The sequence below is a fragment of the Flaviramulus aquimarinus genome, assembly GCF_039543205.1.
Classification (GTDB): Bacteria; Bacteroidota; Bacteroidia; order Flavobacteriales; family Flavobacteriaceae; genus Flaviramulus_B; species Flaviramulus_B aquimarinus.
Map to the genome: position 1 here is coordinate 230687 of NZ_BAABJH010000002.1, position 57671 is coordinate 288357.

At 33.0% G+C, this 57671-nt stretch carries 52 protein-coding genes (2 of these 52 running past the window's edge); 17 read left to right on the forward strand and 35 right to left on the reverse strand.

Annotation, left to right across the window (positions count from 1 at the left end):
• The 3 genes from ABD941_RS09395 to ABD941_RS09405 all read left to right on the forward strand — a co-directional run.
• On the forward strand, positions 1-7 hold the 3' portion of the coding sequence (locus tag ABD941_RS09395) for an AsmA-like C-terminal region-containing protein (RefSeq protein WP_345273877.1). Its footprint begins 2666 nt before the window's first position; the window shows 7 of its 2673 coding nt (coding positions 2667-2673); the start codon falls outside the window, past its left edge; the stop codon is at positions 5-7.
• A gap of 70 nt (positions 8-77) precedes the next feature.
• Positions 78-272, forward strand: a complete 195-nt coding sequence (gene rpsU / locus ABD941_RS09400) for a 30S ribosomal protein S21 (protein WP_019387676.1) — start codon at positions 78-80, stop codon at positions 270-272.
• Between the two features lie 99 nt (positions 273-371).
• Positions 372-995, forward strand: coding sequence for a LysE family transporter (locus tag ABD941_RS09405; RefSeq protein ID WP_345273878.1), 624 nt, complete (start codon positions 372-374; stop codon positions 993-995).
• A 58-nt stretch (positions 996-1053) separates the two neighbouring features.
• On the opposite strand, the gene ABD941_RS09410 is transcribed toward ABD941_RS09405, so the two are convergent.
• Entirely contained in the window at positions 1054-1848 is a 795-nt protein-coding gene (locus ABD941_RS09410; protein WP_345273879.1) for a DUF2797 domain-containing protein, read from the reverse strand.
• A 42-nt stretch (positions 1849-1890) separates the two neighbouring features.
• On the opposite strand from ABD941_RS09410, the gene ABD941_RS09415 reads away from it, so the two are divergent.
• Positions 1891-3405, forward strand: coding sequence for a GH3 auxin-responsive promoter family protein (locus ABD941_RS09415; protein WP_345273880.1), 1515 nt, complete (start codon positions 1891-1893; stop codon positions 3403-3405).
• A gap of 267 nt (positions 3406-3672) precedes the next feature.
• On the opposite strand, the gene clpX is transcribed toward ABD941_RS09415, so the two are convergent.
• The 6 genes from clpX to ABD941_RS09445 all read right to left on the reverse strand — a co-directional run bounded on the left by clpX (position 3673) and on the right by ABD941_RS09445 (position 9206).
• Positions 3673-4905 carry an ATP-dependent Clp protease ATP-binding subunit ClpX gene (gene clpX, locus ABD941_RS09420; RefSeq protein ID WP_345273881.1) on the reverse strand — a complete coding sequence of 411 codons (1233 nt, stop codon included), beginning with the start codon at positions 4903-4905 and terminating at the stop codon, positions 3673-3675.
• A gap of 74 nt (positions 4906-4979) precedes the next feature.
• Positions 4980-5654 carry an ATP-dependent Clp endopeptidase proteolytic subunit ClpP gene (gene clpP, locus ABD941_RS09425; RefSeq protein WP_345273882.1) on the reverse strand — a complete coding sequence of 225 codons (675 nt, stop codon included), beginning with the start codon at positions 5652-5654 and terminating at the stop codon, positions 4980-4982.
• Positions 5655-5798: 144 nt separating this feature from the next.
• A complete protein-coding gene (tig, locus tag ABD941_RS09430; protein ID WP_345273883.1) occupies positions 5799-7127 on the reverse strand; it encodes a trigger factor in 1329 nt (442 codons plus the stop codon).
• Between the two features lie 189 nt (positions 7128-7316).
• The gene (locus ABD941_RS09435) at positions 7317-7664 is read right to left on the reverse strand and encodes a phage holin family protein (RefSeq protein WP_345273884.1); all 348 of its coding nucleotides are present in this window, start codon (positions 7662-7664) and stop codon (positions 7317-7319) included.
• Between the two features lie 15 nt (positions 7665-7679).
• Positions 7680-8447: an alpha/beta fold hydrolase gene (locus ABD941_RS09440; protein ID WP_345273885.1), complete on the reverse strand. Its 768-nt coding sequence runs from the start codon at positions 8445-8447 to the stop codon at positions 7680-7682.
• 45 nt (positions 8448-8492) lie between these two features.
• Positions 8493-9206 carry a pyridoxine 5'-phosphate synthase gene (locus ABD941_RS09445; protein WP_345273886.1) on the reverse strand — a complete coding sequence of 238 codons (714 nt, stop codon included), beginning with the start codon at positions 9204-9206 and terminating at the stop codon, positions 8493-8495.
• Between the two features lie 180 nt (positions 9207-9386).
• Here ABD941_RS09445 and ABD941_RS09450 point away from each other — a divergent pair, with 180 nt between their 5' ends.
• The 8 genes from ABD941_RS09450 (at position 9387) to murI (ending at position 17833) form a co-directional block, all read left to right on the forward strand.
• Complete coding sequence (locus ABD941_RS09450) at positions 9387-10046, forward strand: CBS domain-containing protein (RefSeq protein ID WP_345273887.1); 660 nt, start codon at positions 9387-9389, stop codon at positions 10044-10046.
• A gap of 3 nt (positions 10047-10049) precedes the next feature.
• Complete coding sequence (locus ABD941_RS09455; RefSeq protein WP_345273888.1) at positions 10050-10934, forward strand: NAD kinase; 885 nt, start codon at positions 10050-10052, stop codon at positions 10932-10934.
• 99 nt (positions 10935-11033) lie between these two features.
• A complete protein-coding gene (porG, locus tag ABD941_RS09460; RefSeq protein ID WP_345273889.1) occupies positions 11034-11720 on the forward strand; it encodes a type IX secretion system protein PorG in 687 nt (228 codons plus the stop codon).
• Position 11721: 1 nt separating this feature from the next.
• A complete protein-coding gene (gene uppS / locus ABD941_RS09465; RefSeq protein ID WP_345273890.1) occupies positions 11722-12462 on the forward strand; it encodes an undecaprenyl pyrophosphate synthase in 741 nt (246 codons plus the stop codon).
• On the forward strand, positions 12395-15046 hold the full coding sequence (locus ABD941_RS09470; RefSeq protein ID WP_345273891.1) for a BamA/OMP85 family outer membrane protein: 2652 nt from the start codon (positions 12395-12397) through the stop codon (positions 15044-15046). The genes uppS and ABD941_RS09470 overlap by 68 nt, the downstream gene beginning before the upstream one ends.
• Positions 15047-15218: 172 nt before the next feature.
• The gene (locus ABD941_RS09475) at positions 15219-16223 is read left to right on the forward strand and encodes an OmpH family outer membrane protein (protein WP_345273892.1); all 1005 of its coding nucleotides are present in this window, start codon (positions 15219-15221) and stop codon (positions 16221-16223) included.
• 31 nt (positions 16224-16254) lie between these two features.
• Positions 16255-16755: an OmpH/Skp family outer membrane protein gene (locus ABD941_RS09480; protein WP_345273893.1), complete on the forward strand. Its 501-nt coding sequence runs from the start codon at positions 16255-16257 to the stop codon at positions 16753-16755.
• Between the two features lie 298 nt (positions 16756-17053).
• Positions 17054-17833, forward strand: a complete 780-nt coding sequence (gene murI, locus ABD941_RS09485) for a glutamate racemase (protein WP_345273894.1) — start codon at positions 17054-17056, stop codon at positions 17831-17833.
• A 136-nt stretch (positions 17834-17969) separates the two neighbouring features.
• Here the strand turns inward: murI and ABD941_RS09490 are convergent, their stop codons facing one another.
• Both ABD941_RS09490 and ABD941_RS09495 read right to left on the reverse strand, forming a co-directional pair.
• Positions 17970-18485 carry a gamma carbonic anhydrase family protein gene (locus ABD941_RS09490; protein WP_345273895.1) on the reverse strand — a complete coding sequence of 172 codons (516 nt, stop codon included), beginning with the start codon at positions 18483-18485 and terminating at the stop codon, positions 17970-17972.
• A gap of 276 nt (positions 18486-18761) precedes the next feature.
• A complete protein-coding gene (locus tag ABD941_RS09495) occupies positions 18762-19766 on the reverse strand; it encodes a PorP/SprF family type IX secretion system membrane protein (protein WP_345273896.1) in 1005 nt (334 codons plus the stop codon).
• A 174-nt stretch (positions 19767-19940) separates the two neighbouring features.
• Between ABD941_RS09495 and ABD941_RS09500 the strand changes: the two genes are divergently transcribed.
• The 4 genes from ABD941_RS09500 to ABD941_RS09515 all read left to right on the forward strand — a co-directional run bounded on the left by ABD941_RS09500 (position 19941) and on the right by ABD941_RS09515 (position 24379).
• Entirely contained in the window at positions 19941-20843 is a 903-nt protein-coding gene (locus ABD941_RS09500; RefSeq protein WP_345273897.1) for a NifU family protein, read from the forward strand.
• A gap of 245 nt (positions 20844-21088) precedes the next feature.
• Entirely contained in the window at positions 21089-23125 is a 2037-nt protein-coding gene (locus tag ABD941_RS09505; protein WP_425557106.1) for a thioredoxin domain-containing protein, read from the forward strand.
• Positions 23122-23475: a DUF1304 domain-containing protein gene (locus ABD941_RS09510; protein WP_345273899.1), complete on the forward strand. Its 354-nt coding sequence runs from the start codon at positions 23122-23124 to the stop codon at positions 23473-23475. Before ABD941_RS09505 ends, ABD941_RS09510 begins: the two co-directional genes overlap by 4 nt.
• A gap of 88 nt (positions 23476-23563) precedes the next feature.
• Positions 23564-24379, forward strand: a complete 816-nt coding sequence (locus ABD941_RS09515; protein ID WP_345273900.1) for a mechanosensitive ion channel family protein — start codon at positions 23564-23566, stop codon at positions 24377-24379.
• A gap of 62 nt (positions 24380-24441) precedes the next feature.
• Here the strand turns inward: ABD941_RS09515 and tsaB are convergent, their stop codons facing one another.
• The 14 genes from tsaB to cyoE form a co-directional block, all read right to left on the reverse strand.
• A complete protein-coding gene (tsaB, locus tag ABD941_RS09520; protein ID WP_345273901.1) occupies positions 24442-25116 on the reverse strand; it encodes a tRNA (adenosine(37)-N6)-threonylcarbamoyltransferase complex dimerization subunit type 1 TsaB in 675 nt (224 codons plus the stop codon).
• Between the two features lies 1 nt (position 25117).
• Positions 25118-26485: a TolC family protein gene (locus ABD941_RS09525; protein WP_345273902.1), complete on the reverse strand. Its 1368-nt coding sequence runs from the start codon at positions 26483-26485 to the stop codon at positions 25118-25120.
• A 31-nt stretch (positions 26486-26516) separates the two neighbouring features.
• A complete protein-coding gene (locus ABD941_RS09530) occupies positions 26517-27641 on the reverse strand; it encodes an efflux RND transporter periplasmic adaptor subunit (protein ID WP_345273903.1) in 1125 nt (374 codons plus the stop codon).
• Positions 27642-27654: 13 nt separating this feature from the next.
• On the reverse strand, positions 27655-28905 hold the full coding sequence (locus ABD941_RS09535) for an ABC transporter permease (RefSeq protein WP_345273904.1): 1251 nt from the start codon (positions 28903-28905) through the stop codon (positions 27655-27657).
• Positions 28898-30127 (reverse strand): ABC transporter permease, encoded by a 1230-nt coding sequence (locus tag ABD941_RS09540; RefSeq protein WP_345273905.1) that lies wholly within the window; start codon positions 30125-30127, stop codon positions 28898-28900. The genes ABD941_RS09535 and ABD941_RS09540 overlap by 8 nt, the downstream gene beginning before the upstream one ends.
• On the reverse strand, positions 30120-30821 hold the full coding sequence (locus ABD941_RS09545) for an ABC transporter ATP-binding protein (protein WP_345273906.1): 702 nt from the start codon (positions 30819-30821) through the stop codon (positions 30120-30122). Before ABD941_RS09545 ends, ABD941_RS09540 begins: the two co-directional genes overlap by 8 nt.
• A gap of 87 nt (positions 30822-30908) precedes the next feature.
• Complete coding sequence (locus ABD941_RS09550; protein ID WP_345273907.1) at positions 30909-31127, reverse strand: hypothetical protein; 219 nt, start codon at positions 31125-31127, stop codon at positions 30909-30911.
• Positions 31128-31211: 84 nt separating this feature from the next.
• On the reverse strand, positions 31212-31739 hold the full coding sequence (locus tag ABD941_RS09555; RefSeq protein WP_345273908.1) for a DUF420 domain-containing protein: 528 nt from the start codon (positions 31737-31739) through the stop codon (positions 31212-31214).
• Between the two features lie 46 nt (positions 31740-31785).
• On the reverse strand, positions 31786-32529 hold the full coding sequence (locus tag ABD941_RS09560; RefSeq protein WP_345273909.1) for an SCO family protein: 744 nt from the start codon (positions 32527-32529) through the stop codon (positions 31786-31788).
• Complete coding sequence (locus ABD941_RS09565) at positions 32516-33238, reverse strand: hypothetical protein (RefSeq protein WP_345273910.1); 723 nt, start codon at positions 33236-33238, stop codon at positions 32516-32518. Before ABD941_RS09565 ends, ABD941_RS09560 begins: the two co-directional genes overlap by 14 nt.
• 199 nt (positions 33239-33437) lie before the next feature.
• Positions 33438-33818 (reverse strand): cytochrome C oxidase subunit IV family protein, encoded by a 381-nt coding sequence (locus ABD941_RS09570; protein ID WP_345273911.1) that lies wholly within the window; start codon positions 33816-33818, stop codon positions 33438-33440.
• A gap of 52 nt (positions 33819-33870) precedes the next feature.
• Positions 33871-34842 carry a cytochrome c oxidase subunit 3 gene (locus tag ABD941_RS09575; RefSeq protein WP_345273912.1) on the reverse strand — a complete coding sequence of 324 codons (972 nt, stop codon included), beginning with the start codon at positions 34840-34842 and terminating at the stop codon, positions 33871-33873.
• Positions 34843-34979: 137 nt separating this feature from the next.
• The gene (locus ABD941_RS09580) at positions 34980-35561 is read right to left on the reverse strand and encodes a cytochrome c oxidase subunit 3 (protein ID WP_345273913.1); all 582 of its coding nucleotides are present in this window, start codon (positions 35559-35561) and stop codon (positions 34980-34982) included.
• A 2-nt stretch (positions 35562-35563) separates the two neighbouring features.
• Positions 35564-36457 (reverse strand): heme o synthase, encoded by an 894-nt coding sequence (cyoE, locus tag ABD941_RS09585; protein WP_345273914.1) that lies wholly within the window; start codon positions 36455-36457, stop codon positions 35564-35566.
• A 274-nt stretch (positions 36458-36731) separates the two neighbouring features.
• Here cyoE and ABD941_RS09590 point away from each other — a divergent pair, with 274 nt between their 5' ends.
• The gene (locus ABD941_RS09590; protein ID WP_345273915.1) at positions 36732-37598 is read left to right on the forward strand and encodes an MBL fold metallo-hydrolase; all 867 of its coding nucleotides are present in this window, start codon (positions 36732-36734) and stop codon (positions 37596-37598) included.
• Here the strand turns inward: ABD941_RS09590 and ABD941_RS09595 are convergent.
• The 12 genes from ABD941_RS09595 to ABD941_RS09650 all read right to left on the reverse strand — a co-directional run.
• The gene (locus ABD941_RS09595) at positions 37595-39694 is read right to left on the reverse strand and encodes an energy transducer TonB (RefSeq protein WP_345273916.1); all 2100 of its coding nucleotides are present in this window, start codon (positions 39692-39694) and stop codon (positions 37595-37597) included. The two genes, ABD941_RS09590 and ABD941_RS09595, sit on opposite strands and share 4 nt — an antisense overlap.
• 205 nt (positions 39695-39899) lie before the next feature.
• Positions 39900-40532 (reverse strand): energy transducer TonB, encoded by a 633-nt coding sequence (locus ABD941_RS09600; protein ID WP_345273917.1) that lies wholly within the window; start codon positions 40530-40532, stop codon positions 39900-39902.
• Positions 40533-40902: 370 nt separating this feature from the next.
• Entirely contained in the window at positions 40903-41622 is a 720-nt protein-coding gene (locus tag ABD941_RS09605) for an energy transducer TonB (protein ID WP_345273918.1), read from the reverse strand.
• Between the two features lie 61 nt (positions 41623-41683).
• Positions 41684-42061, reverse strand: a complete 378-nt coding sequence (locus tag ABD941_RS09610; protein WP_345273919.1) for a VanZ family protein — start codon at positions 42059-42061, stop codon at positions 41684-41686.
• On the reverse strand, positions 42054-42434 hold the full coding sequence (gcvH, locus tag ABD941_RS09615) for a glycine cleavage system protein GcvH (RefSeq protein WP_345273920.1): 381 nt from the start codon (positions 42432-42434) through the stop codon (positions 42054-42056). Before gcvH ends, ABD941_RS09610 begins: the two co-directional genes overlap by 8 nt.
• 252 nt (positions 42435-42686) lie before the next feature.
• The gene (gene sov, locus ABD941_RS09620) at positions 42687-49988 is read right to left on the reverse strand and encodes a T9SS outer membrane translocon Sov/SprA (protein ID WP_425557105.1); all 7302 of its coding nucleotides are present in this window, start codon (positions 49986-49988) and stop codon (positions 42687-42689) included.
• A gap of 6 nt (positions 49989-49994) precedes the next feature.
• Positions 49995-50576, reverse strand: coding sequence for a Holliday junction branch migration protein RuvA (gene ruvA, locus ABD941_RS09625; RefSeq protein WP_345273921.1), 582 nt, complete (start codon positions 50574-50576; stop codon positions 49995-49997).
• A gap of 55 nt (positions 50577-50631) precedes the next feature.
• On the reverse strand, positions 50632-52926 hold the full coding sequence (locus ABD941_RS09630) for an NADP-dependent malic enzyme (RefSeq protein ID WP_345273922.1): 2295 nt from the start codon (positions 52924-52926) through the stop codon (positions 50632-50634).
• 736 nt (positions 52927-53662) lie between these two features.
• Positions 53663-54580, reverse strand: a complete 918-nt coding sequence (gene queG / locus ABD941_RS09635; protein ID WP_345273923.1) for a tRNA epoxyqueuosine(34) reductase QueG — start codon at positions 54578-54580, stop codon at positions 53663-53665.
• A 68-nt stretch (positions 54581-54648) separates the two neighbouring features.
• Positions 54649-55992, reverse strand: a complete 1344-nt coding sequence (locus ABD941_RS09640; protein ID WP_345273924.1) for a cytochrome-c peroxidase — start codon at positions 55990-55992, stop codon at positions 54649-54651.
• A 184-nt stretch (positions 55993-56176) separates the two neighbouring features.
• Positions 56177-57199 carry a Holliday junction branch migration DNA helicase RuvB gene (gene ruvB, locus ABD941_RS09645; protein WP_345273925.1) on the reverse strand — a complete coding sequence of 341 codons (1023 nt, stop codon included), beginning with the start codon at positions 57197-57199 and terminating at the stop codon, positions 56177-56179.
• Between the two features lie 153 nt (positions 57200-57352).
• Positions 57353-57671: the end of an OmpA family protein gene (locus ABD941_RS09650; protein ID WP_345273926.1), read on the reverse strand. Its footprint extends 1568 nt past the window's final position; the window shows 319 of its 1887 coding nt (coding positions 1569-1887); its start codon lies beyond the right edge, outside the window; it ends in the stop codon at positions 57353-57355.

Consider the following 57671-nt stretch of genomic DNA (forward strand, 5'->3'; position numbering starts at 1 on the left):
TAATTAGGATTTTCTAATAAAAAATTAGAACTTTGCATCCCTTTTTAGGAAGACCAAAAACACAAAATACAGTATATATGTTAAAGATTATAGTTAAAGATGGTGAAAACATCGAAAGAGCTTTAAAACGTTACAAAAGAAAGCACAGAAATATTAAAGTAATGCAGAACTTAAGAGATGGACAGTTTTTTACTAAACCTTCTGTAAAAAGACGTCGTGAAGTTCAAAAAGCAGCATATATTCAAAACTTAAGAGATCAAGAAGATATATAGTATCTTAAAATACTCGACATAAAAAATCCTATTTACACAAAAACTGTAAATAGGATTTTTTATTTGTAAGCTTTTAAAGCCTTTTTCTACAAAAGGAACATGATTATAGTTTACTTCATTATTGGAATTATGGCTTCGGTATTAAGTGCGCTCCCACTTGGCGCCTCGAATATAGCCGTAATAAATACTACTTTAAAGCAAAATGCAAAACAAGCTTTTAAAATTGCTATAACCGCTGGAATAGCAGAAGTTATACTCTCATATTATGCTTTACATTGCAATATGGTTGTTAAAGATTTTTTTAACAACAATCTATGGGTACAATATATTATTGTGTGTTTACTTTTTATTATTGGTGGTTTTTTATTTTTTAAAAAACAATCTGAAAAGCAACCTAAGAAACGAAAATTAACACAATCTAAATACGCTACTGGCTTTGTACTGGGCATAATAAACCCACCTGTTCTAATTTATTGGGTTATTGCTTTTGGTATTTTAAACAACAATGACATTATGCTGTCTTTACAGTCATCATTTTCTGTGTTATTTTTATTCTTTTTTGGTGTGTATATAGGCAAGTTACTAACGCTATATATTTATAGTAGAATTAGTATAACTATTAAGAACAAAGTTCAAAATATCACTTTTTTAATTAATAGAGTTACTGGAGTTTTATTAGTGTTTATTGGATTTGTTCAAGCCATTAAACTATACATACTTTAAGCCGTCAGTAATGTTTGTTAAAACAAAAGACCAAAATACAACTGGTTAACAAAGAGTATTAGACAACACTAATATTAACGACCAAACCTTCATTGGCACGAACATTAAACACTGTTTCGTCTTCAAAAATCAGGTACTGCCCTTTTACACCAACTAATTTACCTGTGTAGGATTGCTCCTTTTTAATATTTAGGCTTTTAGGTTTCTCAGGATATTTATTTACAGGAAACTCCAAGTGGGTTTCAGAATTACTTTCAATAAAATAATCTTTTGCTTCATCTGGAATATAAGATTTTAAGCGTTCTCTCCATTCCACTAAATTTTCATCTTTAATATCATTCTTTAACATAGAACGCCAATTCGTTTTATCGGCAACATAATTTTTTAAAGCTACTTCGGTAATTCCTGCCAGATACCGATTTGGTACTTCTACAATTTCAATAGCTTCATGTGCTCCTTGGTCTATCCATCGGGTTGGGACTTGACTTTTTCTAGTAACTCCTACTTTAACGTTACTGGAATTTGCCAAATACACAATATGTGGCTGTAGTTGCACTTTTTTTTCGTATTCCAAATCACGATCTTCTTTACCTAAATGCGCTTTACTCAATTCTGGACGCATAATCCAATCGCCGGCTTGGGCCACATCATAAAAACATTGTTTATCAAAACCTTGACGGTAAATTGGCTTATCTAAACCACAATTTAAACATTGATATTTTATAAATTGAATCTTAATATTTTTATTTAATAATTGATTCATATTTAAAAAATCATTCTCAAACACTAAATAATATTGAATAGGACTTGAAAATTCAGTTTCCATTTTTGTTAAAACACCTTGGTAGGTCATAAAAAAAAGTATTATTTTTAAGCACTTAAAGATAGAATAAATATGTCAATTCCTTTAGTAAATTCTATTGCATCATGGTTTTTAAAAAAGCGATTCCATCAAATTGAATTGTTTTTAAAATACCCCAATGAAGTACAAAACGAGCTACTTTTAAGCTTAATAGACTTTGCAAGAAACACCGAAATTGGCAAACAATATGATTTTGCTTCGATTAAAGATTATAAAACTTTTGCAGAACGTGTTCCTATCAAAAATTATGATGGTTGGCAAGATGTCATTGAACGCTCTAGAAGCGGCGAAAACAATATTTTCTGGCCATCACCTATTAAATGGTTTGCAAAATCCAGTGGAACAACTAGAGCCAAAAGTAAATTTATTCCAGTAAGCGAAGAATCTCTTGAAGACTGTCATTATGCAGCAAGTAAAGATTTGCTTTGCATGTATTTAAACAACAATGAGAACTCCCAACTATTTACTGGTAAGAGCTTACGCTTAGGCGGAAGCAAAGAACTATATAGAGAAAACGGAACTGTTTTTGGTGATCTGTCGGCTATACTTATTGACAACATGCCATTTTGGGCCGAGTTTAGTAGTACCCCTAGTAGTAAAGTCTCGTTGATGAGCGACTGGGAACATAAAATGCAAGCTATTGTAAACGAAACCATTAATGAAAATGTAACGAGTCTAGCCGGAGTCCCCTCTTGGATGTTAGTTCTATTAAATAATGTTTTAGAAACCACAGGAAAACAAAATCTGCATGAAGTTTGGCCAAACATGGAAGTTTATTTTCATGGGGGTGTTAGTTTTACACCTTATAAAGATCAATACAAAAACATATTACCTCAAAAAAGCTTTAAGTATTATGAAATTTATAATGCTTCTGAAGGCTTTTTTGCTATTCAGGATCAAAACAATTCCAGTGAGTTACTACTTATGCTAGATTATGGTATTTTTTATGAGTTTATCCCTATGGATATTTATGCAACACCTCAAGAAAGTGCCATTCCGCTTAGCGAGGTAAAATTAAACCAAAACTACGCAGTGATTATTACCACAAATGCAGGTTTATGGCGCTATAAAATTGGAGATACTATTCGGTTTACCTCCTTAAACCCTTATCGAATAAAAGTTTCTGGTAGAACGAAACACCACATTAATGTTTTTGGAGAGGAACTGATTATTGAAAATGCAGAAAACGCTTTAAAAAAAGTATGCAAACGCACAAAAGCAGAAATTGTAGATTTTACAGCGGCTCCAATCTTTATGGAAGGTAAAGAAAAAGGGGCTCATGAGTGGCTTATTGAGTTTAAAACACCCCCTAGTGATATTCATTATTTTAATGAATTGTTTGACAATGCTTTAAAATCTTTAAATTCTGATTATGAAGCTAAACGCTATAACAATATCACCCTTAATAAACCTAAAATTAATATAGCTCGAACACATTTATTTCATGACTGGTTAAAACAAAATGACAAATTAGGTGGACAACATAAAGTCCCTAGACTCTCTAACACTCGAGATTATATGGATGATTTATTAAAGCTAAACTCATAACACCTCTTTTTTTAACGTTAAGTTTTATCGATTAAATGTCATGAAATCGACAACTTGTAATCTAAAAAGTTTTTAAACGAGTATTTCGCCTTATAGTCTAAAAGACAATAAAGCTACTTTGCGCAGCTACTTTTTAGATATATATTTACACCAGAATTAAAAAACAGACATAAAGATTTTTTATAAAATATCCATTATTAATTAATTTCCATAAATAAAAAAACCACGCTAAATAGCGTGGTTTTTTATGTTTGTAATTCAACCTAATTAAGAAACTGCTTTCAGTTTCTTTAAAGTCGTTTTAGTCAATTTGTTTTCAGCGTAAGCTTTAGTTACGTTTAATTTTTTATCGTTGCTACTTGGCAATTCAAACATAGCATCGGTTAAAATTTCCTCACAAAGTGAACGTAAGCCTCTTGCTCCTAATTTATACTCAATAGCTTTTCCTACAATAAAATCTAAAGCACCATCAGTTATAGCAAAATCGATATCGTCCATAGAAAACAACTTTTTATATTGTTTAATAATGGCATTTTTAGGTTCGGTAAGAATGGCTCTTAAAGTATCTGCATCTAATGGATCCATATAAGTCAACACTGGCAAACGACCAATTATTTCTGGAATTAATCCAAAGTCCTTTAAATCTTTAGGAATAATATATTGAAGCAAATGATTTTGATCGACAACATCATCAGACATCGATGCGCTGTAACCAACGGCCTGCATATTTAATCGTTTAGAAATAACACGCTCAATACCATCAAAAGCACCACCGGCAATAAATAAAATATTTTCTGTATTAACTTCTATGAATTTTTGGTCTGGATGCTTACGACCTCCTTTTGGCGGAACGTTTACAACGGTCCCTTCTAAAAGTTTTAATAAGGCTTGTTGTACACCTTCACCTGAAACATCACGTGTTATCGATGGGTTATCGCTTTTACGAGCAATCTTATCAATTTCATCAATAAAAACAATACCTTTTTGTGCTTTTTCTAAATTATAGTCAGCAGCTTGTAATAATCTGGTTAAAATACTCTCTACATCTTCACCAACATAACCAGCTTCTGTTAATACCGTAGCATCAACAATGGCAAGTGGTACATTTAGCATTTTAGCAACGGTTTTAGCCATTAAAGTTTTACCGGTTCCTGTTTGCCCAACCATAATGATATTACTTTTTTGAATTTCAATATCATCTTTGGTAGTTGGTTGTAATAACCTTTTGTAATGATTGTATACGGCAACAGACATTACTTTTTTTGTCATGGCTTGTCCAATAATATACTCATCTAAGAACGCCTTAATTTGTTGCGGCTTACGAAGTTTTAATTCAGCAGATAAATCGCTACTATCATTCTGCTTAGATTCTTCAATAACAATACCGTGCGCTTGCTCTATACATCTATCGCATATATGAGCATCTAACCCAGCTATTAATATATTCGTTTCAGGTTTTTTACGTCCACAAAACGAACATTCTAGTTCTTCTTTTGCCATTAATCTTATCTATTTATGTAGGGAAATCATTATAAACTCCTCTATAACAATTCTTTAAAATTACAAATTTTTATTTAATTACGTGCTAAAATCTCATCAATCATACCATATTCCTTTGCTTTATCGGCTTTCATCCAATAATCCCTATCACTATCTTCATAGACTTTGTCGTAATCTTGACCTGAATGCTTACTAATAATTTTATAAAGTTCTTCTTTTAAAATTAAAATTTCTCTAGCGGTAATTTCTATATCACTTGCTTGTCCTTGAGCACCTCCTAATGGTTGGTGAATCATAACACGGGAATGTGTTAACCCGCTACGTTTTCCTTTTTGTCCAGCACATAATAATACAGCACCCATAGAAGCTGCCATACCTGTGCAAATAGTAGCTACATCTGGCTTTATAAACTGCATGGTATCATAAATCCCTAAACCAGCATAAACACTACCTCCTGGCGAGTTAATATAAATTTGAATGTCTTTATTGGCATCTGTGCTTTCTAAAAACAATAATTGGGCTTGAACAATATTAGCTACTTGATCATTAATTCCTGTTCCTAAGAAAATAATTCTATCCATCATTAAACGTGAAAATACATCAAAAACAGCAATGTTCATTTGGCGCTCTTCAATAATATTTGGCGTTAAGTTAGTAGGGTACATACTACTAATGATTTTATTGTAATATGTACTGCTGATACCTTGATCTTTTATCGCGAATTTTTCAAATTCTTTAGCGTAATCCATAGTTTATTTTACAATTTGTTTTGATTAAAACCCTGTCTTACATTAAGATGGATCAAAACCTATTTTTATTAAGATTCATTTTTAAATAAAAAGGCGCTTAAATCGATTGATTTAAGCGCCTAAATATAAGCATTTATTCTTTATTTATTTGTCACCGTAAACTTCTTTAACAAACTTTTCGTAACTTAATTCCTTAATCTTAATATTTGCTTTTTCTTTATAAACAGCTAATAGTTTTTGACTAATCAATTGTTCTGAAATACGACGTGCTTCTTCTTGATTTCCTAACACACGTGCAGCAATATCATCCAACTCTTTATCTGAAGGATTCATTTGACCAAATTGAGCCATTTGTCCTTTAATCATTTCGCGGGCATGCCCTTTAATATCGTCCATAGTTACTTGAACATTATTATCTGTAATTAACTTACCTTCAATCAACTGATAGCGTAAACTTTTTTCAGACTTCTCATATTCTTCTCTGGCTTGATCGGCATCCATTTCTTTTTCACCTGCGGTTTGCATCCATTTTGTAAGGAATTCTGCTGGTAAATCGAACTTTGTGTTTTCAACTAAATACTCCGTAACATCATTCAACAATTTTTGATCAGCTTGTTGCACAAATTGCTTTTCAGCGTCTTCTTTTATTTTAGCTTTTAATTCTGTTACAGAAGTAACTTCACCGTTACCAAAAAGTTTGTCGAATAACTCTTGATCTAAATCTGCTAATTCACGGTTATTAATTTCTGTAATTGTAAAGTTTACTTCAATATCTAAACCATGAACATCATCATGAGTTAATTTTAATGCGTGCATCAAATCATGGTCATCATCAAAAAGCCCTTTGGTTTTTAATGTAATAACATCGCCCGCTTTAGCTCCAATAAATTGTTTTGCAGTAGACTTTCCTTTAAATTTATCCAAAGTTAAGGTTACTGTATTATCAATCTCTTTTTCTTCGTTTGTATAAGCACCTGTAATTTCGCTGTCTTTTTCAACAATATCTTGAGACACTAATTTTCCGTATTGTTTTTGAATACGTTCAATTTGCTCATTTATCATTTTTTCATCAGCTACAATATTATATTGTGTAATGGCTTTTTTACTTTTTAAGCTAACTTCAAATTCTGGTGATAAACCTAATTCGAATTCAAAAGAAAACCCTTCAGCATCCCAATCAATCTCATCTTGTGTTTTTGGCAATGGTTGCCCAAGAACATCTAACTTTTCTTCAGTTAAATATTTGTTTAAAGCATCTTGTAAAAGTTTATTAACCTCATCAACTAAAACCGCTTTCCCATACTGCTTTTTAACCAGTCCCATTGGCACATGGCCTTTTCTAAAACCTGGGATATTTGCTGTTTTACGGTAATCGACTAAGATTTTTTCAACCTTATCGCTATAGTCTTCTTTAGCGATATCTACTTTCACTACAGCATTTAATGCATCAACGTTTTCTCTTGTAATATTCATTCTAAATGATATAAAGCCTTAAGTCAGGCATTTAACAATAAAGGTTTCTTAAAAAACCCTGAACTTTTTGTGTCCAAAATTGGGATGCAAAAATAGTACATTTTTACATCCCAACAAAGTTTTTAATTGCTTGATTTCAATACCATTTACCATAAGAAATTACAATAAGAAAATAATACCTAGTAAAAGCTATTTTTCATCCTTTTTTAAGAACGATTGTAAAAGCGATTGCAGTATGGATAATAAGATACTAAATAGAATAGCCCACCAAATATTGTCTACAAAAAACCCTTCAATAAATTTATCGGCCAAAAGAATAATCAAACCATTTATGACCAGTAAAAACAAGCCTAAAGTAATAATGGTTACTGGCAAGGTAAAAATGACTAAAAGTGGTTTAACTAAAAGGTTTAAAATGGATAATACGACTGCTACAATTATTGCCGTTAAGTAACTATCTACACTTACACCTGTAAGAACATTTGCTAAAACAAATACAGCTATTGCATTTACTAATAATCTTAAAATCAAGTTCATGGTTTTATGTTTTGATTATGAATTTACAAAATTAATCACAGCTTCAAAAAAGTCTTTCGGATTTTCTGCGTGTAGCCAATGTCCAGAGTTGGCAATCGTTATAATTTCTGCTTTAGAAAAGTGGTTTAAAATAATCTTTTCATCTTCAACACCTATATATTCTGAACGATCGCCACGTAAAAACAGCGTTGCTTTTTCAAACCTTGAATAACTAGAGAGCGATTCGCCTATTTCTGCGACTTCTGTTTTTAAAATATCAAGGTTTACCCTTAAGGCCAGTTTTCCTTTTTCAATCCAATATAAGTTTTTAAGCAAAAATTGACGTGTTCCAAAATCAGGCACATAACCGCTTAAAATGGTATCGGCCTCACCTCTACTTTTTATCATATCAAAGTCTAGGCTACTTAAGCCTTCCAATATTGCATCATGATGAATTGGATAAAACCGTGGCGAAATATCAGCAATTAATAATTTTGAAACAATATCTGGGTATTCTGTAGCGAATAGCATAGCCGTTTTTCCGCCCATAGAATGTCCAAGCAGAATGATATCTTTTAAATCGTGGGCATCCAAATAGTGTTTTAAATCTTCTGCAAGAATTTCATAATTAAACGTTTCATCCCAAAAACTACGCCCGTGATTCCTTTGGTCTACCAAATGCACTTCGAAACCCTGCTCACTTAGGTTTTTTCCATGGGTCTTCCAGTTATCACCCATGCCTAAAAACCCATGAAGTATGATAATAGGGCGACCTTCCCCTATGATGTTTGAATGTAAAAGCATTACGATTTTTTGATTAAAAGTTAACGATTTTTGAATACTGCTTATTTATTTCAATTTATGCAAATACATCTGAATAACGTTTTCTACACCCAAATACAAACTTTCGGCAATAAGTGAATGTCCTATAGATACCTCTAACAAATTTGAAATATTATCTTTAAAAAATTCAATATTCTCCAAAGACAAATCATGTCCGGCATTAATGCCTAAATCCAGTTTATTTGCCAACTCAGCAGCCTTAGTATAAGGCTTTGCAGCATTTTTATCTCCTAAATCATATTGGTGGGCAAAGGCCTCGGTATATAATTCAATTCTATCTGTGCCTGTAGCTTTAGCTCCTTCTATTTGTTTTAAAACAGGGTCTATGAAAATGGATGTTCTAATACCATTATTTTGAAATTCCTTAATAACATCCATCAAAAAATCTTTGTTTTTTATGGTATCCCAACCCGCATTACTAGTAATCGCATCAATTGCATCGGGCACTAAAGTAACTTGAGTTGGTTTGACCTCTAAAACCAAATCAATAAAGGAGTCTATAGGGTTGCCTTCAATATTATATTCAGTATAAACTTCTGGTTTTAAATCGCGAGCATCTTGATAACGTATGTGGCGCTCATCTGGTCTTGGGTGAATGGTTACACCTTCAGCTCCAAAACGCTGCACATCTTTTGCAAATTGCACGACATTCGGTACATCACCCCCTCTTGAGTTTCTTAAGGTTGCAATCTTATTTATATTAACACTTAACTTTGTCATATAATCCATTTAAAAGACAAAAATACAAAGTAGAATGGGCATACATACTATTTTTTGATTAATTTGCAACTCTATTTAATCAAGAACGATGAAATGAGCTTGAACAATTAATTTGATCTAAATTTAAAATAGTGTTTAGCAAATGACATCTGACAGCATTAATAAAATAGATTAAAACAGATGAAACTTTCAGGATTAATCATAAACGATATAAAACCGCTTAATAAGAAAAGTAAAGTACGCGATTTGCAGTTGCTCTTTAATCAGTTAACTTTTTCCCACATCCCTATTAATGATGATGACAAAACTTATTTGGGGTGTTTTTCTGAAACCGACGCCCATTGTTTTGAAGGCCATAAAACCTTAAGTGATTATCAACATTCCATTGAAACTTTTTTTGTGCGCGACAATACGCTTTTATTAGATGTTCTGGAAGCTTTTGCTATTAATTCCGCCAATATCATGCCTATTTTAAATGCGCAAAATGACTATTTAGGGTATTATGAACTCAATGATATTATTAACTTATTTGGTGAATCGCCATTTTTTGCTGAAGCTGGTGGCGTTTTGGTTGTTGAAAAAGGGATTAACGACTATTCTTTTAGTGAAATTAGTCAGATAGTAGAGTCCAATGGTGGTAAACTTTTAGGGGCATTCGTTTCCAAAATGAATAGCGATTTAGTTCAAGTAACCATGAAAATAGTAAATACCGGCCTTAATGAAATTATACAAACCTTCCGCAGGTATAGCTACAATATCATTTCAGGACACGAGGAAGATGGTTATATTGAAAGTTTGAAAGAGCGTTCTGATTATTTAAAAAAATATTTAAATATCTAAAATATGAAGGTTGCTATTTTTGGGCGTTTTTATAACGAAACTACATCAATTTCTGTAGAAACACTTTTTAATTATTTGCTTAAGAAAGATTTTGATGCCTATATTGAAACCGAATTCTCTAACCTTATTAAAAGTGAATCGCAAAACGAAAAAGATTATTCGTCGTTTAAAAGTTTTAATACATTAGACAATTCCTTTGATTTATTGGTAAGTGTTGGTGGCGATGGCACCATTTTAAGAGCTATTACCTTTGTTAAAGACCTGGATATCCCAATAATTGGAATCAATACAGGACGTTTAGGTTTTTTGGCAACCATTCAAGTCAATCAAATAGAAAATGCCATTCAAGATATTATTGATGGTAATTATAAAATTTCCGAACGTAGCTTGCTCTCCGTAGAAACATCTCCTGAAAACAGTGATGTTAAATCCTTAAACTTTGCATTAAATGAAATAGCTGTAAGTAGAAAAAATACCACATCTATGATTACCGTTGAAACCTATTTAGACGGTGAATACCTAACCTCGTATTGGAGTGATGGCTTAATCGTTTCAACACCAACAGGCTCAACAGGATACTCATTGAGTTGTGGAGGTCCTGTAATTACGCCTAGCACAGGAAGTTTTGCGCTAACCCCCATTGCCCCACATAATTTAAGTGCGCGACCTTTAATAATCCCAGATTCTACCGAAATACAATTAAAAGTTGATGGCCGTGAAGAACAGCACTTGGTATCATTAGATTCCAGGATTGCAACTCTAGATAATGGCACTATAATAAAAATTAAAAAGGCCAATTTTAAAATCAAAATGATAGATTTACTTAGCGAAAGCTTTTTAGTAACACTTCGTAAAAAACTCCTTTGGGGTGAAGACAAGCGCAATTAAACAATAATTCAAAAGAAAAACTGTTTTACACAGATACTGTTTACTGGAAATGGTAACAGTCAAATCTTATTTATTATATTTGCAAACTTTTGAATATTTATGAGGCATTTAACCATATTGATACTAGGCATCTTAACCACTCATTTAAGCGACGCTCAAATTAACGAAATTGGTGTTTTTGTAGGTGGTAGTAACTTTATTGGTGATGTGGGTGCAACCGATTATATTTCACCCAATCAGTTAGCTATTGGTGGTATTTATAAATGGAACAGAAGTCGAAGACATTCATACAGAGCATCATTAATTTTCAGTGAATTAGAAGGCATTGACATCAATTCAGATGATCCAAGGCGTATTCAAAGAGGTTATGAGTTTTCAAGTAAAATTATTGAAGCTTCATTGGGCATGGAATTTACCTTTATGGATTTTAACTTACATTCAGGCGAAAAAATTGGAACACCTTATCTATATACGGGCATAAGTGTTACAAACCATGATAATCATTATTTTTTGAATGATGTTCAGACTTCAGAAAACAGTTCCAGTTGGGCTTATGGTATTCCTATGGCATTAGGTTTTAAAACAAACTTTTTAGAAAGCTTGATTTTAGGTATCGAAATTGGTGCACGTTATACGTTTTCGGATGAACTGGATGGCAGTGTTCCAGATGCTGAATTTAGACAACCTTTTAGGTTTGGAAATATAAATAATACCGATTGGTATGTGTTTTCAGGTATTACACTAACATATACTTTTGGAGAAAACCCATGCTATTGCGTAAATTAAAATGGACTTAAAAGACCACATACATATTAAATCATTACCCAAACACATTGCTATTATTATGGATGGTAATGGACGTTGGGCCAAACAAAAAGGAAAGCTACGTGCTTTTGGACATGAGAACGGCACAAAATCTGTAAAAAGAACAGTGGAAACCTGTGCCGAGCTTGGCTTAGAAAACCTAACACTTTATGCCTTTTCTACCGAAAACTGGAATCGTCCAAAACTAGAAGTACAAACCCTAATGAAACTTTTAGTGTCCTCATTAAAAAAAGAAATAAAAACGCTTCAAGACAACAATATTAAACTTTCTGCTATAGGCAACCTAAGTACATTGCCAAAAAAAGTATACAAAGAACTTTTTGAAGTCATTGATAGCACAAAACAAAACACTAGAATGACATTAACCTTAGCATTAAGCTACGGTTCTAGAGAAGAAATACTAAATACTGTTAAAGAGATTAGTATTAAAGTTAAAAATAATATAATTTCGCCCGAAAATATTGAAGAATCAATTATAAATGAGCATCTTTACACGCGAAATTTACCAGATGTAGATTTGCTTATTAGAACAAGTGGGGAACAGCGCATTAGTAATTTTTTGCTTTGGCAAATTGCTTATGCCGAATTATATTTTACAAGTGTTTTGTGGCCAGATTTCACGAAGCAACATTTGTATGAAGCAATTATTGAATATCAAAAAAGAGAACGACGATTTGGGAAAACAAGTGAGCAACTTAGTTAATATTTTACCTAAAATAACATATATAAAGTACGGTATAGCACTATTACTCTTTGCTTGTAACTTTACTATTCAAGCACAAGATTTAGAATATAGCAATGGTAAAAAATATACCTTAGGCGATATTTCAGTTTCTGGAAACACAACATTCAGTGAGCAAACTATCATCACATATTCAGGGTTAAGAAAAGGAAAGGAAATGACCATTCCCGGCGAAGATATTAGTAACGCCATAAAAAAACTTTGGAATTCAAAATTGTTTAGTGATATTGAAGTTTACATAACCAAAACAGAAGGTAATATAGCCTATTTACAAATTAGGCTATCTGATTTACCTAAACTTAACGAATTGAAAATCAATGGTGTTAAAAAAGGTAAAAAAGAAAGTATTATAAGAGAAAATAAGCTAACTAAAGGAGTAAAAGTTACTGAAAACCTGATTACCACAACTAAAAACTTCCTGACAAAAAAATATAGAAAAGACGGTTTTTTTAATACCAAAATACATATTAATACCATAGACGTTAAAGATTCTATTCAAACAGCTCGGGTTAATATGGTTCTAAACATTGATAAAGGCGAAAAAGTTAAAATTAAAAACATCACATTTAGTGGCAATACCATTTTAAGCGATAAAAAGCTTAGAAAAAGTATGAAAAGCACTAAAAAAATTAACCGCATACGATTATTAAAACGTTCAAAATTTATAGATTCAGCTTATCAAGCAGATTTAGGACATATTATAGATGCCTACAAAGAAAACGGTTATAGAGATGCTAGAATCTTATCAGATAGTATCATTACAAATAACGATAAAACCATATCTCTAAAAATAGATGTTAACGAAGGTGAGCAATACACTTTTGGAGACATAACATTTATTGGCAACACCGTGTATACCAATGACCAATTAAAAAGACTGTTACGTATTAACAAAGGTGATACTTACAATGGTATTTTATTGCAAAAACGAATAGCAGACGATACCAAACCCGATGCTTTTGATATTACAAACCAATATCAAAACAACGGGTATTTATTTTCTAGCATTAACCCCGTAGAGGTCAGTGCAGATAATAATGTTATTGATTTGGAAATACGGATTTCTGAAGGAAAACCTGCATATTTTAATAGTGTAACCGTTGTTGGAAACGACAAAACCAATGACCATGTTATATACAGGGAAATACGTACACGACCTGGTCAATTATATAGTAAGGCCAATGTTGTTCGTACCGTTAGAGAACTTGGGCAGTTAGGATTTTTTGATGCACAGGAAATCACGCCAAACTTTAACAATCCAAATCCAGTTGAAGGCACCATAGATATGGAATACTCTGTTAAAGAAACAGGATCTAGTCAAATTGAATTACAAGGTGGTTATGGTGGTGGCGGTTTTATAGGAACTTTGGGACTATCATTCAACAACTTTTCTATAAAAGATATCTTTAAAAAAGAGGCTTACAAACCCATACCTATGGGTGACGGACAAAAACTGGCCTTACGTTTACAAGCCAGTCGTTTTTTCCAAACCTATAGTTTCTCATTTTCCGAACCTTGGCTAGGCGGTAAACGTCCCGTGCAGTTTTCAACATCAATATCACATACTAAACAGTTCCTATTCAATCCTCAAACACGAAATGCCGATAAAAGTAGGAGTTTCAATATTACAGGTATAACCTTTGGTTTAGCAAAACGTTTATCGGTTCCAGATGATTATTTCACACTATCACAAGCTATTAGTTATCAACGTTATGATCTAAACAATTACAATACGGGGTTATTTACTTTTGGAGATGGATACTCAAATAACTTATCCTATACCATTGGCCTTAGTAGAAATAATACCAGTGTTGATCCTATATTCCCAACAGGAGGTTCTAGTTTTGCTATTACAGGTAAATTTTCTTTGCCTTACTCCCTGTTTAATGGCGTAGATTATGATGCACTTGATGCTGAACGTGAAGCGAATGACAATATACGAACAGATATAACTAGTAGTCCTTTAGATGTGGCAGATGCCTCAACAAGAATTGCAGAAATTGACCAAGAAAAATTTAGTTGGTTAGAATTTTATAAGGTTAAATTTTCTGGTGAATGGTACACGCAACTTGCCAAAAATTTAGTTTTAAGACCAAAAGTAGAATTTGGTTTTTTAGGTGCCTATAACAATGCCAGAGGCATTATACCGTTTGAGCGTTTTTATTTGGGTGGTGATGGTTTAGGTAATTTTTCTCTAGATGGTAGAGAAGTCATTCAATTACGTGGATATCCAAATCAATCGTTATCCGATCAAGATGGAGGTACTATTTACAATAAATTTTCTTTAGAACTTCGTTATCCAATAACATTAAAAGCTTCTGCTAAGATTTACGCTTTAGGTTTTTTAGAAGGTGGTGCATCTTACAATAGTTTTAGAGATTTCAACCCGTTTAGTATAAATCGTTCTGCAGGTTTAGGTATTCGTATTTTCATGCCGGCATTTGGTTTATTAGGTATTGATTTTGGTCATGGTTTCGATCCTTTACCTGGTCAAACCCAAAAACATGGTTGGGAAACACACTTCATAATTGGACAACAGTTTTAAACATAAAAATTACTTTGGCACGATATTTTCTAATAACACTTTAATGATTTGCATGAGAATTAAAATTTTTAAGATTAAAATTCGTTAATTTTGAAGAATATGATTCAAAAGGCAGAAAAGATGAACTGTCATTTTAGAATTTATAGTATATAAATTACCAAATAACAAACAGATGCAAAACAAAGTTCTTTTTTTACTGACATTAGTTTTTATGTTAAGCCTTTCAACTTTCGCTCAACGTGGTGTAAGAATTGCTTATATAGACACCGAGTATATCTTAGAAAATGTTCCAGAATATCAAGAGGCCACAGCGCAACTAGAAAGTAAGGCGCAAAAATGGAAAAATGAGATTCAAGCAAAATTGACTGTTGTTGAGCAAAAACGAAAAGACTTAAGCAATGAGAAAGCACTCTTAACCAATGAGCTTATTGAGGAGCGTGAGGAAGACATTACTTTTGAAGAAAATGAAATTTTAGATTACCAGCAAAAACGTTTTGGACCTAATGGCGATTTGTTTATTCAGAAAAAACAGTTAATGCAACCTGTTCAAGACCAAATATTTGCAGCAGTCCAAGATATGGCAGAAAGCAGAAAGTATGATTTTATTTTTGATAAATCTTCGGATGCAGTAATGTTGTTTTCAAATGTACGATTTGATTTAAGTGAACAAATATTAAGAAGTATTACCAGAACATCAAAACGAAAACAAGCCCAGTCAAAAGCAGAACGAAAAGTCGCTGAACAAGAGGAGTTAATCCCAGAAATAAACGAAGAATTAGAAGCTAGAGAAAAAGCTTTAGAAGAAAAGAAAGCCCAAAGAGAAAGTGCTATTGAAAAAGCTAGAAAAGAAAAACTAGCTGCCCGAGAAGCTAAGGTAAAAGCAGCAGCAGAAAGACGACAAAAAGTTTTAGACGATAGAGAAAAAGCGAAGCAAGCAAAATTAGATGTTAGAAATACAACAACAGAAGCTGCAGAAAGTGAAACGGAACCATTAAAAACTGATGATGCAAAACCGGAAGCAGAAAGCGAAACAAAAACAAAAGCACAGCTTATTGAAGAAAACAGACAAAAGAAACTAGCAGAACGAGCCGCCAGAAAAAAAGCACTAGAAGAAAGAAAAAAGAAAATTTTAGAAGACCGCCAAAAAGCAAAAGACAGTTTAACCACAAACAATTAATAATTTATAACACAATTAATACTATTTAAAAATGAAACAATTAAAAACTCTTTTATTAGCAACTGCATTATGTATTGGAACGATTAGTTTTACACAAGCACAAAGCAAAGTTGCACATATAAATACACAAGAATTAATTGCAGCAATGCCAGAAGCTAAGGCCGCACAAGCTGAAATTGAAACTTTAGGAAAAACATATCAAACCGATATTCAAGCGTCTATTACAGAGTATCAAAATACAGTAAAACAATACGAAGCAGAAGTTGCTACCAAAACAGATGAAGAAAACCAAAAAAGAGGTTTAGAGTTACAAGAAAAGCAACAACGTATTCAGCAATTTAGAGCAGATGCCCAAAAAGATTTAGCTCAAAAAGAAGCTGAATTATTTAAGCCTATTCAAGAAAAAGCAATGAAAGCTATCAACGAGGTTGCTAAAGCTCAAGGATACCAATATGTTTTAGATAGAGCCTCTTTAATAGTAGCTGATGGCAAAGACATATTAGCAGATGTAAAAAAACAAATGGGTATCTAATCAGAATATTAGGTTAGAAACAAATACATTTAAAGCTGTCTTCTACAAGACAGCTTTTTTATTTAGTAAAACATACAATAGAAACTATTGAAAGCATTTTTCACACTGATCCATAGTCATAAACCATAAGATAGTCCCAAGACCTATCAAAGATTGTCAAATAACAAAAGACTCGGACGGATAATCCTAAAAAATTATTCGTGTATTAGTGACGCTTTAAGTATGCTTCCTCTATCTAACAAGATTTCATAAATTATTATCGATTGAATTATTTACCTTTATATGAATTTATATTTTTATGAACACACAACCTATTGGTATTTTTGATTCTGGTGTTGGAGGCACAACCATTTGGAAAGAAATCCATGCATTGCTACCCAATGAAAACACTATTTATTTAGCAGATAGTATCAATGCGCCTTACGGGCCAAAGGGTAAAGATGCTATTATTCATTTAAGTATTAAAAACACCGAATATTTACTCAATAAAGGTTGTAAACTTATTGTTGTCGCCTGTAATACAGCAACAACAAATGCCATAGACTATCTTAGAGAAACTTATAACATCCCTTTTATTGGTATAGAACCAGCCATTAAGCCTGCTGCTTTACAAACCCAAACAAATGCTATCGGTATTTTAGCCACCAAAGGCACTTTAAGTAGTGCGTTGTTTTCTAAAACGTCTTATCTATTTGCTAATCATATCAAAGTTATTGAACAAGAAGGCCACGGAATCGTTGAACTTATTGAAAATGGACAATTGCATTCTAATGATATGAAATCGCTTTTAAAAACGTATTTAAAACCTATGATGGATGCCCGTATTGATTATTTGGTTTTAGGCTGTACACACTACTCCTATTTAATTCCTATACTTTTAGAATTACTTCCTAAACATATTACGATTATAGATTCTGGTGAAGCTGTAGCAAGACAAACTAAAACGGTTTTAGAACGCAATAACCTATTGAATACGAATCCTATTAAACCTAAAACTGAGTTTTATACGAATGGTAACCCAAAATTTATGACATCGCTTTTAGGAGAACCCTTTGTTATTGATTATCTTGATTTTTAATTGGTATGATAAGCAACTCTTTGTCATGTCGACAGAGCGAAGCATGAGCGACGAGACATTTCATTATGATAAGATTCTTCCTCATACTTCATTAGAATGGCAAGGTCTATTTATTGAATTTTTTTAATTCCTAATGCTACTCTTTAAACCAACCAGAATACTTTATATAAGCATCAGCAATCCGATTAATTTCTCCCGAGACAAGTTCTTTACTAATATCTTTTACTTTTTTAGCAGGAACACCAGCGTAAATACTTCCAGCCTCTACCCGAGTATTTTTAGTAACTACAGCACCTGCAGCTATAATACTATTACTTTCTACAACACAATTGTCCATAATTATACTCCCCATACCAACTAACACATTGTCATGGATGCTACAGCCGTGAACCAAGGCATTATGTCCTATAGAAACATTATTACCAATAGTGGTTGCTGATTTTTGATAAGTTCCATGAATTACAGCACCATCTTGTATATTGACTTTATTACCCATTTTAATATAATTTACATCACCACGAACCACGGCACTAAACCAGACACTACATTGACTCCCCATAATGACCTCGCCAACCACGGTAGCGTTATCGGCAATGAAACAATCTTCTGGTATGATAGGTGATTTCCCTCGAACTGATTTTATTACTGGCATAATTAGTGTCTTTGAAAAAGGAACCACATTTTAATGGATTATTCCTTTAGATTATTGTTTTTCTTATATCAATTACCAATTTATAAGGCTCTCCATAACTTTTGAATTTTTGGAAGATAGGTTTCTGACTAATGGAGCTACTTTTAAAATTCCTTGTTCGTCAGAATGACAAATTCGAAAGGTTTTTACACAAAATTATTTATGGTAACACGTTAAATATCAACAGACAAGAACACTAAGAGTCGTAAACAAAATTATGTGCTTGTTATTAAAAACTTAATTAACCGCTGGACAATTACAAGCATATTTTTCACGCTTACAATTAAAGTTATAGCCTAAGGTTAATTGGTGAAATCCGCCGTTTGTAAATACCACCGAATTGGTTTGGTAGGTATACGTATACGCAAACATAAAATCGTTATAGTTAACCCCTAAAATAGGTGTGATTTGTTGTAGTTTTTGGCTACTTACCGCATTTGAACTGGTTAAAAACTCAGCGCCATCTAAACTTTGTCTATAAGATAAACCGCCCCATAATTTACCAAACTCCATTTGTTTATAGACTTTAGCGTTAACATCAATACTCGATTCTTTGGTCAAATCTCTGTATTGAAACATTAAAGAAGGTTCGTAACTCCACTCACTGCCATATTTACTAAATACATTTCCAATAGAAAACAAATAGCGTCTTAAGTTACTTGTTATCTTAGTATCTCTATTAACACCAGAGTTTTCCAATACATTCTTTACAGTTGCATGGGCATAAAAATCAAGAAAATGATAAGAAAAACCTAAATCCACATTAAAATTGGTTTCATTTTGTACAATCCCATTAACAATAGGGTCTGGACCATCAAACAAAAAACTAGTTTCATCCAATTGATATTGAATAAAACCTGCACTTAGACCAAAGGAAAGCATGTTTAAATCTGCTGTACTTCTAGAAAACAAAAGGTGGTGTGCATAGGTAGCATAAGCTCCTTTTTGAGAATGGTATCCATTTTTGTCAGCATATAATATCCCGCCAAGGGCAGATTGAGAATCCCCTATCCTTCCATTCATACTAAGCGTTAAAAGCCCTGGCGCATCATCTTGCCCAAACCATTGCTGACGACCAGTTAATCTAACTTTAGAACAGTTAGCGATACCAGCCATAGATGGATGTATCAAATAGTAATTATCCGTAAGATAATCCGTATATATGGGAAGGCCTTCTTGAGACGTTGCTATATTAGTAAATACTGATGCTATTACTACTAAAATGATATTTTTTAATTTCATAAACTTTTTTCCCAAGTAGGTTTGGTTTTATACAAACGTATTGATTGTTAAAAAATTACACATAAAAAAGATAAAGTTACCCTTTATCCTTCAAGCCCTATAAACAGGCAACAAAACTCAAATATATGGATATCTAAAGTTTTCTTTTAGTATTTTTGTGAAAAATTAGCTAAAATGAACACTTTCAAGGTTTCCGTGCAAGAAACATCCAATAATACTATCGTAAAATTTGAGTTAAATCAATTTATAACACAACATCAGAGTTTTGAGTTTAATAATATTGATGACGCTAAAGCATCACCTTTAGCACAACAATTGTTTTATTTACCATTTGTTAAAAAGGTTTATATCTCAAGTAACTTTATAGCTGTTGAACGTTATAATATTGTTGAATGGCATGATGTGCAAGACGAAGTTGCAGAACAAATTGAAACCTATTTAAATGATGGCGGTATTGTGGTTGAAGAAACCGCTGCTCCAAAAAAAGTTCCAGTAACGGTTTATGCCGAAAGTACACCTAACCCAGCTGTAATGAAGTTTGTAGCTAACAAAAAAATAGTGACAGCCTTATTTGAATTCACATCCATTGATGATGCAAAATTATCACCTTTAGCTACCAAATTATTCCATTTTCCATTTGTACAGCGTGTTTTTATTGACGAAAACTATGTGTCTATTACAAAATATGATATCGCAGAATGGCAAGACATCACTATTGAATTACGTGAATTTATTAGAAGTTATATTGAAAACGGAAAAGAGGTTGTTCTACCAGAAGCTGCTGAAACACTTAAAAAAACCACAAAACAAAAAGACACGCATTTTGATACACTTGATGATACCTCAAAAGAAATTATAAATATTCTGGAAGAGTATGTAAAGCCCGCAGTAGCGAGTGATGGTGGTAATATTCAATTTATATCATATGATGCGGATTCTAAAAATGTGAGCGTATTGCTTCAAGGGGCTTGTAGTGGTTGTCCATCATCAACCTATACTCTAAAAAGCGGTATTGAAAATATGTTAAAAGAAATGCTTCCCGGAAAAGTTGATATGGTAGAGGCTGTTAATGGATAAGTGATTTTGGATTGTTAATTATAGGGATATACTCATACTATACATTTAAATACTTTTTTTAAATATTGACTCTTACCTATATATAAAGCTACTTAGCTCTCTTTTTAAGATTCAGATAGCAACAAATTATATATAATACTTAAAAACTAAATTGGTATAAATTTCGCTAACTTTGAGAAATGAAGTACACACAATTACTATTATTTATTATTCTAATAAGTTGCAAAGGTCAAAATTCAGAATCTATGGAACATCAATATACCAACGACCTTATTAATGAAACCAGTCCGTATTTATTACAGCATGCCCACAACCCTGTAAATTGGAATGCCTGGAATGAAAACACACTAGCCAAAGCTAAAGATGAAAACAAATTGATGCTTATTAGTGTGGGATATTCTGCTTGTCATTGGTGTCATGTTATGGAACATGAAAGCTTTGAAGACACATTGGTAGCTCAGGTTATGAATGCCAATTTTATAAACATAAAAATTGATAGAGAAGAGCGCCCTGATGTCGATCAGGTTTATATGAATGCGGTACAACTTATGACAGGTAGTGGCGGTTGGCCACTAAATGCCATTGCGCTACCTGATGGACGACCTGTTTGGGGTGGCACCTATTTTAAGAAAGACCAATGGATAGATGCCTTAGAACAAATATCGAAACTGTATGTTGAGAATCCCGAAAAGCTTTATGAATATGCCGATAAATTAGAGCAGGGTATTAAATCATTAGATGTTGTTGAACGTAATACAGATGACCCTGTTTTCGAAAAACCTTATATAGAAGAGGCTATTAAAAATTGGTCAAAACAGTTTGATACTAATTTGGGAGGGATGAATAGAGCGCCTAAGTTCATGATGCCCAACAATTACCATTTCTTATTGAGGTATGCTTACCAAAACAATGACAAAGCACTCATGGAATTCGTTAATTTAACACTCACTAAAATGGCTTATGGTGGTGTTTTTGACCAAATTGGTGGCGGTTTCTCGAGGTATGCTGTCGATACGAAATGGCATGTTCCCCATTTTGAAAAAATGCTTTATGATAACGGACAACTAGTAAGCTTATATGCTGATGCTTACCTCATCACAAAAAACAAACTGTATAAGGATATTGTTACTGAAACTTTAGCGTATATAAAACACGATATGACTACCAAAAATGGAGCTTTTTACTCCGCTTTTGATGCCGACAGTAATACCCCTGAGGGCGAACTCGAAGAAGGGGCCTTTTATGTTTGGAATAAAGAAGACATAAAAACACATATTGGTGATGACTTTAAACTTTTTTCAGACTATTATAATATTAACAGTTACGGTCTATGGGAACATGGTAACTATGTACTCATTAGAAAGGATGATGATGCATCCATCATAAAAAAGCATCAAATTACCCAAGCAGTTTTAGACCAAAAGAAATCAAGTTGGAAAAAAACACTTTTAAAAGTCAGAAACCAAAGAGCAAAACCTCGGTTAGATGACAAAACGCTTACCTCATGGAATGCCATCATGTTAAAGGGGTATGTAGATGCTTATCGCGTATTTGGTGATGCAAACTACTTGACTTCTGCGGAAAAAAATGCAGCTTTTATTATAAACAATCAATTACGAGAAGATGGTGGTCTATACCATAATTATAAAAACGGTAAGGGTTCTATTAATGGTTATCTTGAAGATTATGCCTTAACAATTGATGCATTTATAGCCCTCTATGAAAATACATTAAACGAAAAATGGATTAATGCCTCAAGGGATTTAGCAAATTACATTTTCGATTATTTCTTTGATGAGCAAAGCAGCATGTTCTATTTTACATCTAATAGTGATGCGTCTTTAGTGTCTAGAAGTATAGACTATCGAGATAATGTTATTCCTGCCAGTAACTCCATTATGGCAAAGAACCTGTTTAAATTATCGCACTATTTTGACAATGAACATTACAGTAATACCGCTATGGCTATGCTTAACAATGTAAAACCTGAAATGCAAGCCTACCCTTCGGGCTACTCCAATTGGTTTGACCTCATGTTGAATTATGTGCAGCCTTATTATGAAGTTGCCATTGTTGGCGCAAATGCTAAACAAAAAATAGTTGAATTAAATAAAACCTATATCCCTAATAAACTCATTGCTGGAAGCATTTCAGAAAACAATATGCCTTTATTGGAAAACAGATATAACCCTGAAGAAACTTTAATTTATGTTTGTGTAAACAAAGCCTGTAAACTTCCTGTTTCTGAAGTCACAAAGGCTATAAAACTTTTAAAGGAATGACATATTTAGCCATTATACTAGTAGCGTTTGTTGCTTTAGAGCACATTTATTTTTTAATTTTAGAAATGTTTATGTGGACCAAACCAAAAGGCATTAAGGCTTTTGGCTTAAAATCTAAAGCATTTGCAGAAGATACTAAAATACTAGCTGCAAATCAAGGACTCTATAATGGATTCTTAGCCGCGGGGCTTATCTTTTCAATAATCCAAAATAATATAACATTTGCACTATTTTTTCTTATTTGTGTGACTATTGCCGGGATCTATGGGTCTTATTCTACAAAGCAAATAAAACTATTTTATATACAAAGCGTTCCTGCTATTTTAGCATTAATTATGCTTTATTTTTAAAGAATTCTCAACTATTTTTTAACCTGATTATTAATTAATAACCCAGAATAGTTTTAATTTTGCTATCTAATTAACTTTTAAAAAAATTATGGATTTAGAAAACATTGACACAGAAAAATGGCTTGAATTGGCTCTAGATTATGGACTTAAGATTCTTGGAGCTGTTGTTATTTGGATTATTGGTTCTTGGGTAATTAAAAAAATACTAAAAACGACCAAAAAATTAATGTCTAAAAGAGATTATGATGAAAGCCTTCAAAAGTTTTTATTAAATCTTCTAGGGTGGACTTTAAAAATTGTACTTATAGTTGTTGTACTTGGAACTGTTGGTGTAGAAACCACATCATTTGCTGCTATATTAGCTGCTGCTGGTTTGGCTATTGGTTTAGCGCTACAAGGTTCTTTAGGGAATTTTGCCGGAGGGGTTTTAATTATGATTTTTAAGCCTTTTAAAATTGGTGATTTAATTGAAGCGCAAGGCGAACTTGGTGTTGTAAAGGAAATTGAAATTTTTACAACCAAATTAACAGGATTATCAAACAGAGAGATTATTATTCCTAATGGTTCTTTATCCAACGGGAATATTATCAATTACACCACTGAAGGCACACGTCGTGTAGATTTAACTTTTGGTGTTGGCTATGATTCTGATATTAAGAAAACTAAAGATGTTTTAATGGCTGTTTTAACATCACATCCTAAAGTTTTACAAACTCCTGAACCTACTGTAAATGTTTCTGAATTGGCAGATAGTTCAATTAATTTTGCGGTAAGACCATGGTGTACCGCAGACGATTATTGGGATGTTTACTTTGGCATTACTGAAAATGTAAAAGAAGCTCTTGATAAGGCTGGAATTGAAATTCCTTATCCACATCAAGTTGAAATTCGAAAACAAGGATAAAAAGTATTTATCTCATTAAATAAAAAAGCCTTGATAGTTTCTAAAACTGTTAGGGCTTTTTTCTATACATTCTTCTTTAAAGCCACAAAATCTTTTAAATAATAAGGTTCAAAATATGCTAAATCTTCTACATCGCTTTTTTTGTATTTATCATAGGCTAATGAGCCCATCTCTTTTGAAGACGGTAGCTTGCCTTCGATAAAAACGGCATTTGGATGATCAATTAAGGTTTTTGTTTTTTCAACACCATTGCCTATAAAATAGACTTTTCCTTGCTCAAAATAATCTTCAAAAGCTTTTTCGTCTAAAATTTGAGCCTCAGTATCTCGTATTTGCTTATAGTTTGCATCATAAATAGCGGCATATACTTCCATACGTCTGGCATCTAACATCGCTACAATAATACCATCATTTATTCTAACTTGATGTGCTAGAGCGTCTAAGGTTGGTATAGCTATTAATGGTTTATCAAGCGCAAAGCATAAGCCTTTTGCCGCAGAAACTCCAATACGCAAGCCTGTGTAAGACCCAGGGCCTTTGCTAACCGCAATAGCATCGATTTCTTCACGATTTATATGGGCTTCTTGCAAAACGTTATCTATATAGACATGAAGTCTTTCGGCATGCGAATAGCTTTTATCGTTGTCTTCTTTTAAAGCTATGCTTTCATTATTTTTTGATATGGATACCGAACAATTGGTCGTTGCTGTTTCTATATTTAGTATATAAGTGCTCAAATTAATTAGTTAAAGATTTTCCCATGTAAAAGTCTAAAACTTTTGTCTTAAAAACAAAATTATACTTGGCATTTAAAAAAGAGGACTGCGCATTAATCAATCTATTTCTAACCTGATCTAACTCAAAAGAGGTACTTACTCCTAAATCGTATTTTTCTTGTTCATTTTTAAAAGCTTCATCTTGAGCTATTACAGATATATTTGAGGCTTCATATTGCTTTAAAGACGCTTTGGCATCTGCATAAGCCTGTTCTACATTCGTCGTTAAAGTTTGCTTTTCTTGTTCTAAAGCTAAATTTGATTTTTCTTTATTGATTTTAGATTTATTTACATTGGCATCATTTTTAAATCCTGAAAATATGGGTATGTTTAAATTAAACCCAAAGTTATAACCAAAGTTATTTTCTAATTGCTCTATAAAACCATTTGGTTTGAGTTCTATGAGCATGCCTGTGGTTTGATCAAAAATAGGAATGACATCATCTTGACCTACTATATGTTGGTAAGATGTTCCTAATCCTGCTCCAAAAGTTAAAGATGGATAGTATGAACTCTTTGCTATAGCGATATTAAACGCTGCATTTTCAAGGTTTAATTCCGCATTTTTTATTTCTGGTCTATGAGTTAATGCATATGACAGAATTTCATTTGTGTTATTATAAGTTAAAACCGCATTGTTTAAATCTATAAAAATATCTTCCACATCAAAGCCATCATTAGAAATTTGCAATATCTGAGATAGACTTAACAGCGATAATACGACACTATTTTGCGCATTTACTAAACGTTCATTATCCGTTGCCAATTGAGATTGCGATACTAACAAGTCGGCTTTAGCTCTAACGCCTGCATCCACCAAACCTTGTACTTGATCTAAACTTTTTTGACTCACTACAATTTGCTCTTCTGCTAATTTTAAAGCTTCTTTATTCAGTAAAATATTTAAATAGGCATTAACAACATTCAATGAAATATTATCTTTTAAAATATCTAACTGAAGTTGACTTGTTTTTAATCCCAGTTTAGCTTGCTTGTACAAATTGGTATTCTGAAAACCATTAAAAATGGTTATTCCTGTGCTTAGCCCAAAATTATTAAGCCTAGAGTCCCTCGATATTCGGTTACCATTATTTCCTATAAAAGATCCAAAATTAAAATTTTGTGAAGCTGACCCGCTAACTGTTGGTAAAAAATTAGCCTTTGCTGTGGTAATATCTTCTTCCGCGATTAATGCATCAAGCTGGGATTGCTTAATTGAGATATTATGCTCTAAAGCATGATTTACACATTCTTGTAAGGTCCATTCTTTTTCTTGTGAAAAAGATAAAATGGAGCAAAACATGAAAACCAATACAACTGATTTATTCATACTTATAAGGTTATTAAACCTTTTCGAGAAATTAATCGTTATCTTCTTCATCTTCGTTATCTTTTGATGCTTTATTCCAAACTTTAATTTTATCGCCTTCTTTTACACCTTCTGTTATTTCAACATTTATTCCATCAGATAAACCTAAGGTTACCTTACTTTTTTCAAATTTACCATCCTCTTTTTGGACTTCTACAAAAGGTTTTTCTGTAATTCTGTTATATTGAACTAAAGCTTCTTTAATAGCAAATACACTGTCTTTACTTTCAATATCGATTTCTGCATTGGCACTATAACCTGCCCTGATTTTTAAGGACGCTTCGATATTTACATTGGCTTTAACTGTAAATTGAACGGCACCAGCGTTATCTGTAACCCCTTTAGGGGCTATAAAGGTTAATTTTGCTGGAAAGATTCTTTCATTAAGTGCCCCAATAACAATTTTAATACTTTTACCTTCTTCTAGCTTGTCTACTTCTGACTCATCAACTTGCCCTTCAAAAATCATTTTGTCCATATTAGCAATTGTGGAAATTGTAGTCCCTGAATTAAAATTATTACTTTGAATAACCTGGTCTCCAACTCTTATTGGGATTTCCAATACTGTTCCTGAAATTTGTGATATAATATTGGTATTTGCTAAGCGCTGCCCTGAAACGGACCCTTGACGAATAATTTGATAATCGTTCTGTGCTTGGTTTAAAGTTTCTTTACTTTGATTTAAGGATAATTCGCTGTTTTCAAAATCTTGTTTTGAAATAACACCTTTTTCAAAAAGCACTTTATTTCTTTTATAAAGCGTATTTGCATTATCAAAAGATAATCGGGATGAATTAACTCTACTATTTGCAGTTGTTAAAGACTGTTCATTTGGTACGATTCTTATTTTGGCAATTAAATCTCCTTTCTCAACAATATCGCCTTCCTCAACAAATATATCATCAACAATACCTGAAATTTGTGGTTTAAGCTCTATTTCTTCTTCGGGATTTAAACTGCCCGTCGCTACCACTTTTGAGTTTATTGAGGTATAAAAAGGCTTCTCGACAACAAAGTCTTCTAAATTTTTAGTATTAGCATCCTTAAAATATTTTAAGACTACTGTAAATAAAAGTAATGCTACAATTCCGATAATAATTTTTACTGATTTACTCATTCTATTTTATTTTTTACTCTTCTCTTAATGCGTCTATAGGCTTAACGCTTGTTGCCTTATTTGCTGGTATTAAACCAATTAATGTCCCTAATATAACTACAATCAATAATGAAAAAAACACAATAGCAATTGAAACCGAGGGGTTTATCATCCAAGGCTCATCACTTTTAAGCATGGATCTATTCAATAGCATTAGAATTAACCCACCACTAATAATACCTATAAACCCTGCTACTAAAGCCATGGTAACAGATTCTACTATTATTTGTCTTTTTATTACAATTGGTGTTGCACCTAAAGCTCTTCTTATTCCTATTTCTTTAGTCCGTTCTTTAACCGTAATTAGTAATATACTTCCTATAGCAAAAACACCTGCTATTAAGGTTGCAATGCCAACAAACCAAGTTAAAAATTGCATACCTGTTAAAAACCCAGTTAACCTACTAAACCGTTCTCCTAGATTAAAACCATTAAAGGCCCTGTTATCATCAGGATGGACTTTATTCATGTTTTTCAGTAACAGTTTTGTGTCTGATTCTATTTGATTAATATCATACTCGGGCTTTCCTGTAATCATCATCCAATCTACTCTTCCGCCACGATTATAGATTTGTTGGGAGGTCGTAAATGGCATATTAAAATCTATTTGTGGTCCTCCAAAATTTACAACGGTATAAACACCAATAACCTTAAAGTTTATATTTCCAACTAGAACAATTTTTCCAATAGGGTATTCATCCTTTTGAAATATTTGTTTATAAACATCTTCGGATATTACAATCACTTTTTTACGTTCATCAATATCACTTTGGTTAATATAGCGCCCCCAAATCAAATTTTGTTTAGCTACAACATCTAAAAGCGGATAATCTCCTGTTCCAGTAAATGTGCCCGACAACATGTTATAGCTTAGTGTAGAATTTGACATATTTCTCGGCACAACAAACTCGACACCTTTTATATTTTCTTGGATTTTAATAATATCGTCTGTTCTTAAAATTACTGGCCTACCAGTTTCATAACCTTTAAAAGGCATACTGGTTTTACCTCCAAAAACAAAAACACTATTGGTGGCAAAGTCCTCAAAAAGTAAATTAAAGTTATTTTCAATACCTCTAGCGGAACCTAACAATCCAATAAGCAATATAATGCCCCACCAAACTCCAACCATGGTTAAGATTGTTCTGAGCATATTCTTGCTTAAGCTAGAGTAAACTTCTGCCCAGGTATCTTTATCGAATAAAAACTTAAACCAATCAACCATTTCTTAATGCAATTATGGGTTTTATTTTGGATGCTTTTTTAGCTGGAAAAAAACCTGCTAAAGCTCCTGCCCCTATTAAAATAAAAGTTGCTGATACTATAATATTTGGATGTACTTCTGGATTTGTTATAAAATATTGTTCTAGACTAGGCCCTATCCACTTTAAAACACCAACGCCTATAAGCAAGCCTACATAACCAGAAATTGCTGTTATAATAACAGATTCAACTAAAATAATTGATACAATAGATTTTGGTGATGCGCCTAATGCTTTTCGAACACCAATTTCTTTAGTGCGTTCTTTTACTATAAAAATCATGATATTACTAATTCCTACTATACCAGCAATTAATGTTCCTAAACCTATTATTATGATTAAAACACCTAATCCTGAAGTCATGACATCTATGCCTTTTGTTTGTAGTGCCATATTTGTGACCCTTATAGCACGCTGATCATCCGGAGCAACATTTTTACGGATTTTTAACTTTTTAGTAAGTTCTACTCCAAATGTTAATGCTTTATCCATACCAATCTCACGATTATATGTTAAGCTAATATCTCTAAGCTTATCATCACCAACGTAGAGGTTTTGGATTGTAGTCGTTGGCATATATAATAGACGCTCTTGTTGATCGCCACCATTATCTGTAAAAACTCCAATGACCTTAAATTGGATACCTTCTAAATTTAGATATTTCCCAATTGCAGTTGTATTTGTAAACAAATCTTCTTCTACTAATCGACCTATTACAATAACTTTCTTGTTTTTTTTATAATCATTTAAGTTAATGAAGCGCCCTTCTTTAATTTCCATTTTCTCAATAAACTGATAGTCTGGAGACACACCTGTTATATCATAGTTCCCTTTTTTATAGGTAGATTTTACTTGATAATTTCTTCCTAAATTTCCTGAAATATACTCTATGTTATCATTAAACTCTTTTTTAATAAAATCATAATCTGTATTATTATAAAATATTTCACGTCCTGACTGTAGTCCTTTATGTGGTTTTGAAGTTGTTCCTTTTTCAATTCTAATAATATTATCTGCTGTTTTAATAAAAAGTTTATCAAACGTATTTTCCAATCCATTTGCAATGCCAAAAAGTATGGTAAACAATAGAATAGCAAAAGCCACGGTAAACCCAGAAAGCAAGCCTCTGGTTCTGTTTTTATTTATACTTTGAAATATTTCGCGCCAAAGGTCTACATCAAACATACTGTTCTGCCCTTACTTGATTTACTTTTTTATCTTCCATAATAACGCCGTCGCGTAATCTGACTATACGCTTACACATATTGGCAATATCCTCTTCGTGCGTTACCATTAAAATCGTTTTTCCTTCATCATTTAACTGTTGGATGAATTCCATGATTTCGTAAGATGTTGTTGTATCTAAAGCACCTGTAGGCTCGTCTGCTAATAATAACTTGGGGTTTGCAGCTAGTGCTCGAGCTATGGCGACACGTTGGTTTTGTCCTCCTGAAAGCTCTTTTGGCAAATGCTTTGCCCAATCGGCTAAACCCACTTTTTCTAAATGAAACATCGCTTTTTCTTGTCTTTTTTTGCGTTTCATACCTTGATAATATAGTGGAAGTGCTACATTTTCAAGGGCATTTTTATAATTTATAAGATTGAAAGACTGAAAAATAAAGCCTAAAAATTTATTACGATAGACTGCTGCTTTTTTTTCTGTTAAATTAACTATAGGCAAGCCATCAAGAACATAGTCGCCAGAATCAGCTTCATCTAACATACCAATAATGTTAAGTAATGTAGACTTACCTGAACCTGAAGAGCCCATTATCGCAACCATCTCGCCTTCTTCTACATTAAGATTTATCCCTTTTAAAACATGTAAACTAGAATCTCCTATAGGATAGGATTTATGAAGCTGATGGATTTTTAACATGGCTTTGATGGTTTAGTAAAGCAAATGACTGATAATAAGACTAACTAGACAAAGAAATGTTACAAAAAAAGGTTGTGAAAATTTTTATTATTTCTTTAACGTATTGTAATTTTTATAAATAAAATAGCCAATTCCTGCGACAAGGATATATGGAATGGCCATTAAGTAAACAATACCATCATTAATTCCTTCGGCTGCAGTTTGACTTTCTTCGCTTTCTAAAACCGCACGGCACATGGCACATTGTGCTTTGGCTTCAATAAATAAGAGGAAAGAAAAGAGAAAAAAAATGACTTTATTTTTCATTTTATTGATTCTATAGACCCCGCTCTAAAAACGGGATTATCGCTACAACTATCGAGACACCCTGCTCCTAGAAGTAGGGTTTCATTAATAATACGGGGAAATCATAATATAAACAATTACCCCCGTTATAGCAACATACAACCACAAAGGAAATGTAATTCTTGCTATTTTTTTATGTTTTTCAATATTATTAGTAATGGCCCTAACGTAAGTAATTAATACAAACGGAATGACAATAATAGACATTATAATATGTGTTAATAAAATAAAATAATAGAAGTATTTTTTAAAACCTTCACCACCATACTTTGTAGAGTCACTTGTCATATGGTACGCTATATACATAAATAAAAACAGGACTGATAGTATAATAGCAAACTTCATGAGTCTTTCGTGTTGCTTTATTTTTTTATTTTGAATGGCTATGAATGCCAATACTAAAACAAATGCAGTAAGGGCATTTATACTGGCATAAATAGGCGGTAAAAACACAGGAAGCTCTACATCTATTTTAATTCCGAAAAGTGATGCTACGGCAAGTGGAATGACTATAGACAAAACTATTATTAGCTTATTGTATTTTTTTTCGTTTAAAATTTCTTTATCATTCATTATCTATAATTTCAGGTTCTAAAAACAACTTTTCCAGGGTATAAAATTACTCATTTAGTAATTTTATAATATCTGCTTTTAACGCGCTAATTTCTTCTTTTACACCATCATCATCAACTTGTTCTTCTTCGGAAATGATACCTCTGTAATAAATAATGGGGTTTCCATAATCATCTTTTCTTGAACGTATAAAGCCATTTTTATCAATTAAAGCAAAATTTCCTGAATGCTCAAACCCACCTGCAACATCTTCTTCTTGGGCGGTATATAAATTAAACCCTTCGTTTGATAGCTTATAAATGGTGTCTTTATCTCCAGTCATTAAATGCCAATTGGGATTGGTTACGCCATAATGTTCTGCATAGGCTTTAAGAACTTCTGGGGTATCATAATCTGGGTTTATAGTAAATGATGCTACTCCAAAATCTTCAAAATCTTTAAATGTATTTTGAATTTGAATAAGGTTGGCATTCATTCTAGGGCAAATGGTCGGGCAGGTTGTAAAAAAGAATTCTATAACATATACTTTGCCTTCGTAATCTTTGTTGGTTATCGTTTTTCCATCTTGATTAGTGAAAGAAAACACCGGTACTTTTTTAGGCACACTGTTAATTTCAATAAAGGCTAAATCTGAAATACTGTTTTTTTTATCATCAGCAAAATCACTTCTGCTTTCGTTTCTAATAATATCTTTATTTGAAATTCTATCTATGATTCTTGGAATAAAAATAATTCCAAAAACTAGGATAATAAAGGCTATACCTATATATGAATAATTAGTTTTCTTCATCTTGATTATTTAAATCGTTTGCCCTTCTGGTATCAGAATTAAATTCGCCTTTACGTTTTTGCCTATACTCGGTAAATAAGATACGTAAATCGTCACTCATTTTATTCTTGATTTCAGCAACTTCAATACAGTCATAGGCATACAGCCCATAAACAGGTTTGCTTTTTTCTAGTTCGTTATCAGTTCTATCATCTAATCGCCCTCTTTGATTTAAATCTTTATCGACTAAATAGACATCATTAGATGAAAAATTTTTATTGAGTGGTGTTTTAGTTTTTAAACTAAAAAACACCTGTTTAATATCACTAGGTTCTCCAAATACAAAATGCCAAAACCGTAAGCCTTCGTAAGAGCCAATTTCTGATTTTAGTTCTTCAACAGCTTCTTCTGTTCCCTTTGGCATTAAAACAACTATTTGAAACTTTTTAAAACCTATGAAGTTGTCATATACCAACTCTTTTAAATTAGAAGCTGCAATGCTATTATTCATTGGGTTATTACCTAAAAACCCGACTACTGTTATATGGTCTTTTAAAACAATTTTTTCTTCTGTATTAGACGTAAACTTATCTAAATCTAAAACGGATTCATTAACAATATCAAGTGGTGTGTAATTATGGGTTGCTGGATACAAAAACAATAAAAATGTTACAGGAAGAAAGAATAAGATTCCTAAAACCACATATCGACTAACTTTCTTATAACCCATTAAATAAAAGTATTTCTATTGCATAAAGCGCACTGCAAAAATAAAAAAAGACGGTCTAAAAACCGCCTAAAATTCTTATTTTAACTCTATTAAAATGTCCTGATATAAAATCAGGGTTCCTGCTTGGAACAGGTAAGAACTCAATATTCTGTTTTTGAATACTCGTAATTTTTTATGAGTATTCAAAAACAGAATTTCATTAAAAATCTCTTTTTATATATCCGCTTTTATATACATCAAAAACATAACCGCCTTCTTGTAATAAAATAAATATTAAATATAAAATTAAGAATATAGCTGTCCATACTACCATACGTCTTAATGCTTTCGTTTCATCACGCATGTGCATGAAGTCCCAAGTAATATAATAGGCTTTTACAATAGTAAGAATGATGAATATCCAGTTCAAGATTTTCATGCCTAAAAAACTAGCCATTAAAGCTTCTGGTTTAACAATACCCAAGGCTACTTCAATTATTGTAACAAAAGTTAAAAAGATTAAAACACCCCAAATTTTTTGAGTATTTGATTTAAACTTTAATAAGCCTCTAAATATTTCTAATTTATGTTCGTGTGCCATTTTATATGCTTTTTAGATCCCGATATGCATCGAGATGACAAAATATTCTTAATTAAACTAGGTAGAAGAATGTAAATACAAATACCCAAACTAAATCTACAAAGTGCCAGTATAAACCAACTTTTTCAACCATCTCGTAACTACCGCGTCTTTCATAAGTTCCTAGTATCACATTAAAGAAAATAATAATATTGATAACAACTCCCGAAAATACGTGAAATCCATGAAATCCTGTTATAAAGAAAAAGAAGTCTGCAAATAGTGGTGAACCATATTCATTGACATGAAGATTGGCGCCTTCAACAACCAGTTTACCATTGTCTTTTATTTGTTTTAAAGACTCGGCTCTAGACAAAACTGTTTTTTCGCCTTCTTCATTTATAATCTGTGTTCTTACTAAAACATTGTCGTGAGCTTCTAAACCATGTAAAACCTCATTTACTGTATAGGCTGGTAAAGTTCCTTCAGAAACGAACCATAAACCGCTTTTACGTTCATGTTGCGTCCTTTCAGCATGCTCATCTACAACTACAAAATCTCTAAGTGCAACTCGATGTCCGTCTGTATCAACAAATTGAAGAATATTTCCGCCTTTGGTTTGTACAGCACCATAATCGCCTTTAATAAATGTGTTCCATTCCCACGCTTGAGACCCCACAAATATTAAACCACCTATAATGGTTAAAAACATGTAAATAGTAACTTTTCCTTTATTTAAATGATGACCAGCATCAACAGCCAATACCATAGTTACTGACGACATAATTAATACAAACGTCATAAATGCCACATAATACATTGGGGCATCTACACCGTGTAAAAACGGAAAGTGTGTAAACACTTCGTCGGCAATTGGCCATGAATCAATGAACTTAAATCTTGAAAACCCATAGGCTGCTAAAAACCCTGAGAATGTTAAAGCATCTGAAACGATGAAAAACCACATCATCATTTTACCGTAACTTGCTTTAAGCGGTTGATTGCCGCCTCCCCAAGTTTTGCTTTCTGCTACTGCTGTACTCATATATAATGGTTGTTATTAAAAAGTTGCACAAAAATAATCAATTTATTTATCTAATAAAACATCCCATACTATATTTTAAAAACTATAAATAAAAGTCTAATTGAATGCGACATTAGACCTTTAAAAAATTAATATAATTATCTTACGAAATATAAAAACAAAAAGAGATACACCCACAGTATATCTATAAAATGCCAAAAAGTGGCTGCTAGTTCAAACCCTAACATTTTAGTTGGATTATACTTTTGTTTAAAATGATTATAAATTACAACCAACAAACAAATTAAACCAACAATAACGTGCAAAATGTGCACCAATGCTATTAAATAAATGTAAGACATGGTTACATTACTGGTTGGTCCTGTAAAATTATAGCCTAAATTTATGATTTGTTGAAAGCCTGAAAACTGATTAAAAATAAAAACAACTCCTAAAATTAATGTTATAAATAACCAAAGTGATGTTGCTTTATTATTTTCACTTTTTAATGCTTTTTTTGCCAAAATAAAAGTTAGGCTACTTATAACGATAACTATTGTGCTAACTATAAATGCATTTGGTAATTGAAAATCTTTTAACCAGTCTGGTCTGGAGCTACTCACAACAAACGCACTTGTCCATCCTGCAAAAGACATGACAAGCGAAATAATACCAAACCAAAGCATCATTTTTTTCGCTCTGTTATTTTTTTCCTCTGTAGTACCCTGTGTTAAATCCATGGTTATTTTATAAATTTATCTGCTACGTAAACAATCTGTATTAATGTAATATACAATACGCTAGCTAACATTAACTGTTTTGCAGCTTTTTCGGTCATATCTTTAAATAATCTAATGGCATAGTTTAGCATGCCTAAACCCAATATAAAAACAATTATGGCAGCTACTATGGATAATTGTAGTTTCCCTGTGAAACCAAACACAGGAATTATAGAAACTAGTAAGGTCCAAATGGTATACATAATAGTTTGTACTGCTGTTCCTTTATCTTGTTTTCCTGTTGGTAACATAAAAAACCCACCTTTTTTATAGTCTTCAAATAAAAACCAGCCAATAGCCCAAAAATGGGGGAATTGCCAAAAAAATTGTAATGCAAATAAGGTTCCTGGTTCTATGCCAAAATCATCAGTAGCGGCAACCCATCCTAACATAAAGGGAATAGCCCCTGGAATGGCTCCTACAAAAACCGCTAATGGTGTTTTGGTTTTTAAAGGTGTGTATACACAAGTGTATAAAAAGATGGAAATTGCACCAAACATAGCAGTTTGCTTATTGATGGTGTATAAAATAATAATTCCAAATAACGTAAAAACCGAGGCAATAATAAATGCTGTATTAACCGACATTCGGCCAGCTGGAATTGGCCTGCTTTTAGTACGGTCCATTAAGGCATCTAAATCTTTTTCTATAATTTGATTAAAGGCATTGGACGCCCCTACCATAAAATAACCACCAAAGGCTAGTAAAATCAAGATTTTAAGGTCTACCGTTTCAACGCCTAGCAAATACCCAGCAAGCGATGAAAACACGACACTTAATGCTAAACGCATTTTGGTGATTTCCTTAAAATCTGAAATTACAGAAGGGGTTGCTAATGACGATTTTGAATTGCTCAATGTTCTATGTCCTTGACGGCTTTTGTATTGCGAGTGCAAAGATACTCTATAAAACCCGAATTATGCAACAGAAAATCTATTACATCTTGAAACTTCTTTAAAACCTAACGCTTTGTTTTGCTTTTTAATTTAACGATAGCTTTTTGTGGTTTTCAACCTTTATAACAAAGCGCTATCTCTTTGTTCTTATTAAAGCTATTTGAGCAATATTTAAATCCCAGCTTGCTTTAAAAAATTGTATTTTTAGTGTATCTATAATTTTTAATGGCATTATATGAAATCTCTAAACTATATCTTTTCACTCATATTTATTAGCTTAATTTCCACTGCTTGTGCTCAAGATAAGGGTGTAACGATTAAAACCCATAAACTCACCGAAAATATTTATATGCTCGAAGGTCAAGGAGGCAATATTGGTATTTCGGTTGGCAACGATGGCGTTTTTATGATTGATAGCCAGTTTGCACCTTTAACACCTAAAATTTTAGAGACTATAAAAAGACTAAGCGATAAACCCATTAGATTTTTAACCAACACACACCATCATGGCGATCATACTGGTGGAAATGAAAATATTTCTAAACTAAACACACACATTATAGCGCATGATAATGTTTATAAACGTATTAAGAATAATGATAAACAATCGGATGCATCGCTTCCTATAATTACTTTTAACGACAAATTAAACTTATATACAAACGGTGAACAGGTTCTTGTTTTTCATATAGACAATGCGCATACTGATGGCGATGCTTTATTATATTTTACTGAAAGTAATGTGCTCCATACTGGCGACACTTATTTTAATGGACGTTACCCATATATTGACTTAAACTCTGGAGGAAGTGTTAACGGCTATATCAAAGCCATAAAAAGTGCTTTAATCTTTGTTGATGACAACACCAAAATAATTCCCGGTCATGGTAATTTATCCAATAAAAAGGAATATTTGTTCTTTTTAGACATGCTTGAAACTTTAAGAACATCGGTATTAGCTGAAATTGCGACTGGCAAAACGGAAGAAAATGTTGTTTCAAATACCTTGTTAACCAAAACTTACGACGATTTGGATTTTGGCTGCTGTTATATTTCTTCAGAAAAAATGAGACGTACGCTTTATAAGAGCTTGAAAAACTAGTTATCGAAATACCAATTAAACAAATCGGTTCTAATTCCAAAATTAAACCAAACCGTGTTGTTTTTAAATGTTGAAGTGGTTGTCGCTTCAGGGTTAAAATTTCTAACGGTTATATCTGTAAACAGCTTTAAGTTTGAAGCTGGATTTATCAAGTAACCTGCTTGTAAATTACCGTTAAAGGTTGTTGTTTTTATGCCTTGACCTACTTCAATACCTGTATCAAAAGGTCTTTCTTCTTCATCTCTATAAATATCGCCACCATAACTAAAATCATCGGAGCCATTATTAAAGTCTAATCCTCGGGTTCCAAAAATTAATTTAGCATCGGCAAACCAACGATTAAACCTATAATGTCCAATTAAAATGGCTTCACTAAAGTTTGCACCCCATAAATGCGCCATAGATTGGTTATTATGTCCATAATTAAGTACAATTGTATTATGTGAATACGTGTACGGCCTTACTCTATTATATTCAAATTGAAGCATTAAATTTTTCACTTTAAAAGCATTGTAATATTTAACGCCTATTTGATATCCAAATTTATTCTTCCAACTTTTTTCACCACCTTTTATATCGCCAAGCGAAAATTCATCTAATATAAATTGACTATATACATTTACATTATCATTCCATTTATATTTAGCCGAAGCCCCCAACAAAGCATTTCCAGCGCCCTGACCTGTTTCAAACTCAATAGCTCTGTAAAATATTATCGGATTTAGATAATTTACATCAAAACCCCTACCGTTACTATTTGTCCACAAAACCGATTCAAATAATCCAATATTCAAACGTTTAGACACGTTCCAACTTAAATAATGGTTGGCTATGTATTTGGTTAAAAAGGCTTTGTCCTCTTCAACTTCTGGTCTTACATCTTTTGCCCACATCCATGTATTGGTGTATTTTATTTTCCAAAATTTGGTATTGAGTTTTAAAAAAGGGAGTGGACTAGCAACATCACTCAGTAATAAGGAACGATAACCATCTCCTATAAAATTTTTACCATGACCAAATTGAATGTTTATAAACTTAGCAGGCGCATACGATATATAGGCTTCTGCTACGGGGTAATCATACGAATCGGATTTAAAACGCTTTGCAATACCACGCCCAGGCACAATAGCTGGATCTGGTCCAAAAGCCTTTAAACTTTCTGAATATCTGTTTACATAATCTGCAAAACGCCCTTGACTTTCAAAAACGGATGTGTAAAAATTAAACTTTTTTCCTAAACCTCCTTGCACTAAAAGCCCTCTGGTATTATTGTACGTTGAACTGAAATTGGCATCGGTATCTTTACCGACTTGTAAATCTAAAATAGGGTCTATTGTAAACCAATAATCATCACTCTGTATTTGGACTAAGTGCTCATTCCATAATTTTCTACCCGCCCAAGTATTCGCTTCTTTTTGGAGATTTTTCCTTTCGGCTTTAAAGTCGTAGTATTTTGAAATTTCCTCGTAAACAAATGGTTTTGAAGCGGTATGGCTATTGGTTCCTATTACATTCATTTGCCTATCAAACCGAGCATAGTCACTATGTGTAAACTGAATGTTTAGTTGACTATTAAACGCCTGTTCTTCAAAAACCTTAAAGCTTGCATTTATACTATCAAACTCTTGCTTTGCTTTTTGTTCTAATTTTGAGATTTTATTTTCGACTGCTAAATCTCGACTAGCAACCGCTTGATCAACCAAAGGAATTTTTATAGGTATAGCGTATTGCTTGTATGTTTTTCTACCATTATAGGTTGCTGGTTTTATTTTTGGGAATGTTAAGATCACCCGTTTAGCCTCTTCCTTTAACTCATTATACAAAGCATCGGTATAAATAACCCTAAATTGCCCTGTTGTATCTATTTCAAAAAGCACCACAACTTCCCCTTTATAGTTATCTTTAGTTACACGCTCTGGAACCTTAAAATTATTATAAATAATATCAAATACATTTTTATCAAAACACGCTTGTAAGGAGTCTATAGCTACATTTTCACAATTAGGAAAAACTGGTGGTTTTTCAGACAAAAACTCGCTTTGCGAATACGTGTTAAATTGGACTAAAAGTAGGAGCAGTACAATGAATTGCTTCATGTCTTTTTGTTATGAATTGATTTAGGCTTGAAAGATACTATATTTTTTTAGATTCCAATAACACTTAAACGTCGACAGACGCTTCTAAAATTGAAGGTTATTTTATGTGAATCTGAAATAATTCCGATAGCTGTCTAGATAGGTCATAAAAAACCGCTATCACTAAAATGATAACGGTTTTAAAGCATAAAATTATAATGATGCTTTAATAATTTTGTACTTGAAAGACTATTGGTAGGTTATAAATAACACCAACATTTTTATTATTCTGTTTTCCTGGCGTCATTTCTGGAATAAAATTAATAACCCTAACGGCCTCTTGTCCTAACTTTGGATGTGACGCTCTTGTTTTTATGTTGGTAACGTGTCCAGTTTTATTAATAGTAAATTGTACATCAATTTTTTGTTTTCCTGATAAACCATAATCTAAAGCTATATCTCCTCCATCAAATTTTCTTTGAATTAGTTTTCCTATTTTTTCAGACATACATTTTTTTCTAGCTTTATTATTTTTTGTTTTTTCGCAACCTGGATAGATTGGAACCTTTTGTACAAAACCTATAAATACGGGCTCATCATCTAGCTTATCTAAGACTGAAACTTTAGCCGGATCTATAACTGGTTTAGTGGAAGTATTCTGCTCACTTATAATAATATCTATAATCTTTTCTATTTTGAAATCATCTTTAACTTGCTTTATTTTATTAGTTAAAACAACTTTTTTCTTAACCTCTGGTTTAACTTGGGCTTTAAGTTCTTCGTAAACCTTAAAGTTTTCAATGAATACCTCTGTTGGAGTATCTGGCTCTTTGTAACTAACGTCTTTTTGAATAGTCATTTAAAAATTCATTTCAAGCAAGCTATAGGCCATCAGTAAACACACAATTAACCCAACTTGAAAATAAAGGGTTGAGTTTTTTTGTAAATTTGCTTCATGTTTTTGTGATTTTTTCACGATTTGCTCATTTTGCCGATTGAGTTCGTTAGTTTTCTTTGGATTACACATAATAATTATAGTTTAAATGTCTGCCTAACGGCTGTCAGATTAATATTGTGGTAAAGTCACAATAAGCATACCAAAAAAAGAACCCCATTACTGTTTTGTAATGGGGTTTCTATACTTCGGTTTAACTTAAAAAGAATAAATTGAATATAAAAAAACCCCGAAGATAACTTCGAGGTTTTTTTATATTAAGTAATCGATATTCTTAATCTTGGACTTGGAAAATAATTGGTAATGAATATGGAACATTTACAGGTTTACCACGTTGTTTTCCTGGTTTCATTTTTGGTAATAAGCCAATAACACGTTTTGCTTCTTTTTCTAATCCTGGATGTGGTGCTCTAGCTCTAATACCTACAACATCACCTTTTTTATCAATTTTAAAAATCACATTAATACGTTGTCTTCCAGATAATCCTAAATCGCTAGCCAGCTCTGTATTAAACTTTTTGTTAACAAACTTTGATATCTTACTAGACATACAGGCTCTTTTTGCAGCGTTATTTCCTTTTTCACAACCTGGAAAAATTGGTACATTTTCAATTACAGAAAATGGCACATCTATATCTTCTTCTACTTCTTCTACTTCAATTTCTTCAACCTCCATAATTTCAGTCTCTTGATCAACTTCCGTAGACTCGATAACCGTTTCTTCTACTTCTTCTTCATCTTCAACAATCTCAATCACTTCTGGCGCAGCAGGAGGTGGTGGAGGTGGTGGTGGTGTTTGAATTTGTTCTGTAATTGGAATTTCTTCTTCATCTAACTCATCTAAATTTAATTGACCGATATCAATATCAGATTTATCATAAGTTTTGAAATTAATCGCGTAGTTTGTTAAAAACAACATTAAAGCTAAACCAATAGCGAAGTAAAGTGAACTGTTACGTCCAACATTAGCTTTAGGATTTTTTTTAGGTTCCATAAATTAAATCGTTTATCTAAGATTGCTAAAATAACTATTTATTTATCAAAAAAGCAAGCGTTTAGGTGTTTTTAACGTGTAAGCCGTTCTTAAACCACAATATTGTTGATGTTAATATGGCGCCTAAAGAATTTGCCAACATATCATATACATCGTATGCTCTTGAAACTGTTATAGTTCCTTGTAACACCTCAATAAGTATACCATATACTATAGAAAAAATTAAAGCATAAATAATAGCTTGTTTTTTTGTGAACTTAAAGGTATGGAACCCTGATATAAACCACAAAAAAGTTAAAATACTATAGGCTAAAAAATGCAAAACCTTATCGCTTAATGAAAACACTAAATCAGGCATGTTTTTAATAGTCATTAAACAGGCCAATGTTAAAACAACCGTATAGGCTAGTGCTAATAAAAGTGCTAGTATTCTAAGCACCTATAAGTACTTTATAATCATCGGCAGACATAAGACCTTCTACTTGAGACAAATCGGAACACTTTACTTTTATCATCCAACCGTTGCCATATGGGTCCGTATTTACGCTTTCTGGTTCATCTTCTAAAGCTTCATTAAACGCTATAATTTCGCCAGATAGTGGTAAAAACAGGTCTGAAACGGTTTTAACCGCCTCAACAGTTCCAAAAATCTCATCAGCGTCTAAAGTTTCATCAATTGTTTCTACTTCAACATATACAATATCACCAAGTTCACTTTGTGCAAAATCAGTGATGCCTATAGTTGCCACATCATCTTCTATTTTAACCCACTCGTGATCTTTTGTATATTTTAATTCTGCCGGTATATTCATTTTTTTTTGTTTAGGTTTATTTATTCAGCAAATGTATTTATTCAAATCTTAAATTCAAATAGATGTTGTGATTAAACTTTAATCTTTCTCTTTTTTAGCAGGATTTTGATGCTTATTGGTATTGTAGTTATGCTTAATAAGGTATGTGTTATAAATCTTATAATTTAACTATTGTGTGTAGACATTTTAAAAAAGGCACAAATCACACAAATTTAAACATGAATACGAATTATCAAGCCAAGGGAATGTTGGTTAATTCCCGAAATTATATCGGATAGTAAATCCTGATCGGATTGTGGTTTGTGGAAATGCTGTTGATATGGCGTAATCTGAGAAAGTATAATCAAAATAAAAGATACCTGTTAGGTTTTTGCTAAAGGCATAATCTGCGGAATATTTTAGACCCCAAATAGTTTGCCCCGAAGTAATTTGATTGTTCTCTAAATCTAAATATCTGATTATGGTTTTATTATCTCTAACTGAAATATCGGCTTTCATGTTTAAATCACTCACAATACGCTTTTTAGGTCCTGCCAGTTTAGAGCGTATGCGTAAATCTTTAATTCTATACCCTAAACCGAGAATATATTCGTTGCCTTGTACTTCAGTCATTAAATTATTATCAAAACTCAAGGATAGCAATCTATCTTTTCTAATTTCAGCAAGAATTTTAACGGAATTTTTCATTTCAAAATCCAACCTAACTAATGGACTAAACAATTCGGTTAAATTGATATTACTAAATAAGCGTTCGTTTTTAAAGTTCCCTGATTGGTCTTTTGAGCCACTTGATTGATTTGCATAGGGTATTCCAGGAATTGGAGGGGCATCATCACCAGTGCCTTCCAAATCCAAATTCAAATTCGTACTAAATTGATTAATGGTATAGGTTGAACGGTACCCATGGGTTATTGAAAACCTTTTAAAACGCTTTTTAAACCATTTGAATTTCATGAAACCGGTATATTTTAAATCCCAGTTAGGAATTGGAATATCTCTAAAGGCACTGGTTTTTACTTTACTGGCATCTTGCCCTGAATATGCCGCCAAGAATGCTGGCAACAATACTTTTTGATTGTTTTTTCCAAACCCTAATGGATAGCCTTCTGCATCTCTGGCATAGGTCGTATTACCATAAAATTCTTCTGCAAGTCTATCTGCTATTTTTAATCGATTTCCTCTAAATTCATTAAAAGCTGCAGAGGTTACTTCATCGCTTTTACTAAATGCTGTTTTGATTAAAACTGTTGATATATTGAAATTACCAAAAGTGTTGCCTGTTAATGAATTATATAAACCATCGGTAACCCTATAATTCTCCGTATAGTTTTCATAGTATGCTCTGTTACCTATAAGATCTATTTTTAAATCCCTTACAGGTTCTAAGCTTGCCGATATATCCAATTGCTTGGTGTTGGTTGAGGTGTATTGCTGATTAAATTCCTGAAACGTTGTTAACCAACCTCTTCTTGCTGCCAAATACCTAACATCACTTTGACTACCAAATGTAAATCCTACTGTTGGTTTTAAGGTTCCTATAAAACCTGGAGTTTGTAAATAACCTGGCAAAAATATCCCGTTATTTTCAGAATAACTGGCTTGTATTCTTTTTACACTTGTTAAAATATCAACACCTGTGTTTAGTAATTTAGTAAGTGATTTGTTCTTTGATTTTGGCGGTTTTGCCTTTTTCTGGGTGGCTCCCGGAGGGCCTCCTCCTGGTGTTGATCTGCTTCTTACGGTTCTAATAGGTTTTTTTACTAAACCAATGTATTTATAAAAACGTTTCATGTCCAATGATGCATTAATATTGTGCACATTAGAATTTTGAACGGTATTTCCTAAGTTAACATTCTGCGTGATTTTTGGTCCATCAGGATTATTAGGGTCTGTTACTTCAACGTCTATATCACCAAACAAATCTGAGCCTTTTTGCCACTGAAAACTCCCTGTATATTGATACGTAGCATCTATAAAACTAAAGGTCGGGATTTTATTTATTGGTAATTGGTAGGTCACTCCTAAGTTTTGTGTTTGCCTATTTGGGTCACCAATATCTATTAAGCCATCCCAAACATCTAAGGTATTGTCTTGTTCTCCGGCTATTAAATCATTGTCAACAAAATAATTCCGAACAATGTTATTATTAGCTGCCGTAAAGTTAAATTGTAGCGATTTGGTTAGATTATAATTTATAGCATATTGAAAATCGAAGGTGTAATTTCTTCTAAAGAGTTCTTCTATGGCTATATCGGCATCACTCAAGCCTATTTCCCTAAACTTTTGTCTATTGAATTGTCTATTAATATCTGTATTTACCGTAAAGCTTGTTGGTAATAAATTGAAATTGAAATCTTTTAGAATTCTCCAATATTTTCCAGTGAATAGCGAATCGTTTTTCTTGAACGGTTCGATAGTTACTGGATTAAAATTATGTGCATAATTAGCTCCTACCCGTAATGTTTTATTAACGGAATTTTCTATTTCAAAATCTCTATGCTCTACTTTATTGTATGAATAATTAAATGTTAGATTTTCTACATCATAGAAACGCGGTTTGGCATCAGTAGTTCTAGTTTTTCTAACGCCTATAAAATTTATACTTTGGCGCTTTGTGTAATCTTCTGATTGTTCTTTTATCCTATCTCTATCTGCACTTGTTTCTGCGGCTTCTAGTCTAGAATCTAAGGTTAAATCTTTATAAAACTGATCGTATTTGGGTGTAATGAGTTCTTCGCTTTGTCCATAATTAAACGGCACTTGTATGCCCCATTTTTTTGGTAATAATTGACCAATGTTTATGTTTGTAACTACGTCATATTGCTTTACATCTTCTAAACTACGCTGGCTAGGGCCTTGTTCCAAGGATCCAAAACCAGAAGTGCTTTGTCTTCCTGTTGCGCTTATGTTCATAAAATCGGCAATATTGGTATCTACACTTAATACTGCTGCCCATCCGCCCTCGTTATCTAAATCCGATAAACGTAATTCGTTAAACCAAACTTGGGTGCAAATATTAGCTGTATGTGCGTTTTTAACACCTACCATAAGGGTTCTAACATCTCCAAAATTTGGGTTTCCTTTTATAGCCACACGATGTTGCCCTGTTACATAGCCTGCAAATTGATTGTTTGCTTCAACAATACCACTATTAGTTACATCATAAAACCTAGGTTGGTTATTTGGTAAAGGTCCATCAGAAATGGCTTTGGCTTTTATTTGTCCTAATATATCTAATGGTAAATTAATTTCATTTTCTGCTGGCCATGCCTCATCAACATCCCGAGAGCCCTTTGGTGATTTTTGTAAAGGAATTTCTATTTGATAATAATTTTCCGTAAGGTCATTACCCATTCTTATAAAACCAATTAAGGCTTCGCTATCTGGAAATCCAATATTGCCATCTTCTTCAGCGTGTATAAACATTCTTAAGCGTTTATATTGACGCATATCTATACTGATGTTTTTAAACGCGGCACGAGAATCCTCTGGCTCTAAATCACAAACATTAGCGACTAAGGATTGTTCGTTTTGACGTACGACCGTATTATTATTAAACAACTCTTCTGGTACTACGCTAGGTGGGCTAACATAGGTTTCATTATTTTCAATGGTACCTATAATACCTAAAGAAAACTCGGTGTTATCATTATCGTTATTAGTGTCTTCATCTAAGGTCTGTTTATAGCGTCGCCAATCACTTCTAACTAAATCTAAAGTTCCAAACCGGAATACTGTTGGATCTACAAAATCCTTTAAATACATACGTGCAAAACGGATTGATCTAAAATCGGATATATTCCCAATAGGTTCAGCTATTTCACTTTCAACTGGAATTCTAAACAGATACCATTTAGGATTGTTTTCTCCTGAAGTTGTTTCGCCATTAGGAAACACTCTTGGTTCGGTATTCTTAAAATCCACTATAAATGGATTGGTATCAATATTTAAACTACTTGGCGTGATGTCCAATTCGTATTCAAAATAACTATCAATCGTGTTCATGGTGTTATCACGATTAATATCTTCTACATCAGGTTGTGTATTGGCGCCTCTATCGGTATTAGAAAAAGAATCTGGGGTATTGCCCTCTACGCCATTGTATTTTTTATAACGTTCAAAGATATCCCCTTCTGCGTTTAAGAAATAGGCGTAATTGTCGTTTGCTGGATCGTCTCCAAATTCACTTCCAAATTCAATAGCCTCTTCACCATCGTCATAACCATCATAACCAACATCTTGATTGGTACGTTCTTCTCCCGTACTATCAAAGGCATAAATTAACGATTGGTTTTGTGGAACCACCGTTCCCCAAGAGGTTGGTTGCAACAAACCAACATCTCCATCCTTAGGCAAGCCATTTTCATATAGTTTTTTACCATCTTTAATAATATCCTCAGAGATATTACCAAGATTAAACACCAGTTTTCCTCCTGTATGGCTTGGATTTTCTTGAAATGGATCTTGCAACCAAAATTCAATATATTCTACATTTTGTTGTTCAAAATCTGTGGATGTTAATTGTCTGGTGATCCCTGCCCAACTGTTTCTGGCTTCTGCAGTACTAATTCCATCTGTCGCTAAAGGATTAAAATTATAGGGGCCACGTTCTTGTGGATAATAGGCTAAATCTAGTGTAAAAAGCACAGAATTCTGTCCTTGTACCAAATCTCTTTCTGGAAAAAGTTCATTAATAAACACACGGCTGGTGTATAAACTTGATAAATCTTCGTCCGATATCTCATCTGGGCGTTGGGTACTGTAAAAAATGGGATCTATACTGTACCAGTTTAATAAGGCTCTATCATAACCATTGGTTATATTATTAACATCAAACGTATCTGTACCATCAAGTTTTAAAGGCCTACTGGATAAAAACCAAGATTGCTGAGATTTTAAATCGATGGCATTTTGAGAGCCCTCAAAATCATCAACATAGGATGTGGCTTCGCCATTAAAATCTGTTCCTTTTGGAGCGCCTGGTGCCAAATAGGCAAACTCACCCCTTAAGGATAGATTGGATTCTACATCAGTATCAATATTTGGCAACTTATTTGCCAATCGAGTTAAAAAAGGCACTTTGGTAGAATAATTACCATTAACCCCAAAAATAGTATTGTTTATAGGCTCTGATCCAAAATTTGCTTTTTGAGTTATAGGACGCTCATTAAGGTTTAAAAGTGTTGCTCCTAACACAAAATTTTCGTTGAATTTATGCTCTATATTTAAACCTGTAAAACGTCTAGTTTGCTGACCAAACACCGCATTATTTTCTGTAGAAACTTGTATGGGTGTGTTAGAAGCTTTTAGCGCTTCATCTAAAATTTGTACACGACCTAGTTGATAGTTTACCGTATAATCAATTCCTTCAACTAAAACACGTCCACCTGCTGTAACTCTTACTGATCCTCTTGGGACGTTAAACGATCCAATAGGAATACCATCGCCTCCCGTAGATTTATATCGTCCTTTTAATTTGAATTTGTTTTTTTCAACTTCTTCTAAAGCTGCCGTTTTTGTTTCTTTATACAGAATGTCATAAACGTATTTTGTTTGATCGGCATTATATGAGGTATCGATATTATAATCACCACCTCCTAATACATTAAAAAGGTATTCTCCAAAAGGCTCTGCGCTTGTGAATATTATTTTTCCATTTTGCGGAATTACGGTTATACCCGGGAAAAAATCAAAAAACCCATCACCTCTTGTTTGTGGATCGTTATTGAAATTTAATTTATCTAGATTGAATACTCGTAATAATGGGACGTTTTGTATTAAGTCTTCATTATCTGTCGATCCTGTAACTGGGTTTCCATTGATGTCAACATCAAAACTAGCTCCTACTGGCGAAATAAAGTTTAAAGGAGATGCTTCGTTATAAAAAATATTCAGTTTAAAATCGTCTTGACTTAAATTATACGCTCCTGTGTCGTATATATTTTTCATCATTAAATCCCAAATGGGTTGTTCAACATTAGTAATGCTACTTTTAAGCATTTTTAAAACCAGTGCAGTGTTAACTACAGAGGTTACTTGCCCTTCTGTATTGGTGTCGACATCTGTAGCATCGACACCATCATTTGCAAATTCACCTACTTGATAGACTTGTCCAGCTACAGTGTATTGAAATGCAACCGCTAATACCTCATCATTATTTAATCGTTGATTTAATGAGATATACCCAAGTTCTGTATTTAATGTATACTCTTGCCCATTGACTAATTTTCTAGCATTTTCGAGTTTGGCATAATCACTTCCTTCGTTAACTTGCGTATTTAAACTCCCAAAACCTTGATCTGCTGTAGAAATATCTCGTATTTGTTCTGTTAATATTGAACCAGAACCTATAGTAGTTGGGTCAAAATCATTATTTCCATTATCTGGAAAAGCAAACGGATTAGTGGCGTTTATAAAATCTGAAGAAGGTAAGGGATCCAATAACAAATTATCATTTTCTGGTTGGGTTGGACTGTAAAATGACTCTCCTAAATCTTGAAGTGCTACAATATTCCTAACATTCTCAGTTCTGTTACTTCTATTGGTCATCCAAACCTCTAATCTGGTTATTTGTAACCCTTTGTTATTAATGAAAGGATAATTTGCCAATGCTTTATCATATTCATCTCTAAAATATTGTGCTAAAAAGAAATGCCTGTTTTCATCATAATCCCTAATAAACAATTCAAACTCTTCTAAGGTTCCTCCACCTTGTGCTACTACTGTGTTTGATTGCGATTTTTGCTCAGAGAATACACCTGTAACGGTTGTTTTTCCAAACTGCAATTGGGCTTTTACACCAAATAAACTTTGTGCACCTGTAATTAGTGAACTGTTTAAGGGCATGCTTACATTACCTACTTCAATTTTTTGAATAATATCGTCCTCGGTTGGTGTGTATTCTAACTTTACAAGTTGTTGAAAATCAAAAGTGGATTGGGTATCATAATTTGCCGTTACTTGTAACCTCGTCCCAACTTTACCTAATAAACTTAAACTAATTCTTTGATCAAAATCAAAGGTGAAATTACTTCTGTTTCTTGGTGAAAATGTTGGATTATCTTGTCTTGAAAACAAAACACCCAAATCCATTTCTACAGATCCTTGCGGGATCACTTCTATGGTATTACTTCCAAAAATAGTTTCAAAAAAATCTGATTTTACATAAAATTCTGGTAATAAATTTTTTTGCCCATCTTCTGCGCCATCTTTCTTTCCGTCAAAGGCATCAATTTTTTCTTTGTAATAGCTTCGTAAGTTTTCTTTAGCAACTAAAGCATCATACTCTTTTGGTGTTAAAATAACGGGGTAATTAATATTAAAACTTCCTATTTTTTCTGTATAAATATACCGATTGGTTTCTGGATCGTAGGTGTATTTAGATTCTACACTATTAGGATTTGGAACTTTTATCTGCCCTAAACTAAACCCTGTTTTAATAGAGTCTTGGGGGATCGGTTGTTGAGACCAAGCGGAAGCAGAAACTAAGAATACGAAAAATAAAAACGTATATTCTTTTATAGATTTATAAGGTTTTAAGCTAATAATGTTCAAAATATATTATAAATTTTTTAAGGCCTGTTTAATAATAGTTTCAACATCTGCATCGGGTTGGGTAACCATAATTTTATCTATAACACGCTCTGCCTGTTTTTTTACAAAACCAAGCACTTCTAAAGCAGATAACGCTTCTTCTTTATTGGTATTGCCTTTTGAAACCGAAACTTCATCAATATCATAAATCTTTAAGATTTTATCTTTTAAATCGATGATAACACGTTGCGCTGTTTTAGCTCCAATACCTTTTATAGATTGAATTAGGGCGACATCGCTTGAAGCAATACCTTCCCTAACTTGTTTTGGGCTTAATGACGACAACATGGTACGTGCAATACTAGCACCTATACCACTAACGGATAATAGTAACCTAAAAATTTCGCGTTCTGCTAGCGATGAAAACCCATAAAGTGTATGCGAATCTTCTTTAACCTGTAAATGTGTATAAAGTTTTAAGTGGTCACCATCTGGAATCTGAGAGTAAGTATGCAACGAAATGTTAAGCATATATCCCACACCATTACAGTCAATAACAACATGTGTTGGATTTTTTTCAGTAAGTTTTCCTTGAATATGTGTTATCATTTAGAGCAATTCATTAACCACCCAAATGTAATAAAATTATTTGCATTCCATTTACTTACTTTCCAGCATTTTCCATTTCCCATTTTTCTTTATGTTGGGCATCAATAACTGCTATAGCTGTCATATTTACAATTTCATCTACGCTTGCTCCCAATTGTAGAATATGAACTGGTTTTTTCATACCCATCATTATTGGTCCTATGGAATCTGCTTCGTTTAATTCTTTTAATAATTTATAAGTAATATTAGCTGAATCTAAAGTTGGAAAAATCAATGCATTTACTTTTTTTCCTACTAATTTTGAAAACGGGAATTTTTCACGAAGCATCTCATCGTTTAAAGCGAAATCGGTTTGTAGTTCACCATCTACTGCCATATCGGGATAATGACGATGTAAATAGGATACTGCTTCACGAACTTTTGATGCTTTTTCGCTTCCTGAAGACCCGAAATTAGAATATGACACCATGGCCAACACTGGAGTTAATCCAAACATTTTTATAACTTTTGATGTCATTTGAGTAATCTTAGCTAAAGTTTTGGAATCTGGATTTATGTTTATTGAGGTATCGCTTAAAAAAAGCGGTCCTCTTTTAGTCATCATTATATTGGTCGTAGCGACTTTAGAAACACCATTTGCCATACCAATAAGTTCAAGCATAGGTTTCACTACTGTTGGGTAATTACGAGAATAACCTGAAATAAGGGCATCTGCATCGCCTTCATTAACCATCATAGCTGCAAAATAATTACGCTCGCGCATTAACCGTTGCGCTGAATAATAAGTAACACCTCTACGCTTACGTTGTTGCCAATATACTTTGGCATATTTATTTTTGCGGTCGTTTTCTGCTTCTTCTTTTGGGTCTATAATAAGAATGTCTGCATCAAACTCAATCTCTACCATGAGCATTTTTATAGTTTCTTTCCGCCCTAAAAGAATAGGGATTGCAATACCTTCTTCATAAACTATTTGTGCTGCTTTTAAAACATCAAGTTGGTCTGCCTCTGCAAAAACCACACGTTTGGGGTCTAGTTTAGCTCTATTCAACAATAATCTAACGAGCTTATTATCAGAGCCCAAACGCTCCAACAACGAATCTGTATATTTTTCCCAATCTTTAATAGGATGTTTTGCTACACCACTTTCTATAGCAGCTTTAGCAACTGCTGGAGGCACTTCGGCAATTAAACGTGGATCAAAGGGTTTTGGTATAATATAATCTTTTCCAAACGTTAATCTAGTTTCTCCATAGGCAATATTGACTTGCTCAGGCACAGGTTCTTTTGCTAACTTTGCTAAAGCCTTCACCGCTGCCATTTTCATAGCTTCGTTAATTTTAGTCGCTCGTACATCTAGTGCTCCTCTAAAAATAAATGGAAACCCTAGTACATTATTTACTTGATTAGGGTGGTCTGACCTTCCTGTAGCCATAATAATGTCTTTACGGGTTGCAACAGCAATATCGTATTTTATTTCTGGATCTGGATTAGCCATAGCAAAAACAATAGGGTCTTTGGCCATAACCAATAACATTTCTGGCGATACAATATTGGCTAATGAAAGTCCAATAAACACATCGGCATCCTTCATAGCTTCATCGAGGGTGTCTATTTTTCTATGGGTAGCAAATTCAGCTTTTTCAGTTGATAAATTCTCTCTATCATCTCTAATAACACCTTTACTGTCTAACATGACCATGTTTTCACGCTTTGCACCACATGCTTGATACAAACGTGAACATGATATAGCTGCCGCTCCTGCTCCACTAATAACTATTTTGACTTCGTCAATTTTCTTTTTAGCAAGTTCTACAGCATTTAGTAAAGCTGCTGCAGAGATGATAGCAGTACCGTGCTGGTCATCATGCATCACTGGAATATCCAACTCGTCTTTAAGGCGTCTTTCTATTTCAAAGGCTTCTGGTGCTTTAATATCTTCTAGGTTAATACCTCCAAAAGTGGGTGCTATCTTTTTTACAGTTTGAATAAACTCTTCAATATTTTCAGTATCAACTTCAATATCAAAAACATCAATATCTGCGAAAATTTTGAATAACAATCCTTTCCCTTCCATTACTGGTTTTGAAGCTTCTGGACCAATATTTCCCAACCCTAAAACAGCTGTTCCATTAGAAATTACGGCTACCAAATTACCTTTGGCTGTATACCTATATACAGCATCTTTATCTTTTTCAATTTCTAAACAGGGTTCTGCAACACCAGGAGAATATGCTAAAGACAAGTCTCTTTGGGTTGCATACTTCTTGGTCGGTACAACTTTTATTTTCCCTGGGGTTGGTTTTGCGTGGTATATGAGGGCCTCTCTTCGTTTGCTTTTTTCGCTCATTTTGGATTGTATTCTATAAGCTAACAAAGATAGTAATCCTGTGAAATCAAAGCCTATTCTTTTTAAAAATTGATTTTTTATTGCATGATTACGTCATAACGCTACTATGCAACTCAAAAAAGCCTTCAACAGAACTAAAACCCTCTAATTCCTCCCTGCTTATGTTGATTTTTTTTCGCAGGGTGTAAAAGTTGTATCTTTTGTCTAACAATGTCTCGTGCTACATATTGTTTATGGGTTATTTCACAGAAATTCTAAGAGTTTTCATGGAGATACACTGAGCATTTTTAGGATTAAATTTAAATACCTTCAAAAAAATGTGGTTTTTCCACAAACAAAAAATAGTTGTGTTTTGTATTTTTGTCTTTCGATAGTATATAGTTACACTATATATTATTAATTCCCTCGCAATTATAAATACCCCTCATTATAAGTTAATAACGGATTGATCAAGAACACTTTATAGGTTTTAGACAAATATTTCATTAATTTAAAATGAAAAAAAAACTAAAAAAGAGTTTTTTAGAATTAAAAAAGCATATGATAACTAAAAATCAAATTATTGGCCTTTTAATATTTATTACTATTGGCCAAATTACAGCAACTATATTGTGGCTTTGTCTAAATCGGGATTTTTATTTACACTTTTTATTGGGTGCTATTATTAGCTATGTTTTAATAGGTCAATTAATAAGACATAAATTAAAGTAAGTTTGAAAACTGCTTTTGTTTGTACTCATTTTAAAAAATCGATATTCCGTTTTAACCCTGAAAATTTAGTGCGTTTTACAGCCGATTTTTGAAAAACTTTTTTGAAGGTTTCTTCGGTTATCTCTTCCCAATCTTTTTTGGTCATGGACAATAATTCTGGATGTGGATTGAATAAGGGTTCGTTATGGGGTTTGGAGAACCGATTCCATGGGCAAACGTCCTGACAAACATCACAACCAAACATCCAATCGTCAAACTGTCCTTTAAATGCTGTTGGTATATTTTCTTTTAACTCTATGGTGAAATACGAAATACATTTGCTGCCATCTACAACATAAGGCTCTGTTATAGCTTCTGTTGGGCATGCATCAATACAAGCGGTGCATGTACCACAATGGTCTGTGGTTGCGGTATCGTATTCTAAATCTAAATCGATAATTAACTCGGCAATAAAATAGAACGATCCTACTTGCTGAGTTAGTAAATTACTATGTTTACCTATCCAACCTAAACCTGATTTTGCTGCCCAAGCTTTATCTAAAACGGGAGCAGAATCTACAAAAGCACGTCCATGAACCTCTCCTATTTCTTCTTGGACAAAACTTAAAAGGGATTTGAGTTTATCTTTTATGACAAAGTGATAATCGGTTCCGTAAGCATATTTTGATAGCTTATAGCTATGATCTGTTTGGTCCTGGCTAGGGTAATAATTTAACAATAATGAAATGACACTTTTTGAATCTTCAACAAGTAATGTTGGGTTTAAACGTTTGTCAAAATGGTTTTCCATGTACTGCATTTGTCCATGCATATTTTTGTTCAGCCATTTTTCTAACCGCGGGGCCTCTTCTTCTAAAAATTGCGCTTTACTTATTCCACATGACAAAAAACCGAGGCGTTTGGCTTCGGTTTTTATAAGATTAGAGTAGTTTTGTTTGTTCACGTGGCTTAATCATTAAAACATCTAAACTACAATTTAGTTTTTATTTTATGATTTGTTTTCTCTTAAAGTTAATTACAGCCCATATCTATAGATGATTGAGAGTCTGAATTTGGAAAGCAACTACCACTTGGTAAACTATCAGGTTGATAACGTTTTAAATTTGAATCGTAAAGTGCATTTTCTACAAATAATGTTATCAAATCTATTTCTGTTTCGGTTAAATTTAAAGGTTGAAACAAAGGAGACAACTTATTTGATGGCACTTCATTATTTTCATGTTGTGCTACATTTTTATAACTTATAATATCTCGAACGGATTTAAAACTCCCGCCATGTCCATAAAAATTAACATCCATTAGATTATATAACTGTGGTGTTTTAAATTTATAATCGTCATCAGGATTACCTGTAAAACCTCCACGTCCTTTTTTAGTACCTGCATCTACTACCGTCATTATATTTTCTCCTGCTAAATCGCTCATTCCCAAAGCATGAAATCCCATACCGTTTAGTCCTGGACCAGAATGGCAAGTATAACATTGTCCTTTATCAAAAAACAGCATAGCACCGTTTAACTCATCCTCGTTCATAGCAAATTCATCGCCTTTTAACCACTTTTGAAAAGGTGCTTCATTTGATAACACTGTTCTTTCGTATGCCGCTATAGCAAGTGCTGCATTTAGTTTTGTATAACGATTATCTTCAGAATCATTTGAGAAAGCAGAATCAAATAATGCTTTATATGAAGAATTTGTAATATCATCTTTATCAATTAGCAAACGGTGCACATCTAATCCTGCAATAGCTTGTGTTTCTACACCTTCAAAACCTAGATTATTAGCCTCTTTTGGTGTTCCTACTGTCCAATTAGCTTCTGTTCCCGCATTAGATCCTACAGCACCAAATTGTCCATTCCACAGCATAACGTCTTGATAAGCTACATTTAAAACACTGGGACTTCTTATAGGCTGTACATCTAAATCGCTTTCTTGATAATTTACGGATTTCACTCTGCCTTCTCCATTAAATCCAAAACCAGAACCGCCTTCACCTATACCTTGGAGTATCCCACTTTGAAATCCAGCAGCTGCATGGTGGCAACTGGCACAAGAATAGGTGTTCATTCCTTCTTCTTTATTAGGATTTTTTCCTAAAAGTGTTTCATGGAATAGCAATTTACCTAATTCAACTTTTGCTTCGGTAATGCTATTTTTAGCATCATTAGGAATGACACTATAATTATTTGAAGCTGGTAGTATTAAAGATTCTTTTGAGCCAAATAATGCTTCAATTTGTTTTTCTAAACTAGTTTGTAAAGGGGTTTGTACATAATCATCCTGATCGTTTGCACAGGACGTAAAAAAATAAAATGCACAAATAATAAGCAGACTAAAAGGGCCTAAGTTTTTCATGTTAAATAGATTTGGGTTCTATATGTTTTAAAAACCAAACATAAATACAATCTCAACAACCTTACAAAAACTTTGTTAAAAACCTGTTTTTTTAGTTAATCTGCCAAAAATCCGATGAAAGGCACTTCTGATTTAATAAGAAAATAGAATTTTTAAAGATTTAAAAATCAATGCAGATGTTATATTAAAATAACCCGCCTTGAGTAGGACCTTTTACTTTTCCTAAATGCTTATAAGCTTCTTCTGTAACTTCACGTCCACGTGGTGTTCGCATTATAAAACCTTGTTGGATTAAAAACGGTTCGTAAACTTCCTCAATTGTTTCAGGGCTTTCGCTTACTGCTGTTGCAATAGTTGTTATCCCTACGGGGCCACCTTTAAATTTATCTATAATAGTGGATAAAATTTTGTTATCCATTTCATCTAATCCATGTGCATCAACATTTAAAGCTTCTAAAGCGTATTTTGCAATTTTTATATCAATGCTTCCATTCCCTTTTATTTGTGCAAAATCTCGAACACGACGTAGTAATGCGTTTGCTATTCTTGGTGTACCACGACTTCTTCCTGCTATCTCAATAGCGGCTTCCATGGATATTGGTACATCTAAAATTGTGGCACTTCGTTGTACTATTGTGGTTAACAAATCTGTTTTATAATATTGCAACCTACTTTGTATACCAAATCGTGCACGCATTGGAGATGTTAGCAATCCTGAACGCGTTGTAGCTCCTATTAAGGTAAATGGGTTTAAATTAATTTGAACGGTTCTAGCATTTGGACCAGACTCAATCATGATATCGATTTTGTAGTCTTCCATAGCTGAATATAAATACTCTTCTACTATAGGGCTTAATCGATGAATTTCATCAATAAACAACACATCGCGCTCTTCTAGGTTTGTAAGCAACCCTGCTAAATCGCCCGGTTTATCTAAAACTGGACCTGATGTGACTTTAATTCCAACGGTTAATTCGTTAGCTAAAATATGTGCTAAGGTTGTTTTTCCTAATCCGGGAGGGCCATGAAATAGTGTATGATCTAAGGCTTCTGTTCTAAGATTTGCTGCTTGTACAAAAATTTGAAGGTTTTCCAAAACTTGATCTTGACCTGTAAAATCATCAAATGATAGGGGTCTTAACTTTCTTTCTACATCTAATTCTTCTGGTGAAAAATTTTCGTCTGTTGGATCTAGGTTTTCGTTCATCAATTTTTTTGTCTTTTACAAAAAGATACTGAAACACTTTCCTTTTGGCAGAAAGAAGTTCAGCACAGACAAATATAAACAAAAAGCCTTTCAATCCCGATAGCTATCGGGTGGAAAGGCTTTTCAAATATTTGATTGGTTTTTTATAGTTGATTAATTCAAAATAGTAAATTCGCAACGTCTGTTGATATCATAGTCTCTATCATCGCATATACCTTCTTTAACACACTTGTTAAGTGGTTGCATTTCGCCATAACCTATACTTTTTAATCGATTTCTTTCAATGCCTTGGCTTACTAAATATTCAAGTGTTGAAGCGGCACGTTTTTTCGATAAATTTAAGTTGTATTCGTCTGGTCCACGAGCATCTGTATGTGCAGATACTTCAACTTCCATTGATAGGTACTTCTTCATTAAATCGACCAATACATTTAATGTAACTGCTGCATCTTTGCGAATTATGGCTTCATCA

Bases quoted from the DNA above. Each gene is read 5' to 3' on its own strand.
- rpsU (WP_019387676.1), top strand. From the start codon at position 78: ATGTTAAAGATTATAGTTAAAGATGGTGAAAACATCGAAAGAGCTTTA.
- ABD941_RS09405 (WP_345273878.1), top strand. From the start codon at position 372: ATGATTATAGTTTACTTCATTATTGGAATTATGGCTTCGGTATTAAGT.
- ABD941_RS09410 (WP_345273879.1), bottom strand. From the start codon at position 1,848: ATGACCTACCAAGGTGTTTTAACAAAAATGGAAACTGAATTTTCAAGT.
- ABD941_RS09415 (WP_345273880.1), top strand. From the start codon at position 1,891: ATGTCAATTCCTTTAGTAAATTCTATTGCATCATGGTTTTTAAAAAAG.
- clpX (WP_345273881.1), bottom strand. From the start codon at position 4,905: ATGGCAAAAGAAGAACTAGAATGTTCGTTTTGTGGACGTAAAAAACCT.
- clpP (WP_345273882.1), bottom strand. From the start codon at position 5,654: ATGGATTACGCTAAAGAATTTGAAAAATTCGCGATAAAAGATCAAGGT.
- tig (WP_345273883.1), bottom strand. From the start codon at position 7,127: ATGAATATTACAAGAGAAAACGTTGATGCATTAAATGCTGTAGTGAAA.
- ABD941_RS09435 (WP_345273884.1), bottom strand. From the start codon at position 7,664: ATGAACTTGATTTTAAGATTATTAGTAAATGCAATAGCTGTATTTGTT.
- ABD941_RS09440 (WP_345273885.1), bottom strand. From the start codon at position 8,447: ATGCTTTTACATTCAAACATCATAGGGGAAGGTCGCCCTATTATCATA.
- ABD941_RS09445 (WP_345273886.1), bottom strand. From the start codon at position 9,206: ATGACAAAGTTAAGTGTTAATATAAATAAGATTGCAACCTTAAGAAAC.
- ABD941_RS09450 (WP_345273887.1), top strand. From the start codon at position 9,387: ATGAAACTTTCAGGATTAATCATAAACGATATAAAACCGCTTAATAAG.
- ABD941_RS09455 (WP_345273888.1), top strand. From the start codon at position 10,050: ATGAAGGTTGCTATTTTTGGGCGTTTTTATAACGAAACTACATCAATT.
- porG (WP_345273889.1), top strand. From the start codon at position 11,034: ATGAGGCATTTAACCATATTGATACTAGGCATCTTAACCACTCATTTA.
- uppS (WP_345273890.1), top strand. From the start codon at position 11,722: ATGGACTTAAAAGACCACATACATATTAAATCATTACCCAAACACATT.
- ABD941_RS09470 (WP_345273891.1), top strand. From the start codon at position 12,395: ATGAAGCAATTATTGAATATCAAAAAAGAGAACGACGATTTGGGAAAA.
- ABD941_RS09475 (WP_345273892.1), top strand. From the start codon at position 15,219: ATGCAAAACAAAGTTCTTTTTTTACTGACATTAGTTTTTATGTTAAGC.
- ABD941_RS09480 (WP_345273893.1), top strand. From the start codon at position 16,255: ATGAAACAATTAAAAACTCTTTTATTAGCAACTGCATTATGTATTGGA.
- murI (WP_345273894.1), top strand. From the start codon at position 17,054: ATGAACACACAACCTATTGGTATTTTTGATTCTGGTGTTGGAGGCACA.
- ABD941_RS09490 (WP_345273895.1), bottom strand. From the start codon at position 18,485: ATGCCAGTAATAAAATCAGTTCGAGGGAAATCACCTATCATACCAGAA.
- ABD941_RS09495 (WP_345273896.1), bottom strand. From the start codon at position 19,766: ATGAAATTAAAAAATATCATTTTAGTAGTAATAGCATCAGTATTTACT.
- ABD941_RS09500 (WP_345273897.1), top strand. From the start codon at position 19,941: ATGAACACTTTCAAGGTTTCCGTGCAAGAAACATCCAATAATACTATC.
- ABD941_RS09505 (WP_425557106.1), top strand. From the start codon at position 21,089: ATGGAACATCAATATACCAACGACCTTATTAATGAAACCAGTCCGTAT.
- ABD941_RS09510 (WP_345273899.1), top strand. From the start codon at position 23,122: ATGACATATTTAGCCATTATACTAGTAGCGTTTGTTGCTTTAGAGCAC.
- ABD941_RS09515 (WP_345273900.1), top strand. From the start codon at position 23,564: ATGGATTTAGAAAACATTGACACAGAAAAATGGCTTGAATTGGCTCTA.
- ABD941_RS09525 (WP_345273902.1), bottom strand. From the start codon at position 26,485: ATGAATAAATCAGTTGTATTGGTTTTCATGTTTTGCTCCATTTTATCT.
- ABD941_RS09530 (WP_345273903.1), bottom strand. From the start codon at position 27,641: ATGAGTAAATCAGTAAAAATTATTATCGGAATTGTAGCATTACTTTTA.
- ABD941_RS09535 (WP_345273904.1), bottom strand. From the start codon at position 28,905: ATGGTTGATTGGTTTAAGTTTTTATTCGATAAAGATACCTGGGCAGAA.
- ABD941_RS09540 (WP_345273905.1), bottom strand. From the start codon at position 30,127: ATGTTTGATGTAGACCTTTGGCGCGAAATATTTCAAAGTATAAATAAA.
- ABD941_RS09545 (WP_345273906.1), bottom strand. From the start codon at position 30,821: ATGTTAAAAATCCATCAGCTTCATAAATCCTATCCTATAGGAGATTCT.
- ABD941_RS09550 (WP_345273907.1), bottom strand. From the start codon at position 31,127: ATGAAAAATAAAGTCATTTTTTTTCTCTTTTCTTTCCTCTTATTTATT.
- ABD941_RS09555 (WP_345273908.1), bottom strand. From the start codon at position 31,739: ATGAATGATAAAGAAATTTTAAACGAAAAAAAATACAATAAGCTAATA.
- ABD941_RS09560 (WP_345273909.1), bottom strand. From the start codon at position 32,529: ATGAAGAAAACTAATTATTCATATATAGGTATAGCCTTTATTATCCTA.
- ABD941_RS09565 (WP_345273910.1), bottom strand. From the start codon at position 33,238: ATGGGTTATAAGAAAGTTAGTCGATATGTGGTTTTAGGAATCTTATTC.
- ABD941_RS09570 (WP_345273911.1), bottom strand. From the start codon at position 33,818: ATGGCACACGAACATAAATTAGAAATATTTAGAGGCTTATTAAAGTTT.
- ABD941_RS09575 (WP_345273912.1), bottom strand. From the start codon at position 34,842: ATGAGTACAGCAGTAGCAGAAAGCAAAACTTGGGGAGGCGGCAATCAA.
- ABD941_RS09580 (WP_345273913.1), bottom strand. From the start codon at position 35,561: ATGGATTTAACACAGGGTACTACAGAGGAAAAAAATAACAGAGCGAAA.
- ABD941_RS09590 (WP_345273915.1), top strand. From the start codon at position 36,732: ATGAAATCTCTAAACTATATCTTTTCACTCATATTTATTAGCTTAATT.
- ABD941_RS09595 (WP_345273916.1), bottom strand. From the start codon at position 39,694: ATGAAGCAATTCATTGTACTGCTCCTACTTTTAGTCCAATTTAACACG.
- ABD941_RS09600 (WP_345273917.1), bottom strand. From the start codon at position 40,532: ATGACTATTCAAAAAGACGTTAGTTACAAAGAGCCAGATACTCCAACA.
- ABD941_RS09605 (WP_345273918.1), bottom strand. From the start codon at position 41,622: ATGGAACCTAAAAAAAATCCTAAAGCTAATGTTGGACGTAACAGTTCA.
- gcvH (WP_345273920.1), bottom strand. From the start codon at position 42,434: ATGAATATACCGGCAGAATTAAAATATACAAAAGATCACGAGTGGGTT.
- ruvA (WP_345273921.1), bottom strand. From the start codon at position 50,576: ATGATAACACATATTCAAGGAAAACTTACTGAAAAAAATCCAACACAT.
- ABD941_RS09630 (WP_345273922.1), bottom strand. From the start codon at position 52,926: ATGAGCGAAAAAAGCAAACGAAGAGAGGCCCTCATATACCACGCAAAA.
- ABD941_RS09640 (WP_345273924.1), bottom strand. From the start codon at position 55,992: ATGAAAAACTTAGGCCCTTTTAGTCTGCTTATTATTTGTGCATTTTAT.
- ruvB (WP_345273925.1), bottom strand. From the start codon at position 57,199: ATGAACGAAAACCTAGATCCAACAGACGAAAATTTTTCACCAGAAGAA.